This is a genomic window from Olleya sp. 1-3 (genome assembly GCF_002836085.1).
GTDB classification, from domain to species: domain Bacteria; phylum Bacteroidota; class Bacteroidia; order Flavobacteriales; family Flavobacteriaceae; genus Olleya; species Olleya namhaensis.
Genome location: NZ_PJBW01000009.1, coordinates 1 through 57671, shown reverse-complemented (window position 1 = coordinate 57671; position 57671 = coordinate 1). Strand labels below are relative to the sequence as shown.

Genomic DNA, 57671 nt, shown 5'->3' with positions numbered 1-57671 from the left:
ATTAATTTTAGAAAAAAAAGATTGAAGCTCTAGGTTAATAAACCGTGAAATTCAATCAAAACAAATATACTTTTTTTACCAATGTAAGCCCCGTAAATGCTTAAACTCTTCAATAAATTGCAGTATGTTTTATTTTTTAACAATTAAATATAAAGACTATTAAAAATAGCTCTAATTTTTAGAGAATATTATCGAAATGAGGCAACTGTAAGTTGTGCTTTTTTTAGGAATTATTACCAGTTAAATTTTAAATGATAGTCCCTTTTAAAAATAGTAAAGGCATTTTTATAGTGTTTTGATTAAGAATATTAATTGCCTTTTTGGCGCGTACACCAGATTTGCAATACACAACTACTGGTTTGTCTTGAAATATTTCAGAGTTTCGGTGATGTAATTCTCCTAACGGAATATGTTGCCCGCCTATATTGTATAATGCGCGTTCTTCCGTTTCCCGAACATCTAATAAATTATATCTTTCGGGATGTTGTTGTAGTTGTTCTAGGGTAATACTTTTATGATTATCTGGTGTAATCCCACAAATAGCGTCGTAATTGGACTCTAAATCAGTTATGTTTATTGACATGTTTTTATTAAAATTCAAAATCAATTGCGTTATGATTAACGTGTTGTAGGTTAGTAGTTTGCCTGACAATACGTTGCCAATACCGCAGATTATTTTAATTACTTCGTTAGCTTGAAAACTACCAATTATTCCTGGTAAAACACCTAAAACACCAATCTCTGAACAGTTTGGTACTTCATTAGGGTTTGGAGCATTTGGATATAAACAACGATACGTTGGTCCGTTTTGATAATTGAAGACAGAGACTTGGCCTTCAAACTTAAAAATTGAACCAAATACCACAGGTTTGTTAGTTAAAACAGCTGCGTCATTTACTAAATAACGTGTCGGAAAGTTATCACTACCATCCACTACAATATCATATTTAGAAAATAAAGAGATGGCATTATCCACTGTTAATCGCTCTAAATGCGTTTCAAAAGTTATAAATGGATTTAATTGTGATAACCGTTTAGTAGCTATTTCAGCTTTAAGCTTACCCACATCGGCATAGGTATATAAGATTTGACGTTGCAAGTTGCTTTGTGCGATGGTGTCATGATCTATAACTCCAATAGTACCAACACCAGCAGCTGTTAAGTATTGTAATATAGGGCATCCTAAACCTCCTGCACCAATAACTAACACTTTAGCTTGCCTAAGTTTTAATTGCCCTTTTTGACCTATTTCATCTAAAATTAGATGACGATCATACTGTTGTTGTTCTTGTTTTGATAGTTCCATTATTTCCAATTATTTGCCCAATCTTTCCAAACTACTTCAAGACCTTTAGTTTTTAGCATGGTTGTTATTGCTTCAGTTGATCTTTCGTCAGAGATTTCAAACTGCTCTAGAGATTGAGGTGCTACCGCGTAACCACCCGGATTTGTTTTAGATTCCGCACTTATAGAAGTGATACCTAAATTGACAATATTATCTCTAAACACTTGACTTTCGCGTGTAGACATGGATAATTCTACATCTTCATCTAACAAACGGAAGGCACAAATTAGCTGTACTAAATCAGGATCTGTCATTTCTACTTTTGGCTCTAATCCTCCAGAATGTGGTCTTAACCTAGGAAAGGAGATGGAGTATTTAGTTTTCCAGTATGTTTTTTGTAAATAATTTAAATGAAGTGCAGTAAAAAAACTATCTGCACGCCAATCTTCCAAACCAAATAAGGCGCCTAATCCTATTTTATGAATACCCGCTTTACCCAATCTATCAGGAGTATCTAGTCTAAAATCGAAGTTAGATTTTTTACCTTTTGGATGGTGTTTTTTATATTCGTCTCTGTGATACGTTTCTTGATAAACTAATACGGCATAAAGTCCGATATCAATTAACGTTTCATACTCATCTTGAAGTAATGGTTGCACCTCGATAGTGATATTTGAAAAATGCGAACGAATAAGTTGCAACGCATTATCAATATAATTTACACCAACGGTTTTATTAGCTTCTCCTGTAACGAGTAAAATATGATCATAGCCTTTAGATTTTAAATACTCCACTTCCTTAAGGATTTCTGGATTTGTTAATGTTCTACGTGGAATTTTATTAGTCATACTAAAACCACAATAGGTGCAAATATTTTGACACTCGTTACTCAAATACATTGGTGCATACATTTGGATAGTATTACCAAAACGCTTTTTAGTTAATTGTTGACTTAATTGTGCCATTTGCTCTAAATACGGTTTAGCAGCAGGCGAAATCAGCGCTTTAAAGTCTTCTAAATCTCGTTTTGGTTTATTCAAAGCATGCAAAACATCCGATTCTGTTTTATCAAAAATGCTTTGTAACGTGTCTTCCCAATTGTACTTATCAAATACGTCTTTAAAACTGCTCATATGCTTAATTTAAGAAACTAGTTAGTGGACTGCTTGCCATAGCTTTTTTATTAATCACAGGTGCTAATTTGGCTTCGTAAGCTAATCTACCAGCTTTTACAGCAAGCTTAAAAGCTTCAGCCATTTGCACAGGGTTTTGAGAAACAGCAATGGCTGTATTAACTAAAACGGCGTCTGCACCTAATTCCATTGCAAAAGCAGCATGAGAAGGCGCACCAAGACCCGCATCTACAATAACGGGGACGTTACTTTGATCTATTATAATTTCTAGAAACTCTTGTGTTTTAATGCCTTTATTACTTCCAATTGGCGCCCCTAAAGGCATCACACATTGCACACCAACATCTTCTAATCGTTTACATAATACTGGGTCTGCATGAATATAAGGCATAACTACAAACCCTAATTTTACCAATATCTCTGCTGCTTTTAAGGTTTCGATTGGATCTGGTAATAAGTATTTTGGATCGGGATGTATTTCTATTTTAATCCAATTGGTTTCCAAAGCTTCTCTTGATAATTGTGCTGCAAAAATGGCTTCGTTTACATCACGAACGCCAGACGTATTTGGTAATAAATGTATATTAGGATGCTTTAAATGACTTAAAATATCATCTTGTTTATCTTTTACATCAACCCGTTTTAATGCTACGGTTATAAGCTCACTCTCTGAGGTTAATAAAGCGTCTTCCATTATTTTAGACGAACTAAATTTGCCTGTTCCTGTAAATAATCTGGAGTTAAATTGTTTATCTGCTATTTGTAACATAGTATGTATTATTTTCTTTTGATGACTATCTTGGTTATTGTGTGATGTCAGCATTGATTAATGTCTTAAAATTTAAAATTGAATTAAAATCACGAGTAATTTCGCCGGAAACAGCAATACCATGAACACCTGTTTTTATAATAGAGGAAACATCTGTTTGAATAATGCCACCTATAGCTATAATTGGTGTTTTGGTTTGTAATTGTTTTACTAATGAAGCATAGCCTTGTTGCCCTAAAACAGGACTTAAGTTGGCTTTAGTTTTGGTAAATCTATAAGGTCCTAAACCAATATAATCTACTTTTTTATCTATTAATGTTTGACAGTCTTCAAGTGTATTTGCTGTTCCTCCAATAATTTGCCATGTTTCTAAAGTCGCTCTAGCTATTAGTGGACAGGTATCTGATTTTCCTAAATGAACACCGTCTGCTTGGGCTTGAATAGCGATTTTATAATGATCGTTTATAATTAGTAAAACACCATGTTTTGAGGTGATTTCTCTTGCTTTTTTTGCGGTTTCTAGTACCACGTGGTTAGTCTCGTTTTTTAGTCGTAATTGTACTAAGTCTATTCCTGAAACGCAGGCTTTTTTAATGTTCTCTAAATGTTGGGTAGGAGAGGCGCCTTGCGATATATAATGTAGTTTTGGTATCATATTATTTTATTTAATACTGCCTTTTTTAATGCTATAAATTGATCAATAGGATTTTTTGTATTCCAAATACTCCCTAAAACTGCAACACCTTTAAAACCTAGGGATAATGCTTGCGGTATAGTGTTAACAGTAATACCTCCCAAAGCAATAATTGACTTATCAATAGCAGTAACGTCAAAACCTTTACCGGAATAGTCTTTTTTTGATATCGAATCAAATATTGGACTTAGTAAATGGTAATCCAATTGAAAAGAACAATTAGCCAATACTTCAGGATTATGAAAAGAAGCACTAATTGTTTTTCCAAATAGGTCTAAATTTTTTAAATATGGACCAGGATTATCGATATGATCTATTCTTTTTTGTTCTGTAAAATGAATCCCTTTTAAGGGGAATGTATTAACCAGTTTATGATGATGATGGACTACAATTTTATGATGGTATTTAGTCTCTATTTGATTTAAATACGAAACATGCTCTTGATAGTTTTTTAAAGGTTTCCTTAAATGAAAACACTCTAAACCATTATGAAACAATGTGTTTAATGTTTCAGTTTCTTGAGGCACATCTTGTTCTGGAGCAATGACAATGATCATGTGTTTTTGAGTTAAGGATTGCAATGAAAATCCTTTTGCTTTTTCTGCAAAAGATTGTAATGGAAAGCCTGCCCACGCTTTTTTTGCGTGGGAACTTCCTAATTATTTTATAGATATACTTCGGAACCTTTGGCTTTAAATTCTTTAGATTTTTCGTCCATTCCTTTTTGAATGACCTCGTTATCTACAATTTTGTTTTCGGCTGCAAAATCACGGACTTCCTGAGAAATTTTCATGGAACAGAATTTTGGTCCACACATCGAGCAGAAATGGGCGATTTTAGCACCAGCTGCGGGCAACGTTTCGTCGTGGTACTCTCTAGCACGTTCGGGATCTAATCCCAAATTAAATTGATCTTCCCATCTAAACTCGAATCGTGCCATACTTAGTGCATTATCGCGGTGTTGTGACCCCGGATGCCCTTTTGCTAAATCGGCAGCATGAGCAGCCAATTTATAGGTTACTACACCAACGCGGACGTCCTCTTTATTGGGTAAACCAAGATGTTCTTTTGGGGTTACGTAGCACAACATAGCGCAACCGTACCAACCAATCATGGCAGCTCCAATTCCGGATGTAATGTGATCGTAACCAGGTGCAATATCTGTGGTTAAAGGCCCTAATGTGTAAAAAGGAGCCTCGTCACAAAGCTCGATTTGTTTCTCCATATTTTCTTTAATCATGTGCATTGGTACGTGACCAGGACCTTCTATAAAGCATTGTACGTCATGTTTTCTGGCAATTTGTGTTAATTGGCCTAAGGTTTCTAGCTCGGCAAACTGCGCTTCGTCATTGGCATCTGCAACAGATCCAGGACGTAAACCATCACCTAAAGAAAAAGCGACATCGTATTGTTTAAGAATCTGGCAAATGTCTTCAAAATGAGTATATAAAAAGCTTTCTTTATGATGGGCTAAACACCATTTAGCCATAATAGAGCCACCACGAGATACGATACCGGTAACGCGATTAGCGGTCATAGGTACATAACGTAATAAAACACCTGCGTGAATGGTAAAATAATCAACGCCTTGTTCTGCTTGCTCTATTAACGTGTCTTTAAAAATCTCCCAAGTTAAGTCTTCTGCGACACCATTTACTTTTTCTAAAGCTTGATAAATAGGTACGGTACCAACGGGAACAGGGGAGTTGCGAATAATCCACTCGCGGGTTTCATGAATGTTTTCTCCGGTAGATAAATCCATGATGTTATCTGCACCCCAACGACACGCCCAGACTGCTTTTTCCACTTCTTCCTCAATAGAAGAGGTGACTGCCGAGTTACCAATATTAGCATTAATTTTAACCAAAAAGTTGCGTCCTAAAATCATAGGTTCGGCTTCTGGGTGATTAATATTGGAAGGTATTACGGCGCGACCTCTTGCAACTTCAGAACGTACAAATTCTGGTGTGATTTTATCAGGAATAGAGGCCCCAAAATGCTCGCCCTTATGTTGCTTTCTTATTTGGATCATCTCATCAATACGCTGGTTTTCGCGGATAGCAATGTATTCCATTTCTGGTGTGATAATACCTTGTTTGGCATAATGTAATTGGGTTACATTTTCTCCTTTTTTAGCACGTAATGGCTTTTTTAGTAGCTTAAAACGCATGTGGTCTAAACTTTTATCGTTTAGACGCTGATTACAATAGGTAGAAGAGTAGGCGTCTAATTGTTCTACATTATTACGTTGTAAAATCCAAGATTCACGAATGCGCTCTATTCCGCTATGGATATCGATTTGCTTGTTTGGGTCTGTATACGGACCCGAGGTGTCGTACACTGTTACTGGTTGGTTAGGTGTTTTCTTTTTAGTCATAGAATCCACGGTGTCGCTCAACTCAATTTCGCGCATAGCGACCTTGATTTGTGGGTGAATTTTACCACTAACGTAAATCTTTTTAGAATTAGGAAAAGGGTTTCTAGTAATGCCGCCTTGTTTAGGCGCAGTATCTTTGTTTTTCATCGTTTAAGGGTTGATTATTTTTGGTCTTTTATTGTATTGAAGTGTTTGAAAGTGGCTATTATCCGCCTTGAGTAGCTTTAATAATTAGCAGAGCATCACCATCATTAGGCGTTGTAGAGATCCAATCTGATTTGGTGATAATACTTTGATTTATAGCAACAGCAATCCCGTTAACCGAAATATCTAGTTGGTTAATTATTTGGTCTAGTGTGACCGTAGATTGAAATTGGTACGTGATGTTATTAACCTTTATGTTTATCATATTAATTACAATTTAGAAGCATAAAAGCTTCAGTTATGTAAACAATAAAGGATTGAGAATGGTAAGAATTGAAAATAGAGGAAGTGTACAGTAAAAAATACTGTTAACTTTTCCCTACGTTGGTATTAACCAAATCAGGTTCTAAGGATTTTTCTCAAACTAATTTAATAGCTACTCCTAAAGTTTACTGTAACAAAGCTAGTAATTTGAATTTGTAATTAGTTACAAAATGAATAAATTTTAAAATTTATTTTAATTCTGTATAATTGAAACACATTCGTAATTTAATTGTTTGTCTCTTTTAAATTCCGAATTTATATTTGTTAATTAAAGTTGCAATAGTATTAGTTTATGGTTTGTCTTACCTCTCCACAAGTCAGCATTTTACCTCCAAAATAAGGGTTAATCACATTTTCCTTTTTACTCAGCCAATACACCCCTTTATTATTGTCTCCCATTGGACAAAACTGGTTATACACTTTTTCGTTTATTCCAAAAACTTTGATTACCTCTGTTAATTTCGAAGATAGATCTTTAAAATGGCCTCTTATATCTTCAATTTCAGAAGTGTTTGAAAGTAACGTAGTAACAGATTTTAGTTCTTTTTCAAGTGACATCCATTGTTTATGCGCCTCTTGGCTTGTTAGTAATGTCATGTCTACTTTAGGCAAATCATTTAGTAGTTGTTTTGATTCTGCTTTAATAGTGTTTATATCATCTTTAAGTAAGGCCTCTTTCAATTGGATATAATCATTAAAGACAACTTTTAATTGGTTTTGAAATTGTTTTGAAACGTCTATTCGTTCCGTATTAGCTCCTTTTTGACGCGTTGTATTTGTGGTAGTTTCCATTCCTAAATGGCCTTCATGTCCCGTCATAACTTTACCTCCTTTTTTATTCATCATAGATTTTTTGCCTTGTAACTGTGCAGCAGCATCCACTGTAAAGGTTCCGTTGGTTACCACTTCATCACCAGTGTTTAAACCTTCTAAAACTTGATACTTATCACCAATTTGAGTACCTAATGTAATTTCACGCATTTCAAAAACAGGTTCATTTGGATTCGATTTAATATAGACTACAGAGCGTTTTCCTGTCCATAACACGGCTGTTGTTGGTATAGATAAAACATCGGATTTACTTGCAGTGATTCCTTTTATTTTCCCTTCTACAAATAGACCAGGTTTTAATATTTGGTCTTTGTTATTAAGTACTACTCGTAATTTTACAGTTCTAGTTCTAGTATCTAAAATAGGATCTATAAAATCTACAGTGCCTTTAAATACTTTATTCGCGTAAGCATTAGTCACAACGTGAATATTTTGTCCTTTTTTGAATTGACTAATTTGGTTTTCATACACATCAAAGTTCGCCCAAACTGTTGTTAAATTAGAAACTTTAAAAATGGGTTTTCCATCCATAATATGTGCGCCATCACTCACTGCAATTTCTGTAACAACACCAGATACATGAGAATAGATTGTAAAACTTGTTTTTACTTGTCCCGTTTTTAAAACGTCGTCTAATTGAGAACCATGAATTTTCCAGTTTTTAAACTTGTTTTGCACTGCTTTGTATAACTGTGGCTGGGATGCTCTAATACTATACGTCGTTATCAATTCTTGCTGCGCTGCAATTAAATCTGCCGAATAAATTTTAGCAATAGCTTGTCCTTTATTAACCTTTTCGCCTAAAGACTTGACATATAATTTTTCTATTCTTCCGTCAAAATGCGCAGGTTGTATGGCTGTATTGTCTTCGTTTTCTACAATTTTACCTGATAATGTTATGGCATTATCTTCCGTATTAGCATTACCAACTATCGACGTTTGAATATTGGCCAATGCTATAGCGTTTTCAGATAGTTTAAACTGATCTGCTAATAACCCTTTAGCGCTACTTTCTGCAGGAATTAAATCCATACCGCAAATAGGGCATGAGCCAGATTCGGGTTGCATTATTTGTGGATGCATAGAACAGGTCCACATTTGGTTAGTTTCTGCTGCATTATCATGCTTATGTTCTGTTTCAGTATTAGAAGTGCCTCCAAAAAGAAACCATCCCAATAGTAACCCAACCGCTAATACTGCTGTGTAAATTATATATTTTTTCATTTGACTATATTTTAATATTTCTTAAACGTAACGCATTGGCTATTACTGATACTGAACTAAAACTCATTGCTAAAGCAGCAATCATTGGAGATAATAACAATCCGAAAAATGGATATAATATTCCTGCTGCAATTGGTACACCGATAACATTATAAACAAAAGCAAAAAACAAGTTTTGTTGTATGTTTTTAACCACACCATGACTTAAGTTTTTAGCTTTTACAATGCCTTGTAAATCTCCTTTAACTAAAGTAATTGTAGCACTTTCAATAGCAACATCGGTTCCTGTTCCCATTGCAATACCAACGTCCGACTGTGCTAAAGCTGGTGCATCATTAATACCATCTCCAGCCATAGCAACTACTTTTCCTTGTTGTTGCAATTTTTTTATTTCGTTTAGTTTATCTTCTGGCAGACATTCTGCTTTATAATGTTTTAATTTTAATTGTTCTGCGACTGCTTTAGCTGTGTTTTTATTGTCTCCAGTAAGCATAATAACGTCAATACCATTGTCCTGAAGTTGTTTTATAGCCTCTTGACTTGTCTTTTTAATGGCATCAAAAATAGTAACATATCCTACAGCTTCATTTTCTACGGTGATGTAAGACACCGTTTTTCCTTGTTCTTGCTCTGCAATTACTTGACTAGCTAAATTTTCTGATATAGAAATAGAGTATTGCTCTAATAATTTAGCATTTCCTAAAGCTACTTTTTTATTATCAATAGTACCAATAACGCCTTTTCCTGCTACTGCTTCAAAATCGTTTACTTTGGTAATAGCGACCTGTTTTGATTTACCATAATTGACAATAGCTTCTGCTAAAGGATGCTCGCTATATTGATTTAAAGAAGCAATGTAGTGGAGTAGTAGCTCTTGTTCAATTTTAGTAACAGCAATCACTTTTTCAACAGATGGTTTTCCTTCTGTAATCGTTCCCGTTTTATCTACAATAAGCACATCTACTTTATTCATTGTCTCTAAAGCTTCTGCATTTTTAATTAATACACCAGATTGTGCACCTCTACCAACACCAACCATAACAGACATTGGTGTTGCTAACCCTAAAGCACAAGGACAAGCAATTATTAATACAGCAATAGCATTTACAAACGCAAATACATACGCTGGTTCTGGACCAAAGACTGCCCAAAGAATAAAGGTAATTATAGAAACTAGTAATACGGTAGGTACAAAATACTTAGCAATTTTATCTGCCAGTTTCTGTATTGGTGCTTTAGAACGACTAGCGTTATTAACCATATGAATGATTTGAGACAGTAACGTTTCCGAACCTACTTTTTCAGCTTTTATTACAAACGACTTTGTGCCATTTATGGTTCCTGAGGTTACTTTATCGGCTACCACTTTATCAACAGGAATAGGTTCTCCGGTAATCATAGATTCGTCAATACTACTCTGTCCTTCAACAATACTACCATCTACAGGTATTTTCTCTCCAGGTTTTACACGTAATAAATTGCCTTGTTCAATCTTATCAATTGCAATAACTTTGTCTTCGCCTTCTGTTACCAATGTTGCGGTTGCGGGTACTAATTTTAGTAATTCCTTTATTGCACCACTAGTTTGACTATGCGCTTTTGCTTCTAATAGTTGTCCTAATAATACTAAAGTTAGAATCACTGTTGCAGCTTCAAAATACACAAAAACATTGCCTTCTGCGGTTTTAAAATCTGCAGGAAAGACCTCTGGAAATAGCATAGCGAATACACTAAATAACCAAGCGATACCAGAACCAATACCGATAAGCGTAAACATGTTAAAGTTTCTTGTTTTAATTGAAGTCCAAGCACGTGTAAAGAACATCCATGTGGCATAAAACACAACAGGAATAGACAATACAAACTGGATCCAATTCCATGTTTTTTGCTCTAAAATGGTGTATAATGGATTATTGCTGAGCATTTCTGACATGGCTATTAAAAATATGGGTACAGTAAAAGCGACTGCAATCCAGAATTTTTTTAATAGTTTATTATAGGTTTTATCTTCTGCTGAAGCATCTGCTTCCAATGGCACTAAATCCATTCCGCAAATGGGACACGCTCCGGGTTCGTCTTTAATAACTTCAGGATGCATTGGGCACGTCCATTGTGTTGTTGTGGTATTTGATAGGTTTTGTTCTTCCACTAAATCCATTCCGCATACTGGGCAATCGCCAGATTTGGCATAGGTTTTATCGCCTTCGCAATGCATAGGACAGTAAAAAGTACCTGTACCTTGCCCTTTTTTTATTTCCACGGAAGTATTACTATTGTCCTTAGCATGATTATGGTCTCCTAAATTATGTATGCTGTATCGGCCACCATCGTTTTTTAAAGCCTCCTGAAAGGTTTCTAAGGCGATATGTGAATCCATTTCTATCGTAGCTTCCGCTTTTTCTAAATTAACTGTAGCTTTTAAAACACCTTTTACTTTTGAAAGGGTGTCTTCCACATGACTGCGACATCCGTTGCAAGTCATTCCGTGTATGTGATATGTATGTTTCATTATTGCTGAGTTAAGTAGTTAATAATTATGGTTTGTAAATAGTAGGCTTTAACGGATTCGATTTGGTTCATTTGAAACTTCAATTGCAATTCTTGAATATCTAAAACATCATTAAAATCAATAGTTCCTGTTTCGTAACTTCTTACTAAAATCGATTCGGCATCCTTAGCCTGTTTTAAGTTTTTTACTTGTGTATTGTAACTTATTCTAGCTGATTCCCTATCGTTTATTGCTTTGTCTAAAAGTGTTTCTAACGTGTTTAAACGGTCTTGTTTCTGAAATTCGATTTCCTGTTGTTGCAATTTGTTTTGTTTGGTTTGTGATTTGTATTTCTTGTTGAATATTGGGATTGAAACCGAAACCATTGGCATAACTATATCCTTTCCGTTATCATTAAAATTCATATTTGGTCTTTCTGAAATGGCGATATAATCTAAACCAAAACCAATCATTGGATTGCTTTCTTTCTGATTTACTAGTTCTGATTTTTCTACGGAAGCAAACAGTTTATCATACTTCAACAATTCTGGATGTAATACTAAATTTTCCAAATTTATTTCAAAATCTTCTGAAGGCATATGCAATGCATTTACAACATTTACAGCAATAGTTTTATCCCGATTTAGTAGCTTATTAAAATTAGTTTGCTCTGCTAAAAATTGTTGACTTAAGATGTCTAATAATTGTTGCATTTCATTCTGACGCATTTGCAATCGTAATACATCTACTGCAGATGCTTTACCAACTTCAACAGAGGTTAAAGCTAATGTTTCGTAGGTGTCTAATAATTTAATATTCTCGTTTAAAACTTCTTGTTTTGCTTTATTAGCATAAAGATTATAATACGATTGCGACACCGAAGCAACAAGCTTTCGTTTAGCAATTACAATGTCTTCATATTTTGCATCAGCCAATGCGCTTACATAATTTTCGCGTGAAGTAATAGTCCCAAACCAAGGCAACATTTGCTTTGCCGACACTTTAAAACGTTGTGCTCCTGTGCGTGTTTCTGGTTCACTTACAAAATAGCCAGCACTAAAATCGGTGTTTGGAAGCGTGTTAACTTCATTCACTTTTTCTGTAGCAATAGCGTATTGTAATTCAAATTTCTGAATCTCAGGATTATTTTCCAAAGCAGTAGTAATGTAGGTTTCTAGTTCTTGGGAATTTACAGAGTGAACAAAGAAAAGTGAAAAACTAAAAACAATGAAATACAGTACTTTTTTTATAGAATTTGTCATTATAATCTAGATTTTGATGTTTTTATGGAACTAACCAACATAGCTACCAATTCTTTATTTAAATGGAAATGATTTTCATATTGCTGTTTATCAATATAATTGGTGTCTTTTAATAAATCGATCCAATACAAAGTTTCATTGGCTTCTTTAAGAGCAATACTCATTTTATGAATAAAATCTGCTTTACTCTGTGCAAATTCTGCTTCACGAATTAACGCTCCAACAGCTGTTCCACTTCTTAAAAGTTGCTTACTTAAAACATATTCCTTTTGTTCTGTAACTAGTAATTGAGATAATTTCACAATTAAAATAGCAAAGGCATAACTTTTATCTTTTAAAATACTTCTTCCCATAATTTTAGTGTTTCACTTAGAACTTTCAACTTTAAGCTTTCAACTTGCAGTTTTTCACTTTTCACTTTTAACTTTTAGTTTTTCACTTTAATCTTTTCACTTTAATCTCTTCTCTCCAGCTATATAAAACCGGGACAATAAAGTAGGAGGTAATGTCAATAACCATCCCTCCAAATATTGGAATTGCCATCGGAATCATAATATCACTTCCTTTACCTGTGGATGTCAAAACGGGTAACAATGCTAAAATGGTGGTTACTGTAGTCATTAAACACGGACGAATTCGTTTTTCGGCAGCATGTAAAGCAGCAGCTCTAATACTTTTTTTGTCAGACGGTTTTTCGCGATCAAAAGTTTGCGTTAAGTAGGTTGCCATAACCACACCATCATCGGTAGCAATACCAAATAGTGCAATAAAACCAACCCAAACAGCGACACTTAAATTGATGGTTTTCATGTTGAAGAGGTCTCGCATATTCTCGCCAAATAAACTGAAATTGAAAAACCAATCTTGACCATATAACCAAATCATTATGAAACCACCAGCAAACGCCACCGTAATTCCTGTAAATACCATTAATGATGTGCTAACAGATTTAAACTGAAAATAAAGTATTAAAAAGATGATAGCCAATGCTAACGGAACAACCACAGACAATGTTTTTTCTGCACGCAATTGATTCTCATAAGTACCTGTAAATTTATAACTGATTCCTTTTGGAACAATTAGATCTCCAGATTCTATTTTTTGTTGAAACAAGGCTTGTGCATTTTCGACAACATCAACCTCTGCAAAACCATCCAATTTATCAAACAAGACATAACCTACTAAAAACGTGTCTTCACTTTTTATTACTTGTGGACCTTGCTCATATCTAATGGTTGCCAATTCACTTAACGGAACAGGACTACCCGTATCTACAGGAATATAAATGTCTTTTATATCTTCCGGATTACCACGCAACTCTCTTGGGTAACGCACTCTTACTGCATAACGTTCTCGTCCTTCAACGGTTTGTGTTAATGCCATACCACCAATAGCAACTTTTAAAACACTTTGTACATCTGCTATTGAAATACCATAACGGGCTATTTTTTCTCTGTCGATATCAATTAGCAAGTAAGGTTTTCCAACAATTCTATCAGCAAAAACAGCTTCTATTTTAACGCCTTCCGCTTGTTTTAGTAGTCGTTCCAATTCTAAGCCAAACGCTTCAATTTGTTTTAAATCTTGACCTTTTACTTTAATTCCCATTGGCGCACGCATACCGGTTTGTAGCATGACTAATCGGGTTTCTATAGGTTGTAATTTTGGTGCAGACGTCACGCCTGGTAATTTGGTGACGCGTACAATTTCGTTCCAAATATCATCAGGACTTTTAATTTCTGGTCGCCAGTTTCTGTAATATTCACCGTTGTTATCTTCGATAAGTTGATCCTTTGCATTAAGAGATTGCCACGCTTCACTTTGTTCTGCTCGCAATGACATTCCGTTTTTTAATACATACTCACCATCAGCATTCACTTTATAACGCTGTCTTTTTCCTTCGGAATTGCGCATGTATTCCGATTTATATTGAATCATGTTTTCATACATGGATAAAGGTGCAGGATCTAAAGGCGAATCTGTTCTACCAGCTTTTCCCACTACAGTTTCAATTTCTGGAATAGTCGCAACCGCCATGTCTAATTGCTGAAGCACACGTTTGTTTTCTTCAACACCAGCATGAGGTAAGGAGGTTGGCATTAATAAAAACGACCCTTCATTTAGAGAAGGCATAAACTCTTTTCCTGTATTTTTCATAATCCAAAATCCAGATATAAGAACGGTCACAGGAATTATTAAAAACAATACTTTATTGGCTAGAGCCCAGTTTAGAATCTGACTATAATACCTTCTAAAAATAGAAAACAGACCTAAAATTCCGAAGCAAATAATAGCAACAAAAATAAGATTGACAATGATACTGCGGTTAAAACCTAATGGTCTCCAATATTCTGCAAGTAGACATACAATTGCAATCGAGGAAATAATAATATTTATTAAGTTTATTTTCTTCTTATCTAATCTCTCTAAAACACCTAGTAAACCAGTGATACCAAAAGCAACTAAGAGTAATCCTAACCAAAAGCCGTAAATAATAATTGCAATTCCCGCAAGTATTAAAACGCCATTTAAAAAATATCTAAAGGAATTTTTTAATGTTGTTTTTCGAAATAAATACGCTGCAAAAGGTGGAATTAAAAACAAGGCGATCACCAAAGAGGCTGATAATGCCATCGTTTTTGTAAAGGCTAAAGGTCTAAATAATTTTCCTTCTGCACCAATCATAGTAAATACGGGTACAAAACTGATAATAGTAGTTAAAACGGCAGTTAAAATAGCACCGGACACTTCCGCAGTAGCGTTGTAAATAACTTCATTAATAGTATATTCTGTACCATCTTCACGAAGTCTTAAAGCATCGTCGTCAAGATGTCGAATCATGTTTTCGGCGAGTATGACGCCCACATCAACCATAGTTCCAATAGCAATAGCAATACCCGAAAGCGCTACAATATTAGCATCTATGTTAAACAGTTTCATGGCAACAAAAACCATTAAAACAGCCACTGGTAATAATCCTGAAATTAAAATGGAAGCTCTTAAATTAAAAACCATTATTATAATCACCAAAATGGTAATTAATATCTCTAATGTCAATGCTTCGTTAAGGGTGTCTAAGGTTTCTACAATCAGTTCTGTACGATCGTAAAAAGGAACCACCGTTAATTGAGAGGTGCGTCCGTCTACTAATACTTTAGATGGTAGACCGCCTTTAAGCTCGTTAATTTTTGCTTTTACATTGGTAATGACTTCCATAGGATTGGCGCCATATCTTGCCACTACAACACCACCAACAACTTCGGCACCTTCTTTGTCTAAAATCCCTCTTCGTGCAGCAGGACCTAAGGTAACCTTACCAATATCTTTAATTTTAATGGAAGTAAAGTCGGCGGAAGTCACTACAGCATTTTCAATATCTTCAACAGATTTTACATAGCCTAAACCACGTACTAAATATTCTGCTTGATTAATCTCTAATGTTTGGGCACCAATGTCTTGATTACTATTTTTAACTGCTTTTACAACTTGGTTTAAACCAATATTGTATTGACGCATTAATTCGGGATTAACATCGACTTGATATTCTTGAACATAACCACCAATAGAAGCGACTTCAGCAACACCACTAGCAGAAGATAATCCGTATTTTACATAGTAATCTTGAATGCTTCTTAGTTCTTGTAAATCCCAACCGCCAGTCACGTTTCCGTCTGCGTCACGACCTTCTAAAGTGTACCAAAATATTTGCCCTAAACCTGTAGCGTCTGGTCCTAAAGCAGGATTTATACCTTCTGGTAATAAGTTACTTGGTAAAGAATTTAGCTTTTCTAAAATACGGCTACGACTCCAGTAAAACTCAACATCTTCTTCAAAAATGACGTAGATACTAGAGAATCCAAACATAGACGAACTACGAATGGTTTTTACTCCAGGAATTCCCAATAGGGAAGAGGTTAATGGATAGGTAATTTGATCCTCAATATCTTGAGGCGATCGACCATCCCATTTTGTGAATACAATTTGTTGGTTTTCACCAATATCAGGAATGGCATCTACAGCAACAGGATCACTTGGTAAAAAGCCAGTGTCCCAATTAAATGGTGCATTTACAGTTCCCCAACCAATAAAAAGGGCGAGTAATAATACGGCTACGAGTTTATTTTCTATTAGAAATTTAATGCTTCTATTTAGCATAAGGTTTGATGTTTAAAACAATTAGAGAGAGATGTTATCCCAAATAGGAAAACACCGAATACAGTACATTATCCTAATGATATAAATCACTGGATAATACAGTCTATTGTTTTTAAAATCAGATTAAATACGTCTCGTCTAACTTAAAGATTTGAGTTCTGACGAGTGGTGGGTGATACGTTTCAAACGTAGAGGTGTTATTTTCGACACCTTCAAAAAGATTGATATACGTATAAACAAATGAAGCTATAAAAACTTGTTGTTCAAAAGAAATTTGGTCTAAATTAAGCTTAAGCTCATTTTGACCATCTACAACAAGCTGTTCGTCACTACAGCAGCTTTTTTTTGTAATAACACAACCTTCTTTTGCTGGTTGTATCATTTCCATTCCGCAGCCTTTTGCTTTTTGGAATAGTGCTGTTTCTACTAAAGTATCGCCACAATAATGCATGTTAAATGTGAATGACATTGTAGATAGTAACACTACCAAAGCCATTGCAAAAGACATTATTTTATGTAATACTTGCTTCATAATTAATTACAAAGGTAAAAATTTTATACGTCTAAATTACAATATTGTGTTAATTTATAAAGGGTTAACTGTTACCTATAATTTAAATATTTTAAAATATAAACGTTACAGTCAATACATTAGTTTATGGCATCTAAAAATGGTTTCATCTCTAATAAATCAATATCATCACGTTTAAGTAATTCTCTCAAAAACCAACCTTTATGACCAGCACCGTAAGTAATTAGTATACGCTTCCCTTTATAACGGTGTTTTTCTAATGCTTTCTCAATATTCCAATAATGCGCGATATTAATATTCTCCCAGCCACCTAAACCAAGCTCCTCATTAAACAATTTATTATAAATTTGTAGTCCTATATCTTGTATGCTATCATATGTGTTTGTATGAATAAAATAGGGGTCATTTACTTTACCACTAGCTTTATATAATGAATCTGATAGTTGATTTCCTTTTATATATGCAGCCCAATCAGCTATTCTAGACGTATCTTGACCAATAGCTCTTAGTTTTTGTCCACGTTGCACTGCCATAGATCGTGTCCATCCCGCTGTTGGAATAATCTCAAAATCCATATCTTTTGATAATGGAAACACAACATTTACATATTCTGGAAAACGCATCGTACGAGGTTCAGAAATACTATCATCTCTTTTAAAGCCATCCATAGCTGTTTTAAAAAGATTTGGAGGAATTTCAGTTAATATATAATCTGGTTTTATTTCTCGAATTAACCTTTGCAAGTAGTCTATATTGTAAATACTATCAGTAAGATGACCGCTATGGATTGTTCCTAAAACTAAAACTTCATTTTTTAATTTCTCCTCTATATTGCTTTTTGTATTGGCTTTTTTACAGCTTGATAGCACAAAGAATATACACAGTAAAGTATAAAAATTAATCGTTATTTGTTTCATTATATTTTAACTTTTATTAAAAAAAATAAAGATATGGAAATCGAGTAGAACTTGTAATATACTAAGAGTTTATGATTTTATTTTACATCTGAATTTATTTAGTGTAAAATTTTAAACGCTTAAGTCAACCACGAGAATCTTGATAGTAAAAATAAAACGTAACAGTTTTATCAAAATCCAATTTACCTGTGTTTTAACTAATATCCTTAAAAAAAATAAAAGTTTTGCAGTATTTTTGCAATTGATATTTTACGCATAAATACTAAGATTTGTTAGAGAAAGCACAGCAATTACCACAAGTAGAATTAATAGATACAGATTATTTTATTTACTGTCTAGAAGCAGTGGAAGATATAGAAATTGATCAAGTTACAGAAGCACAAAAAAAGCTAGAACAACTAACATTGCAATATGGCATTGCCAGTATTTATAATACCTGCGATACTATTGAAGGATTAGAATCTAGTTTAGATGCATTGGTCTTGGATGATCATAATTTTAAAGACTACGAAATTATTTATTTAGTTATAGAAGGAGAAGCTAATAGCATTTGTTTAAATGACTATTACTACAGTCTACAAGAAATTGCTGAACTTTTTGAAGGGCGTTTAGAAGGTAAAATTTTACATTTCTCAAATGCTAAAGTCACAGATTTAGACGAAGAAGAAGCCCAATACTTTTTAGATATAACTGGCGCAAAAGCAGTTTCTGGGTACGGATATGAAAGTCAAGGAGTAACTAGCTCAAATCTTGACATCGCATTCTTTAATTTATTTAAAGAAGACGATAATATGCTAGATGTAGTGGAAGAGCTGCATCAAAGACATTACAAATTATGCAAACTACTTGATTTTAGAATGTATTATTAAGTTTGAAGTTGTAGTATAGTTTCGGAATAAATGGTCTTTTATTTCTACCATGAACAAATAAAATAAAGAATAACGCTATTTTTTCTTTTTTACATAGTTCAAGCCAATCTTAAAATAAGCATAATCAATTGTTAATTATTTGAATACGAGCTTTGTTTAATTATCTTTGTTAAAGAATAAACAAAACACGAAAGCAATGGAATTAATAAATGAAGCATTAGAATTTGAACATGCAAAAATGAGCCATATGTCTACAAGTGATAGAGTGGTTGCATCAAGAGAAGCAAAGCGTCTAATATTAGCATTAAACGAGATTTACAAAAAATCTAAGGATACAAGTTTAATGGATATCATGAAACGTTTAACTGCTAAGAAGAAAAAAATTGAAAAGCGCTTAATAGGTAGACCTGAATCAGCTTTTTAGATGACGGAACTAAATGTATTAGGTACAGAATTAAAACCCTGTTGTACAAATCCTGCAACAGGGTATTTTAGGGATGGCTATTGTAGAACAATGTTGGAAGATTCAGGAACACATATTATTAGTGCAATAATGACAGCCGAATTCTTAGCCTATACAAAATTAAAAGGCAACGATTTAAGTACGCCAATACCGCATTGGCAATTTCCGGGACTTGTCGCAGGATCAAAATGGTGTTTATGTATATCACGATGGTTACAAGCGGAAAAAGACGGTGTCGCACCTCCTGTTGTACTAGAAAGCACACATCAAAAGGCGTTAGACTATACTTCAATAGACGTATTAAAACAATACCAAGCTAAGGATTAAATCTACATGACTAAATCTTATGGTTAAAACCTACCTCAGATTTGTTTTAGACGCCCAAAAAATAAATACTAGTAATACTAATATAGCAAGGCTTTCAGTTATGTCTTACATACTATATATCTTAAATAATCTATTAACTGTAATCTAGTATTAATTCATTTCCATTTGAAAACCTATCACATTATTTTAATCATTTTCTTAGCAATATCATTTTTGTTTTATGGATACGGATGTTTGTTTTTAGATAAAATGAAATTGGAATTTGTACGTTTTAAATTAAGTGACACCCAACGAAAAATAACAGGAGTTTTACAAATTATCGCAGGAGTTGCACTTCTTCTTAGTTTTATAAGTCCCCTTGTAGGTATTATAGCTACTGGAGGATTAACTATTCAAATGTTTTTAGGATTTATGGTAAGACTAAAAATTAAAGATTCAATTATTTTATCATTACCATCTTTTGTTTTTATGATTTTAAACGGTTACCTATTTGTCCATTTTCTAGCTATCTATAGTTAATTATTGTACTAATGCTACTATTAAAGATAGCGATAAAAATATAAAAGCAGGTAAAGATTTTTTTATAGGATCACCTATTTTTAGGTGCATTAAAATGGCTCCAAGCATTAAGACTGTAATACCTAGTGCTGACGGTATTTCCAATTGAGTATAATAAAATGAGACTAAAAGACCGATTGAAAACAGCACCTTTAAAGTACCAACACACAGCATTACCCATTTAGGTAATCCATAAGCCTTAAATTCATCAGCCATAGTATCAGCATTATTTCCACGCCATGCTGTAGATTTATTAACCCTAAATAACCACACGTTTAGAATACTAAGTGCGATTGCAATTTTGATTATGTTTATTAAATAGTCCATTGAATTAATTTCTAAAGTAATTGTAATTAAATTTATTTTGAAAGTACTGTATTTAACAGTCCTATATTATAGTCTACCGTCTATTGTTTGTATAATTTGTAATGCTGCTTTTTCTCCTGAAAGCATTGCAGCATTTAAAGAACCATTTAGTTGCGTATCTCCAGCAAGGAACACACGATCACTAAATTTTGTATCCGCCGGTAACATGTCATACTTTAAGCCCTCCAATTTTGGTAGTGCATGTGCTATCGCATAATGTTTTAAACAAGAGTTAGTGTCTATTTTACAATACTGCATCAATTCTTGTTTAACACGCATTATTAATGATTCAGAATTTAAACCGTGCGCTTTTACTACAGTAACAGATAACAATTCCTTTTTATTAATTGCATTAGATGGTATGCTAGTATGGTAAAATATATTATTAATTAGCGCATCATTGTCTACAATAAGTCCAATAAGCGGTTTGTCTATCACTCTAATATCTGTTTCAAAATATAATGTATCGCAAGATTTCCATTTAACCTTTGGCTGTTTATTATTACCAGTAAGTTTGCTAGCGTCAGTAGCTATAATTGTAAAATCACTTGTTAATTCTGTATTATCTTCAAGTATAATTTTACCATCCTCCACAGACTCTACTTTGGTGTCAAATTTAAAAGTCGTTTGTTTTAAATTGGCTTTTAGTTGCTTTGGTATCGCTTCAATGCCGTCTTTTGGTAATGCAGCAAAACCTTCACCAAACATTTTGTAAACAAATTCAAACATTCTACTTGATGTTTCTAGATTAGGCTCTAAAAAGATACCACTAAAAAAAGGTTTAAAAAACCGAGTAATCATATCTTCAGAAAACCCAAAATCTGTTAAGTATTGAAGCGTTGTTTGTTCTGTTTTATCAAAAATTTCAGTCAATGCTGCATTTTTTAATAGACTATTTAACTTCAGTATTTTAAATTTGTCTTGTAATGTTCCAATACCCGAAAATAAAGTCGGAAAAAGTAAGGTCATGTTTCTTAAAGGATCTCCAATAGTCTTTTTGCTTCCGTTACTAAAAACGGTAGCGCCAGGTAAAAAATGTTGTAACTCTAAAGCTTCAATATTTAAATATTTTTGAGCACTTGGGTAAGCTGTAAGTAGGACTTGAAATCCATGATCCAATTGATAACCATCAATAATATCTGTTTTTACTCGTCCTCCAACACGATCTGTTGCTTCAATTATAGTTGATTTGTAACCATTATCTTCCAATACTTTAGAAGCTATTAATCCGCTTACTCCAGCACCTATAATATGTATTTTATAATCTTGTTTATTCATATTAAATTTAAAATTACAACAGCATATAATTGACGTTAATTGCTACTGATGTTTATCTTAAAGCAACTTAATCTTCCTTTTTTGTTATTTTAACTGCTCTAATTTTTTCATAATCTCTTCAGCTTCATAAACCTTTTGGTCGCTTAGTTTTCTGTTAGTAGAAGATAAACTATGCGCTTCTTTAGTTAGTTTTTGATATTGATCGTACAACTTGTCTTTTTCAGATTTCTTTTTAAATAATCCAAACATAATGGTAAGTTTTAAGTAGTATTTGTGTTAGTATTATACTTTTTACAGCGTTCTTTAAATCAAAAATCCACTTCAAAATGAAATGGATTTCTGCTATTAACATACCAATCATTAAACCAATAGGAAAGGTTGATAATATTTTTCATAACAATACTTTTTTACAAATATACTTTAAGGTCTTAGTTGTAAACTAATTATTTTGTTTAATTCTTTGTTAAAATGTTTAAACAAAATAATTTATGTAGTCATTTGGTTTTTTTGAATTATTAAGATTTTGAAGCTTTAAAGATTTGAAAATAGGAGAGAGGTGGTAGTTTAATTTGTGATGGTTAAAAGGATGATTTAATTTCTTTGTAAGTCCTTTGTTTTTACTTCTGTTGTTTCAAGGTAAAAGATATTTAACTTAAAACAGTTTGTAATTTATGAATACTTCCAATTAAAAATGTAACAGTAAATAAGTGATAAGAAATTAATTTTAATATTTTTAAATCTTTTAAATAAATCTAATTACCGAATGAAATTTTTAAGACATCTAAATATAATAATCCTTTTGGGATTTGTACAAACCACATTTTCTCAAACGTTTGTTGATGATATTGATAAAGTAGCTGTTGTCGTTATTGATTACTGCGTTAATGAATCTGGCGAGCGTTATAATATTGAAATAAATAAGGAGAAAACCACATATAATAACGAACCTTGGAAACAAGGTTGTCTGCAACATTTTAAAGATGGAACGTTAATTTATCCAATGAAAATGGCAAACCAATGTTGGCAATCTGTTTATTATTTTGTGAATTCCAAATATAAAACTGCGGAATTACAAGCGTCCGATAAAGTAAAATGTAAAGTATTTCATGAAGGTGAATTTAAGTATCAAAATCCAGCATATTCTAATACTAAAATTATTAGAAGAAAGCATAGACAAATTGAAAAAAGTCCAGATAAAGACAAACGACAAGTCTATAAAATTGAATGGATTAAAGATTACATTTATACTTTAAAAACACTTAAACTGCCCTTAGCAAAGGATAAACACAAAATAGGAAGACTCATTTATGTTGAAATCATTGAAATTTTAGATAAAAACACCTATTTGTATAAAGCTTATGAAAAAGAGGATGACAACGTGATTTATGGCATTATAAAAAAAGTATCTTAACTGTAAACATGAAAAACATACTATTTATATGTTCTGCCAATAAGGATAGATCAAAAACTGCCGAAGATTATTTTAGCAAACATTATCCTAATTTATCTTTTGATTCTGCTGGAACTAACAGAAACACCTGTAATAAGCTTGGAACAAACTACATATGTAAAGAACAATTAGATTTAGCTGATCATGTGATTGTTATGGAAAACAAGCATTTACAAGCAATTAAAGACACTTTTGGTAATACTTATTATAATAAAATAACTGTAGTTAACATTAATGATATCTATAAATATGGTTCTAAAGAATTAATAGAAATTCTAAAGGCTAAAGTTATTTTGTAAAATAGCATTTAACAAACTACACATCTAAATTATTCTAACGAAGCCACAATTAGCTTGACATAATTACTATCGATATAAGTCTGCGACATTATATCTGCAATTATGTCAAATATCGCCCAAACGCGCTATTTCGCTAATTGTTGTGAAATGTTCTATAATTTATATTATGTAAAATAGACTTTTTAACAACATATCGTTTACTCTTATTCTTTCGATTTGAATTAGTATCCTATAAAATGTAAAATATGCTAAAAATACTACTACTTCATAAATCGCGTATTTGAAAATAATTGCACAATGGTACAGAATATTCAATTTATAAGAAACATGACATTGTTGTGTATTTTCAATAATTTAAAGTTACTTAAATAAAAAGCATAAAAAAGCCCAACATAATTCTTGGGCTTTTAATTTATATGATGTTTAATTTATAATGTCACCATTAGCTCTAAACTCGACATCCTTGTTTTTTCCTTTTTGTTTAAATTCGACATCATAAAAAGTACCTTTAGATGCGCTTTGTACAAATTCGATTTCAGTAATATCTTCGCTACCAAATTTGTTTTTAATAACGGTTCTGATTGCTTTTGGTAATTCGTCTTTTTTAATACTAGATTCCGTTTCAATCCATTGTCCGTTTGGACTAAAATCTGCACGATACTTTTCGCCTTTTTTCTTAAAGTGAGCTTCGTAGTTATTATGTGCGTCAACTTCCCAATCTGGATCAGTTTCGCCTGGATATTTGTTTTCAAAAGCAGTTTGAACCACATCCGGAACTTGCGCTTTAATTGTATTTTGACAACTAAATATGACTACTGCTATTATTATATATTTTAAATGTTTCATGTTATTATTGGTTTAAGATGTTAATGGAAATAACTTCAATTTCGCTGTAAATGTTATCTTCTGTGGTGTTTTTTAATTTTAAATTAAAGGCATCACCAACATGTAAATTGATATCTAAATTATAGGTATCTAGGACATTACTAGCTTTTAAATCTTCGATAATAATCATATTATCTTTTATATCTGTAAAGTAAAATAGTCGGCCATCATAACCATCATAGCGTACTTGTTTGGTCACCTCTCCTCTATCTTTTTTTGTTTTTGTATGGTCTGAATTTATAACTATTGTTGATGCAAAAAACAGACTGATTATAATACTTATTAGTTTCATAATTTATGTTTTAAAGGGTTACTATTCTGTTTTACAAAGATGGCAACAACCAGCAGTAATTGCATTATACAATTTTAGGAGACCGTTATAAGATTCACATTTAAATGGTTAAAGCGCACAAAAAAGCCCAACATAACTGTTGGGCTTTAAAGCACTATATTAGGTAATAGACGTTAGATCTTATTTCCATAAATATCAAGTTGTACAACAGGTTTCCCTAATTGCTTTACTTCTTCAAATTGTGTGGCTTTATCACCAACAATTAAATAAACCATTTCAGACTCGTTTAAATATTGGTCAATAATAGCTTTGTAATCCGCTAAAGTCATATTAATTAACTCGTCTTGATCGTTATCCAGAAAGTTATCCGATTTATTATACTTGCTAATCTCTCTTAAAATACTTAATTGTGCACCTAAACTTTCATAAGCTCTGGTGTTTCCTTTCAAGATTTTATTCTTTGTTAATTCTACTTCAGTATCAGTAAAGTCGTCTTTGTAATTAGTTACCATGTCTTTAATAATCTCTAACGATTTTAAAGTTGCATTGGCACGGACACTAGATCTGATTGCAAATGGGCTAACTGCTTGACGTGAAGCAATACTAGAATAAGCACCATAGGTATACCCTTTTCCAATTCTTAAGGTTTGGAATAATTTTCCGCTAGAACCACCACCTAAAATTTCGTTAGCAAAATCAAGGTTGTTTGCGTTTTTATCTGTTCCTGATAACGCTAATTTACCAATATAAACTACTGATTGTTTAGCATCTGGTACATCTACAAAGTATAACGTCCCTCCTGTTCCGTTATCCGTAACATCCATTTTTGGTAAAGTAACTGCGTCACCTTGCCATACTTTTAAAGGACTTAAAGCACTAATAGTTTGCGCTTTATTAATGGCACCTGCAATATGAAATGTTGCAGTTTTTGGTGATAAGTTTTTGTAATACGCTTTTAAATCGTCCATAGTTATCGCTGCAGTACTCTTTAAAGTACCAGAGCCATTAATTCCGAAACGATGACTGTCACCATATATTAATTGATTAAAGACGTTAGAAGCTATGGCATTAGGATTTGCTTCGCTACCTTTTAAACCTGTTTCTAAAGCTTGTTTTAATCTTGTAAACTCTTTAGCATCCCAACGAGGTTCTAAAATAATCTCTTTAACTAGCTTAATAGTCTCGTCTAAGTTTTTTGTTAAACACGATCCCGTAATATGAAAATCTTCATTGGCACTATACATATTGATACTAGCACCAAGTAAACCAATCGCTTCCTCTAAATCTGCTGCTGTTTTAGATTTTGTACCCTGCATCATTAAATCGCTAAATAGGCTAGCAACCCCTTCTTTTCCTTTAGGATCTAATAACTGACCACCAGGAATAGTAATGTCAAATTGTACTAATGGCACCTCATTGTTTTCGATACCATATAATGCCATTCCGTTATCTAAATCGCCTTTCCAAATGGTTGGTGATTTAAAGACTGGTAATTTTCCAAATCCAGGTTCGCTTCTATCATGTTTGCTAGGTGTTTTTTCGTAAACTGCTTCTTCACCTTGGCTTACTTCTTCATTGGCAACATCCTTTTTAACTTCTTCAATCCAAACGGTTGCTTCCTTACTATCTGCAATAGCTAGGTCTAATTGCCCTTTTGGCACTACACTTGTCATAACATAGTTTTGACCTTTAATATACTTGTTATACACACGCATTACATCCGCAGCAGTAACTGCATTAGTTAACTTAGCACGTTCTGTAATAAAACTAGGGTCACCATTAAACTCATTATCCTGTACTAACTGGAATGCTTTGTTTAAAACAGTACTAACCCCTTGGTATAAACCTGTTTCAAGTTCGGCTTTGATACGCTTTAAATCGTCTGTATTAACACCATTAGTTTCAAATTTAGTTAAACCAGCATCTATAGCGGCTTTAACTTGATCTAAGTCCGTCCCTGCGTTAGCACGTACTCTAAACACAAACTCTCCAGCCAACTCACTACTATTTTGGTAGGTTCCAACACGAGGTGCTAGTTTTTGTTCTTCGACTAATACATTATATAAAGGTGATTTTTTACTACCACTTAGCAATTCGCCTAAAATATCTAAAGCATAACTATCAGCATCATAATTTTTTACTGTTGGGTATACCATACGTACCTCAGGTAACTTGGCAAAGTTGTCTTCAAAATATAACGATTTTGTGTTTTCTAAAACCACAGGTGCTATATTTTGCTCTTCTACATCTGGTCCGCTCGGGATTTCTCCAAACCACTGCGCTACTAGTTTTTTAGTTTCGGCAATGTCAATATCTCCAGCAATTACTAGAGAGGCGTTTTTAGCACCATAATATTGTTTGTAAAACTCTTTTACATCAGCAACAGTTGCAGCTTGTAAATCTGGCAATGCACCAATTACAGTCCAGTTATATGGATGTCCTTGAGGATATAAGTTTTTTCTAATAATCTCATCCGTGTAACCATAAGCTGCGTTATCAACACGTTGACGTTTTTCGTTTTTAACCACTTGCTTTTCACGTTCTAGAGCAGCTTCTGTTACCGTATTAATCATGTAACCAAAACGGTCTGAATCAATCCACATAATTTTTTCAAAAGCATCCTTTGGTACCACTTCATAATACACAGTATAGTCATTAGAAGTCCCTCCATTACGACTTCCACCCCATTCTGGAATCATTTTACGATTGGCACCTACCGGAACGTTTTCGGAATCATTAAAAGACATGTGCTCAAAAAAGTGAGCAAAGCCTGTTTTACCTGGTTTTTCTCGGTTAGAACCAACGTGCATTAGGGTTGCTACAGCAACTATTGGATCAGAATGGTCTTCATGAAGGATTACTTCTAAACCATTATCGAGTGTAAATTTTTCATAATCGATTTTAAAATCGGCAGTCTTCTCTACTCCTGAAGTACCAGAATCTCCACAAGAGACTAAAGCTAAACCAGTTAGTAGAATTAAAGATTTAATTGTACGCATTACTTATAGTTTTATTTGATTGTGCCCTAAAGATAGCCATTAATTTTTTGTCTTAAAATTTTAATAAATACGTTAAAAGGAAACCTATTTTTACTATCTTTAGGTAAATATAAAATTTAAGAATATGGATATTAATTTTGAATATGACGAGGTAAAAGCAAGTGAAGAGTTGGAGCAATTTACTGCAGAAAAAATCCAAAAATTGTTTAATAAATACGAATTTATAGTACGTGCGGACGTATTTTTTAAATTAGAAAATACAAGTGACGATAAATCTGGGAAAATTGCGGGAATTAGGTTAAGTGCTCCTGGACCAAGATTATATGCTGAAGAAAGTAAAGACACACTACATAAAAGTGTTAGTGAGGTTGTCAACCAATTAGAAAGACAACTTTCTAAACGTAAAGGAAAAATGAATGCACATTAGTAGTATTATAATTGATAAAAAAAAGCAACTCTATTCGAGTTGCTTTTTTTATGCTTTAGTTTTTGGTGAAGCAGAAAAGTTTAGTGCAATTATTATATAGAAAAATAACAACCCGGAGGATTTGCCTTAAACGCGAATCTGTTTTAAAGATCTTGTACAAAAAAACACGCTAACTATGGTTATATTAAACCTGTAGTTAGCGTGTTTTGATTATTATATAATCGGGTTACTATACTTACACCGATAATTGTTTGAATTTAATCCCTAAAGTAGATTCTACCTTTTTAAGGTCATTACGCTCACTACTTAAAATCAACGCAATAGATTCTCCTTTTTTACCAGCTCTTGCTGTACGTCCACTTCTGTGCGTGTAATACTCAATATGTTCTGGTAATTGGTGGTGCATTACAAAAGCTAAATCATTTACATCTATTCCTCTTGCAGACACATCTGTAGATATTAATAATTGTAACGTTGTATTTTTAAACGCACGCATTACTTTATCACGTTCTCTTTGTTGCATATCTCCTTCTAAAGCACCAACATTAAACCCTTCGGTTTCTAATTGGTGTCTTAATGCTTGCGCACCAGCCTTAGTTTTAGTAAATATAATACCACGTTGGTCTTCTCTTTCTTCTAATAATCGGATTAAAGCCGATGCTTTTTCGTGTACTGAGGTTTCAACAAAAAAGTGAGATATATTTTGATTAACAATACTACTTCTGTCTATTTCTAAACGTACTGCTTCATCTGCGATATAACGCTTTACAATCTCTTTTAAATCGTCAGACATCGTAGCACTAAATAACCACGTGTTTTTTGGACCTGCTACAGAACTTAAGATTGTTGTTAAATCGTTTTTAAAACCCATGCTTAGCATTTCATCAGCTTCATCTAAAACAATAGTTTTAACATCTGTTAATTTTACTGCTCCACGATTAACCAAATCTACTAAACGACCAGGAGTCGCCACAATAATATGTGTTGTTCTAGCTACATTTTTAAGTTGAATATCAATTTTTTCGCCACCATAAACACCTTCTAAGAAGATTTTAGTATCGTTATATTTGATATACTTAAACAGTTGCTTTTTAATTTGTTGTACTAACTCTCTGGTTGGTGCAATAATTAAAGCCTGTACTGTATCCTTTTTAGGATTTATTTTATGTAATAAAGGTAATCCAAAAGCAGCGGTTTTACCAGTTCCTGTTTGCGCCAATCCGATAAAATCAGTTGACTTTTTTAGTAACGTTGGTATGGCTTGTGCCTGAATATCTGTAGGTGTTTTAATACCTAATTCCTTTAGTGATTTTATATAGTTTTTATCTAAACCTAGATCTTTAAAAGTCATAATTAATAGTAATTAGTCTATAGTTATTTTAATGTATTTACAAAAGTAAGCAACTGCAAACTGCGACTGAATACTGTCAAATGTATTTTATTCTTCTGGTGGAAAACCATTGATCTCTTCAAAAACCTGATCAAAATTAGTACGTAAATACGCATTTAATTTTTTACGGTAATCGTCTTTTAACCATTCTACAAAGTTATAAGTACTTTTACTAATACACTTTGTATAACGCGAAATACGGTAATCTATATCGTCTCCTAAAAGCTTAGCTAATGCTAATGCATCCCAAAGATCCTCACTGTTTTCTGTACAAATATGTGCATGGTGTTGGATCGAACGTTCTAATACTACTTTAGAGCTTTCTCCTGCTCTAATACTATCAATATAGCATTTTTTAATATCAAAATACACCTGCTCAGACTTTTTGAATTGCTCACGCAACTCGTCCGGCATTTCATATCTAAAGTTATTCTCAAGCTCTTCATCACTTAAAATTCCATCTAAGTAATAATTTGGAGAACGGAATATTTTATGCCAATCTAAATCACTTCCCCATGGTCCAAAACGGTGTAGGTTGTTACCTAAATCTATAACAACAAACTTGTTTTTATCTTTTAATATACGTGATCCACGACCAATCATTTGGTAATACAATGTTAATGATTTGGTTGCTCTGTTAAGCATAATACAATCTACTGTAGGCTCATCAAAACCAGTAGTTAAAATACTTACAGACGTTAAAATGGCATCCGGTGTTTCTTTAAACCATTTTAGGATGGCTTTACGTTCCTTTTTTGTATTGTTATTATCTAAATGTGCTACGGGATAACCACCGCGTTTAAACGTGTCATACACGTGTAAAGAGGTATTAATACCGTTATTAAATATTAGTGTTTTTTTACCTTTACAACGTTCTTCATAAGCTTGGATAAGCTTAGTTAACATATCTGTATTGGTATATAAATCTTCAGAAGATTTTACGGTATAATCACCGTTTGCTCCAACAACTAAAGAAGTTAATCCTACGTTATAAGAGAAAATTTCGGCACGAGCCAAAAACTCATTAGCAATTAAAGAGTGGATTGTTTCTCCAACAATAAGTTCGTTATAGTTATCCTTCATTGGAAGGTTAATATTACTACTTAAAGGTGTTGCTGTTACCCCAAGGATAAACGATTTCTCAAAAAACTTAAATAACTTAGTAAAACTGTTATAATGCGCTTCATCAATAATAACTAAACCTATGTCTGAAATATCTAGTTTATTATCCGTCAAACGGTTATTAAGTGTTTCTACCATTGCCACAAAGCAATTAAAATCGCCTTGATCACTTAAATCTGCTTTACTATCTACAATTTTATTACTTACACCAAACTCGGTAAGCATTTTAGACGTTTGTCTACAAAGCTCAATACGGTGGGTCATAACAAGCACTTGCTTTTTATGCGTCTTTAAGTATTGTCTAACAATTTCAGAGAAAATTACCGTCTTACCACCACCCGTTGGTAATTGGTATAACAAGTGATAATCTTCTTGTGCTTCTTCAAAACATTTAAAAATCTTATCAATAGCCCCTTTTTGGTAGCTATAAAGACTTTTTCCTTCTGTGCGTTCTTGTAATTCTAGGGTTTTAACAGACATTAATTAAGTGTAAATTTTTAGATTTTAAGATGTGCAAAAATACAACGAATTAAAGGGTTTCAACGAATAATATGTAAAAAAAATTATTATGTCTACTTTTACACCTTACTATGAGTCATAATTCAGATCTTTTTCAAGCCCAATTTAGTGGCTTTTATAATACACCCCATTTATTTTATTCTGAAATTTTCGGAATACAACCCTTTGTAAAACAATTAGATAAAACGTTTGTGTTTAATCGTGATGTCAGGCCTAACATAAGACTAGGGCAGCGTGTCGAGCAATTTGTGTTTGAAGAGTTAAATCAGTTTGAATCCATTCAGGTTATAGCAGAAAACATACAAATCCAAGAAAATGCAAACCATACTATAGGCGAATTGGACTGCTTATTTCTAGATGAAACGATGCCATTTCATCTAGAAATACAGTTTAAATACTACTTATATGATGCTACTTTAGGTCCTAAAGAAATTGATTGTTTAATTGGACCAATGCGTCGTGACTCGTTATTAGAAAAACTGAATAAACTAAAAATAAAACAGCTTCCCCTACTCTTTAACCCTGCGACTAAACCATTATTGGAGTCTTTAAATTTAGAAAGCAATACCGTAAAACAACTAATCTATTTTAAAGCGCAAATTTTTGTGCCTTACGGAACTTCTGTTACGTTTAAAACCATAAATAACGACTGTATTTATGGGTTTTATTTTAATTACAAAGCGTTACCTGAGTTTTCTAACTGTAAGTTTTTTAAACCTGAAAAGACAGATTGGTTATTAGATTTAGATGTTAATGTAAATTGGCAAACTTTAGAACAAATCACCCCACAATTAACTATTTACGAAACCGAAAAATATGCGCCTTTATTATGGTTAAAATTCCCTAATGGGGAATTAACAAAATGTTTTGTAGTCCCTTGGTAATACAATTTAATAGTGCAAAATAATAAAATTGACATTCTAAATTCTTATTAGCGAATGTTGTAGCCTTGTTAAAAGTATTAGTTGACTCACTCAAACTTTAGGTTGACTCATTGGTCTTAATTTTTGTTTGTATTTACGATAGCTTCGTAAAAAACAACGTTATGAAAAATATATTTACACTATGCATCTTAATGCTAACCACATTGGTTACCGCACAAACTGAAGTACCTTCAAAAATAGAAGCCGTAAAAGTATTTAAAAGCAATGCTGAGATAAAAAGAGAAGCGTCATTTACAACCAAAATAGGACGACAAGATATTGTGTTAACCGGTATTTCTACAAGTATAAATCCTTCTAGTTTGCAGGTTTTGTTTAATAATTCTAACACAGTATTGATCTCTGCCAAATATGAAACTAATTATTTAGTCTCAAAACCAAACAACAAAGAGATTGAAACCTTAAAAACACAATTAGAGGCTTTAAATAGTAATTTACTATGGATGTCACACCAACGCAATAGCTTACTTGGTATGGAGCAAATACTTAATAAAAATCAAGATCTAGGTTCTGGAAATTCTAGCTTTACACCACAACAAGTTTTAGAGTTAAGTAATGTGTATCGTGCTAAATATTTAGAGATAAAAAAAGAACTGATTGCATTAGAAACATCAGAAAAACCTATTAGAGCACAAGCTATAAAGTTAAACCAGCAATTAAAAGAGCTTAGCGCAGAATTTGATAAACCTAGTGGTAACATCGTATTACAAATAGAATCTAAACAAGTAGAAAAAGTAGTTTTAGATTGTAAATATAGTGTTGGTAATGTTGGGTGGAAACCTTTATATGACTTAAGGTCAGAAGGAATTACCGAAAAAGTTAGCCTAACATACAAAGCAGGAATTTATCAAAATACAGGTTTAGATTGGAACGATGTAACATTAACTATTAGTACCGGGAATCCATCACAAAACAACGATAGACCTATTTTAAATCCATTATATGCTAACATCTATTATCAAAAACAATTTAAGAAAGAACAAGATGCTGCTATGGAAGAAGTTGAAGTTATAAATATAGCCTATAGACAAAAATCTAACGGGTATGTTGACCAATCAAGTGTCTCTGAAAATCAATTAACTATTGACTTTAATATTCTAAGTAAACGCACCATTGTTAGTGATGGAAAACAAAATTTAGTTGCACTACAAGCATTTGATTTAAATACAGATTACATCTATCACACGGTTCCTAAATTAGATAGAGGTGCCTTTTTACTAGCTAAAATAACGGATTGGAGTCAGTATAATTTAGTTGCTGGACAAGCTAATATCTTTTTTGAAGGTGCTTTTGTGGGGACTACTTTTATTAATCCAGAAGTAACAGCTAAAGCATTATTGATATCTATGGGACGTGATAACAGTATTATTGTGGAGCGCACACCTATAAAAGATTATAGGTCTTCTAAATTTATTGCCAGTAATACTAAAGAAACTATTGGCTATGATATTGTTGTAAAAAACAAAAAAGGAACACCAATTACTATCGAAATTTTAGATCAGATACCTGTCTCTAAAAACAAAAATGTCCAAGTGGTTTTAGAAGAAAAAGGTCAAGCTGAATATACTGAGGATGTGGGTAAACTATTATGGACATTACAGGTTGGTGCAAGAGAAACCGTTGTAAATTCGTTTATGTACAGTATTAAATATCCAAAAAATGATACAGTAACAGGGATAAAATAAGTTTTAAGGCTTTATTAAGCAGAATGAAAAGCCCCTTTTTGGGGCTTTTTCGTTTTTTTAAATTAATTTTGTGAAACACTTATATGTTACAATTACTTTTGACCTTTAAATGGAGTTAAACAGCGTATCATTTATCTAAACGTAAACTTATAGCACCCTTTGTTTTATTAATGAAAAAGCATAAAAACATTAGATCGTTTACCATAATTACACTATTAATTATACAAATGGTGTTTTTATTTATGATAGCTAAAGAAAAATACGAAGCTTCTAATTTTACAATACTGTTTTATATTATCGTTATTACTGTTGCTGTGTTTTTTGCTTATCGATATTTGGATTTACACCATGATACTTACGATTACGAGAAAATAGGAGTTGCTATTTGGGTGCCTATTGGCGCAGTGTTTTGTTACGGACTAAACATTCATCTTGGTTTTAGTAGTGTTTTATCTGCCGGAATTACAGGCACTTTAGCTTCATTTGTTCCTGTATTGAATAAGCAATCCATGTACATAAAAAAAATACCAGGTGCCATATATTGTGGTGCTTTTGTTGGTATGTCTAGTGCTGAAATCACTCCGACAATAACATTTGTAATAGTTGCAGGATTAATTACTGGGGGGCTTTTTATGTTGTCTAAAAATTTATTCTTGGGTATTGGTGGTAAGTTAGGTGCATTAGCATTTGCTGGCGTTTCTATGGTTTCATTACTTTATTATTTATTTATATGAATTTAATAATTTTAGCTATAACCGGAATACTTGGCGCGACATTAACTTATTATGTTAGTGAGGAGCTAAATCAGGGCGCTGTTAGGGCATCCGCTGTTTTAGCTCTAATTGTTGGCCTGTTTTTTTACTGGTTTCCAAACGTGCTAAGCAGTTACTTTACCAATACAATTCCTATTGTTTTTATCGGAACATCTTTTATCGGCATGGCTTCGCCGAAAGGCTCAAAAAACTATTTATTATTAGCTATCGCTGGTGTATTTTTTAGTGTAATTTACGTTAATAAAAGCCACTTTTTTAATGGATACGGTGGCGCTTTAGGAACTTTAGCTTTTATAACTTTAATTGCAACTATGGCGTGTTTTAACTGGTATGCTAATAAAACCAAAATAACACAACGAATTGTACTTATTAAAAACAAGATTTTTAATCGTAATAAATAACTAAATTTCTGTGATTACTTGAACAAAAACGGGCTTAAAAAGGTTTCGTTAATAACTCCTTACAAAACCCTTTCATTACCTTAACAAATTCACTTATTTTGCAACTCTAAATTTAGTCGTAAAAAGTGTCATTCTCATTTAAATGATCCAATACATTTGTTGGTTTTCAAGAATGTTACACGCGTCTTTTTTAAAATAATAGATACCACCACATGAAAGTCTGTATTGCCGAGAAACCAAGTGTAGCAAGAGAAATTGCGCAAGTATTAGGTGCCAACACAAAGCGTGATGGTTACTATGAGGGTAATGGGTACGCAGTAACTTATACGTTTGGCCATTTATGTACTTTAAAAGAACCAAACGACTATAAACCGTATTGGAAAAGTTGGGATTTAAACAACTTACCAATGCTTCCTGAAAAATTTGAAACTAAAGTTACCAAAGATTCAGGAATCCAAAAGCAATTTAGAATTGTAAAAAGCTTATTTGATAAAGCAGATGTAGTTATAAATTGTGGGGATGCCGGGACAGAAGGAGAATTAATACAACGTTGGGTTTTAGATCAAGCTAGTTATAAAGGAGAAGTGCAACGCCTTTGGATTAGCTCTCTAACAACAGAAGCTATTAAAGAAGGCTTTTTGAAGTTAGAACCGAGTTCTAAATATGATAATTTGTACTATGCTGGGTTTTCAAGAGCAATTGGAGATTGGCTTTTAGGTATGAATGCCACACGTTTGTATACTGTTAAATATGGTGGTTACAAACAAGTATTAAGTGTTGGGCGCGTACAAACACCAACCTTAGCAATGGTAGTAAACCGTTGGAAAGAAATCGAAAATTTTAAGCCCCAACCCTATTGGGAACTGCAAACCATGTATCGTGACACCTTATTTAGTTATGAGGAAGGGCGATTTTTAAAAATGGAAGATGGTGAGAAGTTAGCCAATATTGTAAAAGCACATGATTTTGAAATTGTGTCAATTACAAAGAAAAAGGGTAATGAATATGCGCCAAAACTATTCGATTTAACAGGGTTGCAGGTCTATTGTAATACAAAATTTGGATTTTCGGCAGACGAAACTTTAAAAATAGTACAGAAATTGTACGAAATGAAAGTGGTCACCTATCCAAGAGTAGATACTACGTTTTTACCAAATGATATTTATCCAAAAGTAGCAGGGATTTTAAAAAACCTAACTAAATACGCGACATTAACTGCTCCAGTTTTAACAAAGAAGATAAAAAAATCAAAAAAAGTTTTTGATGATGCAAAGGTTACGGATCACCACGCGATTATACCAACGGGGGTCCAAAGTAATTTGCAATACAATCAGCAACAAGTGTATGATATTATTACACGTCGTTTTATTGCTGTGTTTTATGACGATTGTAAAGTGGCAAATACCACAGTTATTGGTAAAGCCGAAAGTGTAAACTTTAAAACTACAGGTAAAGAAATATTAGAAAAAGGATGGCGTGTTGTGTTTGAAACTAAAGACAGTTCTAGCCGTGAAACTGGTCTTTTACCAACGTTTGTAAAAGGCGAAAAAGGACCACACGAACCTAGTTTTTTAGAAAAACAAACCAAGCCACCAAATCAATTTACAGAAGCCACCTTATTACGTGCAATGGAAACAGCAGGTAAGCAAGTGGATGATGATGAGTTGCGAGATTTGATGAAAGAAAACGGTATTGGAAGACCTTCTACCCGTGCCAATATTATCGAGACATTATTTAGACGTAAATATATAAAACGTAATAAAAAGCAAGTACTACCAACTGTAACAGGTATTCAGTTGATTGATATTATTAGAAATGATTTATTAAAATCGGCAGAACTGACTGGTCTTTGGGAAAAACAGCTAAAAGATATAGAGAAAGGCGAATATTCTGCTTCAGCATTCATAAAAAACATGAAGCATATGGTAGATCAATTGGTCTACGAAGTGCGAAGCGAAAAAGTAGAAGCCAAAATTAGTTACACTAATAACAAATCTGAAAAAGCAACCAAAGCTAAACCAAAAGCTAAAGCTAGTGCTAAAGCTAGTGCTAAAGGCATTGTTGGAAAAGCATGCCCTAAATGTAAAGCAGGACAGATTTTAAAAGGAAAAAGCGCCTATGGATGCACTAACTATGGTAAGACATGTGATTTTGTGCTTCCTTTTAGTTTTGGTGAAAAGACTATATCCGAAAACCAGTACAAACGTTTATTAGATAAAGGATCTACAGTAAATTTGAAAGGTTTTAAGATTAATGATACTTCTGTTGAAGGTTTGCTACGTTTTGACGATAATTTTAAATTGAAGTTAGAGCCTAAGCAAACTAAAGCGACTAATACTACAGATGACAAAACGTGTCCTAAGTGTAAAAAAGGAACTATTATTAAAGGTAAAACAGCTTATGGTTGTAGTGCCTACAAAACGGGTTGCGATTTTAGATTTAGTTATGATTTGATTCGTGAAAAGGCTAATGGGCAACCTTTAACTAAAGATTTAGTGTTTCAGATTTTGAATGGTTAGTGGGGTTTGAATATGGATATTTTTTATAACGTGGATTCTGCGTCGTAGCGCAGAATGACAAACGAGATGATTAAACTATGGAAACGAAGCTAACATTTCGATAAACACAACGTCACTTCGAGTGATTTTGAAGTATGAAAAATTGTATCGAGAAGCATATTGAACGCAATGTTTGTAATAGTAACTAGAGGAATTAAAAGTGGATTCTGCGTCGAAGCGCAGAATGACAAACGAGATGATTAAGCTATGGAAACAAAGCTATCATTTCGATAAACACAACGTCACTTCGAGTGATTTTGAAGTATGAAAAATTGTATAGAGAAGCACATTAAACGATCTGTTTGTAATAGTAACTAGAGGAATTAAAAGTGGATTCTGCGTCGAAGCGTAGAATGACAAACGAGATGATTAAACTATGGAAACAAAGCTAACATTTCGATAAACACAACGTCACTTCGAGTGAATTTGAAGTATTAAAAATTGTATCGAGAAGCGCATTAAACGATCTGTTTGTAATAGTAATTAGGGGAATTAAAAGTGGATTCTGCGTCGTAGCGCAGAATGACAAACGAGATGATTAAACTATGGAAACAAATCTAACCTTTTGATAAACACAACGTCACTTCGAGTGATTTTGAAGCATGAAAAATTGTATCGAGAAGCGCGTTACCTTCTGTTTGTAATAGTAATTAGAGGGATTAAAAGTGGATTCTGCGTCGAAGCGCAGAATGACAAACGAGATGATTAAGCTATGAAAACGAAGCTAACATTTTGATAATCATAACGTCACTTCGAGTGATTTTGAAGTATGAAAAATTGTATCGAGAAGCATATTGAACGCAATGTTTGTAATAGTAACTAGTGGAATTAAAAATGGATTCTGCGTCGTAGCGCAGAATGACAAACGAGATGATTAAACTATGGAAACGAAGCTAACATTTCGATAAACACAACGTCACTTCGAGTGATTTTGAAGTATGAAAAATTGTATCGAGAAGCGCATTAACCGATCTGTTTGTAATAGTAACTAGAGGAATTAAAAGTTTATTCTGCGTCGTAGAGCAGAATGACAGCAGCAACAAATCAATTAGAGTAGTAATTTATAAACATATCAAAACCCGCATTATAACTTAAAACGACAAAATCATTATTTTGGAAAACGAGAACCAACAACACTTTAAAATATACAAACCCTATAAAATGCTTAGTCAGTTTTCTAGTAATGCTAGTAAAGAACAGCGTAAGCGTTTTTTAAGTGAGTTGGGTGTATTCCCAGAAGGTACAATGCCTATTGGTCGTTTAGACGAAAAAAGTGAAGGTCTACTCCTACTTACTACAGACGGAAAATTAAGTGACCATATTAATCAATCCGGAATTGAAAAAGAATACTACGCTTTAGTTGATGGCGCAATTTCCGCGGAAGCGATACAAAAATTATGCGACGGTGTAGAAATTGGTTTTAACGGTAAAAAGTACATGACAAAACCATGTAAGGTCTTTAAATTGGAAGCATTACCAGATTTACCAGAACGGTCTCAAAAAATAAGAGACGCCAGACATGGTCCAACCACTTGGATTTCTGTAACTTTAACAGAAGGAAAATTTAGGCAAGTGCGTAAAATGACAAGTGCTATTAACTGTCCAACCTTAAGATTAGTGCGTGTTAGAGTTGGTAATATTCTATTAAATGCTATGCCTTCTGGTGCTGTTTTTCCTATAGAAAATCTAAAAGAGATACTTTAACGTATCTTTAATTTTTAATACTATAGTAATCGTATAAAACACATTACTTTTGTACTAATTAGCAACATATTTCATGATTAAATACGCCCATTTTTTTTACGATTATTTTATAGATTTAGGAGTTAGTAAAGTAACCTCTAAATACTTAAATTTATTGGTGCTTTTAATAGTTACGCTGGTTGTAATTTTACTATTAGATCTATTAATTAGAAAGGTTTTAAGGCTATTGTCTGCTAAAGTAGCATCGACTACTAAATCTAATTTTGACGATTTACTAATCGCTAACCGCGTCCCAAGAAACATAGCACATATTCCTGCTTTATACTTAGCGATAGAAAGTATTCCTTTAGTTTTTAATGATTTTGAAAATCTACATGTGTTTTTTGAAAAATTAATGCAAGTTGCCGGGATTATATTAGGTTTATGGATTGTTAGAAGCTTATTAAATACACTTAAAAATTACTTTAAAACCTTACCAAGATTAAGAGATAAACCAATTGATAGTTATATTCAGGTATTTATGATATTTGCTTGGGTTGTTGGAGCTGGTCTGGCATTGGCAGTAATTATTGGAGGCGATTCGCTTTGGAAATTTATTACAGGTTTTGGTGCTGCTACAGCCATTATTTTATTGATTTTTAAGGACACCATTCTAGGATTTGTTGCTAGTATACAAGTGTCTATTAATGATATGGTCCGCATTGGTGACTGGATTACATTTGAAAAATTTGGTGCAGATGGAGATGTTATTGAAATAAATTTAGCGACGGTAAAGGTTCAGAATTTTGATAATACTATTACCACTATTCCAACTTATGCGTTGATATCAGATTCGTTTAAAAACTGGAGAGGAATGACAAACTCTGACGGTAGACGTATTAAAAGACACATGCTAATCAAGCAAACGTCTATAAAGTATTTAAATACAGAAGACATTGAACGTTTGAAAAAAATCGAGATCATTTCGGTGTATTTAAACACAATGCAGGATAAAATAAATAGCTTTAATGCGTCACACACTATTGATAAATCTGTTTTAATTAACGGACGAAACCTGACTAATATTGGTGTTTTTAGAAAATTTATTCAAACATATTTAGAGCAACATTCTGCTATTAATAACGACATGTTACTAATGGCTAGACAATTACAACCAACCGCACAAGGTATTCCTTTAGAGATTTACTGCTTTACTAAGGATAAGCGTTGGGAAAGTTATGAATACGTAATGAGTGACTTGTTTGATCACTTTTTAGCTGCTGTACCTTACTTTGATTTAGAATTGTTTGAACTACCAAACGACACTTCTTTTAAGCAGTGCTAGCCTCTTAAATTTTATTGAAAGTTAATTTTTAGTTAATTCGATTTCAACATTAATAGTATTACTATTATATTTGCAATCAAATTAAATATTATGCATACTTTACTTTCAAATCTAAAGATTAATATTAACGAGAAAATTTACCTTAAAGATCCAGAATCTTCTGCTTTAGGTAAACGCATCGTAGAAAATAGTATCCTACTAATTGATGAAATTGGTTTTGATGCTTATACTTTTAAAAAATTAGGTGCTAAAATTGGCTCTAATGAAAGTAGTATTTATCGCTATTTTGAGAGTAAACATAAATTACTAATCTATTTAGCGTCTTGGTATTGGACTTGGTTAGAATATCAATTGGTATTTACAACAAATAGTATTGATAACACAACTGCAAAAATTGATAAAGCCATAAATATACTGACAAGAACTACAACAGTAGATTCTAACTTCTCACATATTAACGAGGTTATTTTAAAGCGCATAGTTATAAATGAATACTCAAAATCTTACTTAACTAAAGAGGTTGATAACGAAAACAAAGAGGGTTACTTTTTAGTATACAAACGTTTAGTAACTAGGCTTCATGACATGATTTTAGCAATAGACAGCAACTACCCTTACGCATTTAGTTTAGCAAGCACGGTTATAGATGGTGCTTTACATCAACACTTTTTAAAAGATCACTTTACAACCATATCAGACTTAAAAGCTTCTGATTCACCTACAAATTATTTTAAAGATTTAGTATTCAAAACCCTTAACATTACTACAAATGAGTAAAAAAATCCTAACTGCTTGGCAACGTTTTATTGGTTTATTAAAATTAGACAGAAAAGATGTTAGACAAGTGTTTTTCTACGCCATTTTTGCTGGTTTAGTTAACCTATCCTTACCCCTGGGGATTCAAGCTATTATCAATTTACTACAAGCTGCACAGATTAGCACATCTTGGATTGTATTGGTAGTTTTAGTGACCTTAGGTGTTGTTTTTGTTGGAATTTTACAATTGATGCAAATCAGAATTATTGAAAATATTCAGCAAAAAATATTTACGAGAGCTTCTTTTGAATTTGCTTATCGTTTTCCTAAAATGAAAATGAGTGGTTTAAGTGGTTATTATCCACCAGAATTAGCCAATCGCTTTTTTGATACTATTAATGTACAAAAAGGAATCGCCAAAGTTTTAATCGATTTTCCTGCAGCTATTTTACAAATCGTGTTTGGATTGATTCTTTTATCTTTTTACCATCCCTTTTTTATTATATATGGTGCTTTATTATTAATCTTAATATACGTTGTATTTAAGTTTACAGCAGAAAAAGGATTACGAACAAGTATTGATGAGTCTAACCACAAGTATAAAGTGGCACACTGGCTGCAAGAAATTGCACGCTCTATAGTTAGTTTTAAATTGTCTGGAAAAACGAGTTTAGCCCTTAATAAAAACGACAAATTGGTTACTAATTACTTAGAAGCAAGAGAGAGCCATTTTAAGATATTAGTAACTCAGTTTATTCAGCTTATTGGTTTTAAAGTCTTAGTAACAGCCGGTCTTTTGATTATTGGTGGTGCTTTAGTACTTAATCAGCAAATGAATATTGGGCAGTTTGTCGCTGCAGAGATTATAATATTATTAGTCATTAATTCTGTTGAAAAACTAATTTTAGGTTTAGAAACATTTTATGATGTTTTGACTTCAATTGAAAAATTAGGAAAAATTGTAGATAAAGATTTAGAGTCTCAAGATGGCGAGATATTAGATGTCACTGATACTGATTTTGATATAGAACTTGATAATATTTCATACAGTGTGCCAGACCGCAGCACTCCTATTTTAAAGGATATTTCCTTAAAAATTAATGCTAAGGACAGGATTTTAATTCAAGGTGACAGTGGTTCTGGTAAATCTAGTTTGCTAAAATTAATTGCTGGCGTTATTGCTCCTACAAATGGAAGTATTTACGTTTGCGATAAATCATTAACTAGTATTAACATCAATAGTTACCGTTCTAATATTGGACAGATTTTAGTAGAAGAAACACCGTTTGAAGGGACGCTACTTCAAAACATAACCTTTGGAGACACTTCTATTACTGCGAAGCAATTGGATTGGGCTATTCAAAATGTGGGACTAAAGGACTTTGTAAAACAATTACCAGATGGCATGAGTACGATGTTATATCCAGAAGGAAAAGGGGTGTCTTTTACAATTTCTAAAAAAATAATGTTAGCAAGAAGTATTGTAAAACAACCACGCTTGCTAATGCTGAAAGAACCATTAGATCAATTTGAAGCTAAAGAAGCACAGCAAATAGTAGACTTTTTAAGTCAACCACAGCATCCTTGGACTTTAGTTGTTGTTAGCCAGAATAATATCTGGAAACAAACACTTAACCAAGTGATTATTTTAGATAAAGGTCAAATAATTAACACTAAATAGCATGTTAAATATTTCAACAAATAACGTCAACAAAAGCGTTGATATCAGTCGTTTTAGTTCTGTGCAAAAAGCATTTAACAAAAGACATTATAAGCATTTTAATCGCTTATTAATAATATTTGCCATTATTGGAATTATAATATTGTTTTTACCTTGGACACAAAGCATCACTGCTTCAGGTTTGGTAACAACACTAACACCAGATCAAAGACCGCAAACCATTCAATCGCCTATACCAGGTCGTATTGAAAAATGGCACGTCAGAGAAGGTGATTTTGTAAAAAAAGGAGATACTATTTTATTTATTTCTGAAATAAAAAACGAATATTTTGATCCTAATTTAGTCGAAAGAACAGGACAGCAGATTAAAGCTAAAAGTGCTTCTGTAATCTCTTATACTGGTAAAGTTAAAGCGTTAAATAATCGTATTTCAGCTTTAGCTAACGAAAGACAGTTAAAACTACAACAAGCCGAAAACAAACTATTACAATCTAAATTAAAGGTTAAAAGTGATAGCATCGATTTTCAAGCTTCAAAAACCAACTTAAATATTGCTGAAAAACAATTTTCGCGTACAGAGCAATTACAGTCTGAAGGATTAAAAGCTGTCACAGATGTCGAGGAAAAGCGTTTAAAACTGCAAGAAACTCAGGCTAAACTGATTTCACAAGAGAATAAGTATTTAGCTGCTCAGAATGAAGTTATTAATGCAAGAGTAGAATTAAACCGTATCAGTGCAGAGTATTCAGATAAAATATCCAAAGCGCAGAGTGATAAATTTACTGCGGAATCTAGTGGATTTGATGCGGAAGCACAAGTCACCAAATTAGAAAATGCGTACACTAATTATTCTATGCGAAATGATATGTATTATATCAAAGCACCGCAAGATGGCTATATAAACAAAGCTATAAAAGCTGGTATTGGAGAAACGTTTAAGGAAGGTGAGCAATTAGTTGGAATCACACCATCTAAGTTTGATATCGCTATCGAAACTTTTATAAATCCAATAGATTTACCTCTAGTCCATTTAAATGAGCAATTTAGAGTACAGTTTGACGGGTGGCCAGCTATTATATTTAGCGGTTGGCCTAATGTATCTTATGGTACTTACGGTGCAAAAGTAGTGGCAATAGAACGTTTTATTAGTCCTAACGGAAAATTTAGAATCCTTTTAGCGCCAATTGAAGGAGAACATAAATGGCCAGAAGCAGTACGCGTAGGTTCTGGAGCAAGAGCTATTGGGTTATTAGAAGATGTACCAATTTGGTTTGAGTTATGGAGACAGTTAAATGGCTTCCCTCCTAATTATTATCAGCCAAACGAAGCAAAAACAGGCAAAGCAGATAAAAAGTAAAGATGAAAAACATATTTAAATACATAGTACTAGTCATTCCTTTTTTAATTAACGCACAATCTATTGAAGGCTTAAGTTTTACTGAATATCTAGGTTACGTTAAACAATATCATCCTGTTGCAAAACAAGCAGATTTACGCTTGGAAGTAGGCCAAGCCGCCTTAATGAAAGCGCGTGGTGGCTTTGATCCAAAGTTTCAAGTGGATTTTAATGAAAAAGATTTTAAAAGCACTGAGTATTACGAACGTCTAAACGCTACCTTTAAAGTTCCAACTTGGTACGGTATTGAGTTAAAAGCTAATTTTGAAGAAAACTCTGGCTACTATCTTAACCCAGAAAACACCGTACCAGATGATGGTTTATTTAGTGCAGGTATAGGGTTTTCTTTAGGTCAAGGTATGTGGATAAACAAACGTATGGCTGATGTTAAAAAAGCTAAGTTTTTTAAAACACAGACAGAAGCAGAACGTAATTTATTAGTAAACACAGTAATTTACGATGCATCTCTAGCTTATTTTGATTGGTTGCAAGCGTATAACGAAACTAAAATTTACGAACGCTTTTTACAAAATGCAGATATTAGATTTAAAGGTGTGCGATCAAGTGTTTTAGCAGGTGATAAAGCGGGAATAGATAGTCTAGAAGCCGGAATTATTGTAAAAACAAGAGCTTTAGAATTAGAGCAAGCAAAGGTTAAGTTGTTAAAAGCAAGACTAGAAGCGTCTAACTTTATTTGGATAAACAATACGCCGGTGGATATTAATGCTACTGTAACGCCTATTACTATTATTGAAGAGGAGATTGATAATGTATTATCTTTAAATCAGCTGAATAATTTTAATATCGAAAGCCATCCAAAACTATTGGCCTTAGGTAGTAAAATTGATGGTTTGGATGTGGATAGACAATTAAAAGGGAACAAACTGTTACCTGTGATTAATGCGCAGTATAATTTTTTAAGTGAAACACCAAATCAAGCTAACACCTTTAATGCTGCAAACTATAAAGCAACTATAAAAGTGGCCTTTCCTTTGTTTTTAAGAAAAGAAAGAGGTGATTTAAAGCTATCTAAATTGAAAATACAAGAAGCTAAGTTTGATCTATCAAATACCCAATTGCAATTAAAAAATAAGATTGAGGCAGTAACTAAAGAGTTAGAATCTTATCAAACACAAAATGTATTAATTGAGACTATTGTAACGGACTACAATACATTATTAAATGCTGAAGAACGCAAATTTAGTTTTGGAGAAAGCTCAGTGTTTTTAATTAATAGTAGAGAAAATAAGCTGATAGCAGCGCAAGTAAAAGCAATACAGTTGAAAAATAAATTTTTTACAACCAAAGCCAAGCTGTTTAATAATTTAGGGTTAGTCCCAAATTAGATTACTCTTCTTTTTTAGTATCGGAAGATGCTTTAGTAGTGTCTTCCTTTGTTTTTGTATCTGTTTTAACAGACTCTTCTATTGGATTAGTGATTTCGTCATCTTTAAAACCTTGTTCTAAAAGTTTTAATTTGCTTTCTTCGGTTTTAGCTAAAACAAGAATTGCTTTACGTCCTGTTCTTAAATTCCATTGATTTGACATAATAATATTATTATTTTCATCAAAAATCCTAAGCTCTGCCGTATTTGGTCCATAAAGACCTTGATTTAATGCTTGGAATTCTATTTTGAATACACCTTCATTAAAATCTATATTAAACCCTTTAAAACCGTTTGTCAACATTTCTTGAAGCACAACAATATCATCATTTATTATAACACGTACTAAATCACCATCGACTTGACCAAAATCGCGATACTGTATATTAAGTTTTTTAGCAGTTGTTTTAAATTCACCTAAAATTTGGTTGGTATCCTCAGGTAGTAATTGTTCACGCTCTCTAACACTTTCGATTTGTCTGTCTAATTGTTTTGTATAAAGCTCAGCAGGATTTCTGAAGTTATTATCTTCTTCATAAATAGAAAATGCTTTTTTAGGTTTTTCGGCAGCAACCACCTTTTTAGGCACATTAACTTCCGTATTGCTATTATCTTTGGGCTGTGCTTCTTCTGTCTCAGGAGCAGGTTCTATAATTAATTCTGGGTCATCTTTTGGGTCCTCACTCTCTACTGCAGGAATAACCAAACCAACACCCTCTCCGTCTATTTGGCCATAGGAAGCTACAGAAAGCGTAAAAAGTATAAAAAAAGAAATGTAAAATTTCATCATGTTTATTTATTTGACCAAAATAAACCAAAAATCGTACCTAAATGCTAAAACTATGCTAATAGTCCATTAATTTAAGTAATTCTCCTTCAAATTTATCTCTAGAAAGGTATTGATCTTCTAACTGATTGATAAACGGTATTGGCGTATCTAAACTAGCTACACGTTTTACAGGCGCATCTAAATGCTCAAAGCAATGTTCCATAATTAATGCGGAAATATCACTAGCTATACCTCCAAAAAGTGAATCTTCTTGCAATATAATAGCACGCCCTGTCTTTTTAACGGAAGCATAAATAGCATCGGTATCTAGAGGCTGTAAAGATCTTAAATCTATAACGTCCGCGTTAATATCTGGATGTTTCTCCAAAGTACTTAATGCCCAATGTACCGCAGCACCATAAGCAATAACAGTAATATCACTCCCAGTTTGAAGTAAAGCTGCTTTACCAAACGGAATAGTAAAATAATCTGTAGGCACTTCTTGTCTAATACTTCTATATAGTGCTTTATGCTCGAAAAACAATACTGGATTAGGATCGTTAATAGCTGTTGCCAACAATCCTTTAGCATCATAAGGAAATGCAGGATAAACCACTTTTAAACCTGGTGTTTTTGTAAACCAAGCCTCATTAGTTTGACTATGAAACGGTCCTGCTGCTACTCCTGCACCACAAGGCATTCTTAAAACAATGTCTGCTTTTTGGTTCCATCTATAATGTGATTTAGCTAAATAATTAACCACAGGATTAAATCCAGAGGTTACAAAATCTGCAAATTGTAGTTCTACAACACTCTTTATTCCGGCAATACTTAATCCCATTGCGGTCTCAATAATTGCCGATTCGCATATTGGCGTATTACGGACTCTGTCCTTTCCAAACTGCGCTACAAAACCATCTGTGATTTTAAAAACACCTCCATATTCGGCAACATCTTGACCCATTATAACAAGATCGTCATGACGTTCCATTGATTGTTTTAATCCTTCAGAAATCGAATCAATTAAACGCAATTCTGAAGTTTCGTTATTTTCTTTAAATTCTTGATATACAAAGTCTTGATACACATCATTTAACTCATTACTTTCAGTAGAAACGATTTCAGTTTCCGCGTAAGCGATATCTAAATTATCACTAATTTCAGTAATATATTTTGCTTTTAATTCTGAAATTAAGTCAGTTGTTAAAACGCCTTCTTTTAGTAAAAATTCTTGATAATTTTCGATTGGATCTTTAGTTGCCCATTCGTCCATCAACTCCTGAGGCACGTATTTTGTACCACTAGCCTCTTCATGCCCGCGCATTCTAAAGGTTTTAAATTCGATTAAAATCGGCCTAGGATTTTCACGTACACTTGTTGCCAACTCAACAAGTTTAGTATAGACTTCTAAAATATTATTTCCGTCAATTATATGGCTTTCCATTCCGTAACCAATGGCTCGATCCGCTAAATCTTTACAATTATATTGCTCTGTAGTTGGCGTAGATAAACCGTAACCATTGTTTTCTATACAAAACAAAACAGGCAATTGCCAAACGGAAGCGACATTTAAAGCTTCATGGATATCCCCTTCACTAGTCCCTCCTTCTCCTGTAAAAACAGTGGTTACTTGATTTTTGTTTTTTAATTTAGAAGCTAAAGCAATACCATCTGCAACCCCAAATTGAGGTCCTAAATGACTAATCATTCCCACAATATTAAACTCTTGCGTTCCAAAGTGAAAACTTCTGTCCCTTCCTTTTGTAAAACCATTAGCTTTTCCTTGCCATTGCGAAAATAATCTATGCAATGGAATGTCTCTTGTTGTAAAAACGCCTAGATTTCTATGCATTGGTAAAATATACTCATCCTTATGCATGGCAGCTGTTACACCAACAGATATAGCTTCTTGACCAATACCAGAAAACCATTTACTAACCTTACCTTGTCTAAGTAAAATAAGCATTTTTTCTTCTATTAATCTTGGTTTTAGCATACGCTTATAAAGATTTAAAAGCGTAGTATTATCTAAAGATTGTTTGTCAAAAGTCATGTTGGTTTTTTCTAATGCTGATGTTTTCATAAAAGCGTTTGTCAAATATAGAATAATTGCTCAGAAGTAAATCAGTGCTTTAAAAAAAAATATGAGCACCATTTTTCCAATGTTTTCGCTACATTTGTATATATTACACTTATAAAATATAAAGATGAATAGCATACCTAGCGTTAATTTAAAGGATTTTACATCTGGAGATCCTGTTAGAAAACAACAATTTGTTGATCAAATTGGAAAAGCTTACGAAGAGATAGGATTTGTTGCTTTAAAAGGGCACTTATTAGACGATTCCTTAGTAGATAACTTATATACAGAAATTAAAAACTTTTTTTCTTTACCATTAGAAACAAAACATAAATACGAAATACCAGGAATTGGTGGACAACGTGGCTATGTGTCTTTTGGAAAAGAAAGTGCAAAAGGTAAAAAAGAAGGCGATTTAAAAGAATTTTGGCATTTTGGACAATATGTAGAAGATGATGCTGAACGTGCTAAAGAATATCCTGAAAATGTTAGTGTAAATGAGCTTGCTAAATTTAATCAAGTTGGAAAAGAAGCTTACCAAAGATTAGAAGAAACAGCTAAATACGTATTACGTGCATTAGCTTTACATTTAGGATTAGAAGAAACGTATTTTGATAATTATATCCATAACGGAAATTCAATTTTACGCCCAATCCATTACCCACCAATCACGCAAGAACCGGACAATGCAGTCCGTGCTGCAGCACATGGTGATATTAACCTAATTACATTGTTAATGGGTGCTCAAGGTCGTGGTTTACAAGTACAGAATAATGCTGGTGAGTGGATTGATGCCATTGCAGAACCAGATGAATTAATGATTAATGTTGGAGATATGTTATCTAGACATACTAACAACAAATTAAAATCTACTATACACAGAGTAATTAATCCACCTAAAGAACTTTGGGGAACATCACGTTACTCAATTCCTTTTTTCATGCACCCAATAAGCGAAATGAAACTTGATGTTTTAGACAGCTGCGTGGATGACAAAAACCCTAAACAGTTTGATGATATTACTGCTGGTCAGTTTTTAGACGAGCGTTTAAGAGAATTAGGTTTGAAAAAATAGTATTCAGTTTACAGTCTCAGTCACAATCACAATAGATTGTGGTACTGAGACTGTAAATGTGAACTATAAACACTACAAAATGGATTTACAAGATCAATTAAAAAATCTCTTCCCAGAACACGAACCTGAAATTGTTGAAAAACAAGACAAAGAGAGTGATATATGGCTTCAAGATGACCCAATACTTTGCAAATACGAAAAGCGTAAAGGCAAACCTATTACCATTTTAGAAGGGTATACAGGTGCAACCGAAGATTTTAAGTTATTGGCAAAAGAGCTGAAACAAAAATTGAGTGTTGGTGGTAGTTTTAAAGATGATAAAATTATAATTCAAGGCGATCACCGTGATAAAATCATGGCAATGCTAAAAGAAAAAGGGTTTAATGTAAAACGGGTTGGCGGATAATTATGAGCGAAAACAGTCTTCATATCACAAACGGTTCTAGCTTAACAGATTATTTATCTAAAATAAACTTTAAAGGAGATACTTTAACTTGGCACGAAATGCTTTGTGAAGGTCCAACCGCAAAAGAGATTGATACACCTGAATTTTTTAAAAATAGAAAAGCATTTCTTGAGGAGACTTATGCGCTAGAATATGATATTGACAGTATTAAAACCGAGTTTGATAAACTAAACGATGTTTCAAAATACACAGATATTGTATTATGGTTTGAATATGATTTATTCTGCCATATTAATCTAGTAGCTGCTATTAGTTTAATTAAACAAAAAGGTATCAAGCTTCCACTCTATTTAGTTTGTAGTGGGCGTATTGAAGGCGAAAAGGAACTTAAAGCATTATCTGATTTATCAGAACAGCAACTTTTAAAAGAATATAATAATAGAATTAAGTTAAATGTTGATGATATTGGTACAGCCCAAAAAGCGTGGCGTATTTATTGCGAACATGACCATAATTTATTAAAAGAATTAATTATAAGACCCTCTAGTTTTAAATATTTAAGCAATTGCTTAAAAGCACATTTAAGACGTTTTCCGGATACTAGAAGTGGATTAAATACTTTAGAATTTAACACCTTGGTACTTATAAAAGAACACAGCGTAACGTCCCGTAATCACTTATTAGGTTATTGTTTACATTATCAAGGTTACTATGGCTTTGGGGATTTACAATTAAAACTAATGATTGATAGATTAGCGTTGTTTTATGACGAAACGGAAAACACATTAACTTTAAACAGAAATGGTCATTTGGCTATAGAAGACCAAAAAAACTTCTATAAATTAATAGATACCAATCTACAATTTGGAGGCGTAAATAAAGCGGACTTCCAATACAATAAAAAAGAGAATAAATTAATACAAACCATTTAATGGCTATACAAGAATCAGAATTAATTCTAAATCCAGATGGTAGTGTTTACCATCTTAATTTATTACCAGAACATATCGCAGACACAATTATAACGGTGGGAGATCCCGATCGTGTGCCTGGTGTTACAAAATATTTTGAATCAATCGAATTTTCTACTCATAAAAGAGAATTCCATACCCAAACAGGCCTTTATAAAGGTAAGCGTATGACTGTAATTTCTACAGGAATTGGAACAGACAATATAGATATTGTTTTTAACGAATTAGATGCTCTTGTTAATATCGACTTAAAAACAAGAACAATTAATAAAATACATAAATCACTTGATATAGTGCGTATCGGAACCTCTGGATCTATTCAGAAAAATATTGGTATTGATACTTTTGTAATTAGCGAAAAAGCATGTGGTTTTGATAGTTTACTTCATTTTTATAATAGTAAACACATCCAGCAAACAGATGTGTCTGATGCTTTAATAGCCCATACAGACTGGTCTGAGGACAAATCTAAGCCTTACGTAGTAACTGCAGATAAAGCGTTATTTGCTAAGTTAGACTCTAATCAAACTACAAAAGGTTTTACAGCAACTAATGTTGGATTTTACGGACCTCAAGGTCGTATTTTAAGACTATCAATCCAAGACAATGATCTTAATGATAAACTAGCTACCTTTAGTTATAATAATCAGGCGATTACTAATCTAGAGATGGAAACAGCCGGAATATATGGTTTAGCAGGCTTATTGGGGCATCGAGCAGTATCCATGAATGCTATAATTGCTAATCGTGCTACAGGAGAATTTAGTAAAGATTCTAAATTAGTAGTAGAGAACTTAATACAATATACTTTAGACAAATTAGTACAATAAGATGAAGCAGATTAATATTGGTGGTGTACCAGAACATTTTAACCTAGCTTGGTATTTAGGCTTAAAAAATGGCGAGTTTAAAGAGCAAGATATCAACTTACGTTGGAAAGATTATTTTGGCGGTACAGGCGCTATGTGTAAAGGTTTACGCGATGGTGACATTGATATGGCAGTTATACTTACTGAAGGGATTATAAAAGATATTATTGCAGGTAACAAATCTAAAATTGTTCAGGTATTTGTAGATACCCCATTAATATGGGGAATTCATGTGGCTGAAAAATCTGATTATAAAAACATTCAAGATTTAAAAGGAACTAAAGCAGCAATAAGCAGATATGGTTCTGGATCACATTTAATGGCGTACATTAATGCTGAAAATAATGGATGGGATCTAGAAAAAGATTTAAACTTTGAAGTTATAAAAAACTTAGATGGTGCTGTTGATGGTTTAACCGAAGGAAAAGCCGATTACTTTATGTGGGAGAAATTTACCACAAAACCACTAGTAGATAATGGTACTTTTAGACGTGTTGATAACTGTCCTTCTCCTTGGCCATGCTTTGTTATAGCAGTAAGAGAAGACTTTTTAAAAACCAATAAAGCAGACGTTAAAGCTATTTTAGATATTGTAAATGCAACCACTAAAGAGTTTAAAGAAATACCAAGTATAGACCGTATGATTGCCAACCGTTATGAACAAGAAATTGAAGATGTTCAAGAATGGTTAAGCTTAACAGAATGGTCACAAGAAAACATCTCAAAACAAACCGTTAAAAAAGTTCAAGACGAGCTATTTGCTCTAAATATTATTCCTGAAAAATGGAAATATGAAGATCTTGTTGAAGATTTATAATTTGAAAAGGCCTCACTTATTAGTGAGGCTTTTTTTATGTATGAATACTTAAACTCCTCTTTCTTACAATTTGTTTTTAATTAAGAAATTGAAACTCATGACTCGGCTTAAATTTAAGAGGAGAGCTGCAACAACACATCATCTGTAATAATTTCAAATAATAGTAAAAACACCTTACCAATTTATCAAATCCAAGCCATCGGATGCTAACAAACTATTAGTCTGACTAAAGTGTTTGTTACCAAACCAATATCCTCGATTAGCGCTTAAAGGAGAAGGATGTCCAGACGTTAAAATATGATGTTTTTTAGCATCAATTAACTTAGCTTTCTTCTTAGCAAAACCACCCCAAAGTAAAAACACCACGTTTTCTTTTTGGTCACTAATCGTTTTAATTACAGCATCTGTAAAAGTTTCCCAACCTTCCTTTTGATGACTCCCCGCTTCGTGCGCTCTAACCGTTAACGTCGCATTTAGCAAAAAGACCCCTTGCTTAGCCCAACGCTCTAAATTTCCGCTTGACGGATAACTTATATTTAAATCCGTTTCAATTTCTTTAAAAATATTAACTAAAGATGGTGGATGTTTAACACCATCTGTAACACTAAAACATAAACCATTGGCTTGATCATAATTATGATACGGGTCTTGACCAATAATAACAACTTTTAAATCGTCTAAATGACAGGTTTCAAAAGCATTAAAAATTTGATTTTCAGGCGGAAAACAAGTCGCTTCTTGATATTGCTTAGTTACAAATTGCGTTAAATCTTTAAAATAAGACTTATCAAATTCGGTTTGTAAATAAGTTTTCCAACTTTGATGGATATTCACGTTCATATCTTGTTATTTTTGCTGCCATTATTAGGTGTAACAGAGTGCTAAAAATAATACTATCTTTAATAACTCTAACTTATTTACTAAATATTAAATGACTATTACAAACGCCACATTAACGGATATTGACACTATTTTTGAGTTATACAAAATAGCCTCAGACTATCAAAAAACTAAGAAAACCGTTGTGGTTTGGCCTGATTTTGAACGCGAAATGGTTGTTTCAGAAATTAAAGAAAACCGCCAATTTAAACTCATAATCAACAATACAGTGGCTTGCGTTTGGGCAATTGCCTTTAAAGACGAGCAAATTTGGGAAACCAGTAAAAATGACAATGCTATTTACATCCATCGTATTGCGACTAACCCTAAATTTAGAGGACAACAGTTTGTGTCTAAAATTGTGGCTTGGGCAAAGGACTATGCAAAAACTAACGCGATAGATTATATTAGATTAGACACTTTAGGAAACAACACGGATTTAATAGACTATTATAAAAAATCAGGATTTGATTTTTTAGGGATGTTTGAATTAAAAAACACAGATGGTTTGCCTGACCATTACCATAATCAGCCAGCGTGTTTGTTTCAAATACAATTAGAACAATAACCATTTACTTACCTCAAAAAGATAATTATTTTTTAGATGAAAAACATAAAATTCCCTTCAGCACAAACCATTTTACTAATCATAGCAGGATTAGTAACACTATTAACTTGGTTAGTTCCTGCGGGTAAGTACCAAACTTTGGGGTATAATAAAGACGCGAATCAATTTACAAGAGTGGCGTTAGAAAACACTGAAACATTACCAGCAACTCAACAAACCTTAGAAACGCTGAATATTAAAATTCCTTTAGAAAAATTTACTAATGGAGACATTAACAAACCTATTAACATACCAAATACGTATCAAGAGCTAGAAGCGCAACCACAAGATTTTTACGATTTTGTACAGTCGCCAATAAAAGGGATCATAGAATCGGCAGACATTATTTTCCTTGTTTTAATTATCGGAGGATTAATAGGTATAATAAATAGTACAGGTGCGTTTGATGCTGGAATCAGCAAATTAGCAACAGCCTTAAAAGGACGCGAGTTTATTTTAATTATATTAGTAACAGTTTTAGTGGCAGCAGGAGGAACAACCTTTGGTTTTGCTGAAGAGACTATTGCCTTCTACCCTATTTTAATTCCAGTATTTTTAGCAGCAAAATATGATGCTATGGTTGGTATTGCCTCTATTTTTTTAGGGAGTGCTATTGGGACTATGTGCTCAACAATTAATCCATTTAGTACTATTATTGCTAGTGACGCAGCAGGTATTAGTTGGACAACAGGACTTGGCGGAAGACTTTTTATGCTACTAGCCTGTTTAACTATTGCTTTAACGTATATTATTAGATATGGTAAACGCGTACAAAAAGACCCAACAAAATCTGTAGTTTACGATCAGCAACAACAGATAGCAGCATTATTCTCTCATAAAACCGAAACCGTACAATTCACAACCCGTTTACGTCTTTCTTTAATAGTGTTTGCTTTGTGTTTTATAATCATGATTTATGGCGTTGTGGCTTTAGAATGGTGGTTTGTAGAGATGACCTCTGTCTTTTTAGTAGGTTCTATCTTAATTGGAGTAATTGCAAAAATTAAAGAAACAGAGTTTATAGATACATTTGTAAAAGGTGCAGGAGACTTATTAGGAGTCGCTTTAATTATTGGTATAGCACGTGGTGTAACTGTAATTATGGCTGATGGATTAATTAGCGATACGTTATTATATTATGCTAGTTCCATGACGGAGGGCATGAACAAAGGTGTGTTTGCAAGCGCCATGACCGCAATTTACGGAGGATTATCCTTTTTTATACCAAGTAGTTCTGGTATGGCAGTATTAACAATGCCAATCATGTCGCCTTTAGCAGATAGTGTTGGTGTAGGAAGAGAAATTGTTGTAAACGCGTATCAATACGGATTAGGCTTATTTTATTTTATAAACCCAACAGGTTTAATATTAGCCTCATTGGCAGTGGTAAAAGTAGGCTTTAACAAATGGATTAAATTTGTAATGCCACTATTTATAACCCTTATTGTATTTACATTAGTAGTTATGACGGTATCAAGTTTTTTATAAAATGATATTAGAAACCAAAATATCTGCCCTAAAGCAGATATTTTAAATTATCTGCTTTTAAGCATATATTATTGCATATCTGCTTAAAAAGCGATACATTTATAAAAAGTAATCAAAATGGTAGCAGTTTTAACAGGAGATATTATCAACTCTAGACAAGGTAATGTTGTGCAATGGTTAGATATATTAAAGCAAACCTTGGACAAATATGGACAAGCACCACACCAGTGGGACATTTATAGAGGCGATAGTTTTCAGTTGGTTACCACACCACAACACGCCTTATTTGCAGCGTTACACATAAAGGCAGCCATTAAGAAAAACGATAATTATGATGTCAGAATCGCCATCGGATTGGGACAACAAACCCATAATGCTAAAAAAATAGCCGAATCCAATGGTCCTGCCTTCATAAACTCTGGCGAAGCTTTTGAAACTCTAAAAAAGCAAACCTTAAGCATAAAATCTAATACTCCAGATTGGGATCAACCGTTAAATATCATGCTTAATTTAGCAGTATTAACCGCCAATAATTGGAGCAGTACAGTAGCAACAGTAATATTAGCCGTATTAGAGCATCCAACAAAAAACCAGAAACAAATAGCAGACCTATTAAACAAATCTCAAAGTAACATCAGTGCAGCCCTAAAACGCGGTGGCTATGAAGAGATTATGCAACTAAACCACTACTACAAAAACCAAATAATAAAGTTATGATGCTACTAGTACTTAAATTGGTATTAGCACATGCCATAGGCGACTTTGTGCTTCAGCCAGACCATTGGGTAAAAGACAAAATATTAAAAAAACACAAATCCAAATACCTATACTATCACGTTCTAATTCATGCCATAGCCTTACTAGTTATACTACAATTTGACACCACGTATTGGCTAGGAATAACAACTATAGTCGTTTCGCATTATCTTATAGATCTAATTAAATTACACTTAACCTCTAAAATAAATGTTAGACGTCTATTTTTAATGGACCAAATTGCACATCTAATAATTATAATATTAGTCGCTGTAGCATACACCTCATACAGCTTAGATATAGACGTGCTATATACTAAAAACACATTAGCATTACTACTATCACTAATTGCTATAACATCCATAGCATCCGTAATAATGCGCTTAATAATGAGTAAATGGATTCTAGACGAAGATGATGCAAACGACTCCTTAGAAAAAGCAGGAAAATACATTGGTATACTAGAACGCCTATTTGTGTTTGGATTTATAATCATAAACCAATGGAGCGCCATAGGTTTACTAATAGCAGCAAAATCAGTGTTTAGATTCGGAGATTTATCAAAAGCGAAAGACCGAAAATTAACCGAATATATCTTGATTGGGACACTCCTTAGCTTTGGTATAGCCATAACCGTTGGATTATGTTATAACTACATCATTAACTTAAAATCGTAAATTAGTAACTCTCAGGTTACAATTTAGATAATATCGCTTTCGCGGAAATAAAGCCAAAAGCATCAGGATTTCAGTTGAAGCTTAAGCATAACTATATCTACAACGTCAGACTTAACATGTTTCAGTATCACGCAACAGGCTAAGCGACACGATAACTTCAAATAATGAGAATCTGAAATAAATTCAGATTGACGTCAAGCACTAATTCAACTATAGTTAAAACCACAACCACAAACACAACCATAACCGGAACAGGAATCATAACCGCGACTACTATCACAACCACAACGTCAT

The 57671-nt window shown here is 33.0% G+C and carries 52 protein-coding genes and 1 riboswitch; of the genes, 27 read left to right on the top strand and 25 right to left on the bottom strand.

Translation table 11 applies throughout. The features are described from left to right. Window positions 1–247: 247 nt before the first annotated feature. The 14 genes from moeB to CXF54_RS10745 form a co-directional block, all read right to left on the bottom strand. A complete protein-coding gene (gene moeB, locus CXF54_RS10810) occupies window positions 248–1306 on the bottom strand; it encodes a molybdopterin-synthase adenylyltransferase MoeB (protein WP_101203546.1) in 1059 nt (352 codons plus the stop codon). Beyond that, a complete protein-coding gene (gene thiH / locus CXF54_RS10805) occupies window positions 1306–2418 on the bottom strand; it encodes a 2-iminoacetate synthase ThiH (RefSeq protein WP_101203545.1) in 1113 nt (370 codons plus the stop codon). Before thiH ends, moeB begins: the two co-directional genes overlap by 1 nt. Window positions 2419–2422: 4 nt before the next feature. After that, window positions 2423–3241, bottom strand: a complete 819-nt coding sequence (locus CXF54_RS10800) for a thiazole synthase (RefSeq protein ID WP_410503940.1) — start codon at window positions 3239–3241, stop codon at window positions 2423–2425. After that, window positions 3222–3842: a thiamine phosphate synthase gene (gene thiE / locus CXF54_RS10795; RefSeq protein WP_101203544.1), complete on the bottom strand. Its 621-nt coding sequence runs from the start codon at window positions 3840–3842 to the stop codon at window positions 3222–3224. Before thiE ends, CXF54_RS10800 begins: the two co-directional genes overlap by 20 nt. Then, window positions 3839–4438, bottom strand: a complete 600-nt coding sequence (locus tag CXF54_RS10790; RefSeq protein WP_101203543.1) for a thiamine phosphate synthase — start codon at window positions 4436–4438, stop codon at window positions 3839–3841. The genes thiE and CXF54_RS10790 overlap by 4 nt, the downstream gene beginning before the upstream one ends. 107 nt (window positions 4439–4545) lie before the next feature. Then, a complete protein-coding gene (thiC, locus tag CXF54_RS10785; RefSeq protein WP_090840816.1) occupies window positions 4546–6405 on the bottom strand; it encodes a phosphomethylpyrimidine synthase ThiC in 1860 nt (619 codons plus the stop codon). A 58-nt stretch (window positions 6406–6463) separates the two neighbouring features. Next, window positions 6464–6667: a sulfur carrier protein ThiS gene (gene thiS, locus CXF54_RS10780; protein WP_101203542.1), complete on the bottom strand. Its 204-nt coding sequence runs from the start codon at window positions 6665–6667 to the stop codon at window positions 6464–6466. A 94-nt stretch (window positions 6668–6761) separates the two neighbouring features. Beyond that, window positions 6762–6856: riboswitch (TPP riboswitch) on the bottom strand. A 155-nt stretch (window positions 6857–7011) separates the two neighbouring features. After that, on the bottom strand, window positions 7012–8781 hold the full coding sequence (locus CXF54_RS10775; RefSeq protein ID WP_101203541.1) for an efflux RND transporter periplasmic adaptor subunit: 1770 nt from the start codon (window positions 8779–8781) through the stop codon (window positions 7012–7014). Between the two features lie 4 nt (window positions 8782–8785). Further along, on the bottom strand, window positions 8786–11290 hold the full coding sequence (locus CXF54_RS10770; protein WP_101203540.1) for a heavy metal translocating P-type ATPase: 2505 nt from the start codon (window positions 11288–11290) through the stop codon (window positions 8786–8788). Further along, window positions 11290–12531, bottom strand: a complete 1242-nt coding sequence (locus tag CXF54_RS10765; RefSeq protein WP_101203539.1) for a TolC family protein — start codon at window positions 12529–12531, stop codon at window positions 11290–11292. The genes CXF54_RS10770 and CXF54_RS10765 overlap by 1 nt, the downstream gene beginning before the upstream one ends. After that, on the bottom strand, window positions 12531–12884 hold the full coding sequence (locus tag CXF54_RS10760) for a four helix bundle protein (RefSeq protein ID WP_101018618.1): 354 nt from the start codon (window positions 12882–12884) through the stop codon (window positions 12531–12533). The genes CXF54_RS10765 and CXF54_RS10760 overlap by 1 nt, the downstream gene beginning before the upstream one ends. 82 nt (window positions 12885–12966) lie before the next feature. Then, entirely contained in the window at window positions 12967–16686 is a 3720-nt protein-coding gene (locus CXF54_RS10755) for an efflux RND transporter permease subunit (protein WP_101203538.1), read from the bottom strand. 118 nt (window positions 16687–16804) lie between these two features. Next, complete coding sequence (locus CXF54_RS10750; protein WP_101203537.1) at window positions 16805–17218, bottom strand: HYC_CC_PP family protein; 414 nt, start codon at window positions 17216–17218, stop codon at window positions 16805–16807. Between the two features lie 119 nt (window positions 17219–17337). Beyond that, window positions 17338–18135, bottom strand: a complete 798-nt coding sequence (locus CXF54_RS10745; RefSeq protein WP_101203536.1) for a hypothetical protein — start codon at window positions 18133–18135, stop codon at window positions 17338–17340. 269 nt (window positions 18136–18404) lie between these two features. Between CXF54_RS10745 and CXF54_RS10740 the strand changes: the two genes are divergently transcribed. The 4 genes from CXF54_RS10740 to CXF54_RS10725 all read left to right on the top strand — a co-directional run bounded on the left by CXF54_RS10740 (window position 18405) and on the right by CXF54_RS10725 (window position 20313). Continuing rightward, complete coding sequence (locus CXF54_RS10740; RefSeq protein WP_101203535.1) at window positions 18405–19004, top strand: DUF6642 family protein; 600 nt, start codon at window positions 18405–18407, stop codon at window positions 19002–19004. Window positions 19005–19200: 196 nt separating this feature from the next. Continuing rightward, a complete protein-coding gene (locus CXF54_RS10735) occupies window positions 19201–19428 on the top strand; it encodes a hypothetical protein (protein WP_090840810.1) in 228 nt (75 codons plus the stop codon). Next, window positions 19429–19794, top strand: a complete 366-nt coding sequence (locus tag CXF54_RS10730) for a DUF2237 family protein (RefSeq protein WP_101203534.1) — start codon at window positions 19429–19431, stop codon at window positions 19792–19794. It begins immediately after the preceding gene. A 165-nt stretch (window positions 19795–19959) separates the two neighbouring features. Next, window positions 19960–20313: a DoxX family protein gene (locus CXF54_RS10725; RefSeq protein ID WP_101203533.1), complete on the top strand. Its 354-nt coding sequence runs from the start codon at window positions 19960–19962 to the stop codon at window positions 20311–20313. Here CXF54_RS10725 and CXF54_RS10720 read toward each other — a convergent pair whose 3' ends face one another. The 3 genes from CXF54_RS10720 to CXF54_RS15710 all read right to left on the bottom strand — a co-directional run bounded on the left by CXF54_RS10720 (window position 20314) and on the right by CXF54_RS15710 (window position 22245). Continuing rightward, window positions 20314–20679, bottom strand: coding sequence for a DoxX family protein (locus CXF54_RS10720; RefSeq protein ID WP_101203532.1), 366 nt, complete (start codon window positions 20677–20679; stop codon window positions 20314–20316). 66 nt (window positions 20680–20745) lie between these two features. Next, window positions 20746–21996: an NAD(P)/FAD-dependent oxidoreductase gene (locus CXF54_RS10715; protein ID WP_101203531.1), complete on the bottom strand. Its 1251-nt coding sequence runs from the start codon at window positions 21994–21996 to the stop codon at window positions 20746–20748. An 84-nt stretch (window positions 21997–22080) separates the two neighbouring features. Further along, window positions 22081–22245, bottom strand: coding sequence for a Lacal_2735 family protein (locus CXF54_RS15710; protein ID WP_157823435.1), 165 nt, complete (start codon window positions 22243–22245; stop codon window positions 22081–22083). A gap of 514 nt (window positions 22246–22759) precedes the next feature. On the opposite strand from CXF54_RS15710, the gene CXF54_RS10710 reads away from it, so the two are divergent. After that, window positions 22760–23407 (top strand): hypothetical protein, encoded by a 648-nt coding sequence (locus CXF54_RS10710; protein ID WP_101203530.1) that lies wholly within the window; start codon window positions 22760–22762, stop codon window positions 23405–23407. 8 nt (window positions 23408–23415) lie between these two features. Next, window positions 23416–23745: a phosphotyrosine protein phosphatase gene (locus tag CXF54_RS10705; RefSeq protein WP_101203529.1), complete on the top strand. Its 330-nt coding sequence runs from the start codon at window positions 23416–23418 to the stop codon at window positions 23743–23745. A gap of 423 nt (window positions 23746–24168) precedes the next feature. Here the strand turns inward: CXF54_RS10705 and CXF54_RS10700 are convergent, their stop codons facing one another. From CXF54_RS10700 to CXF54_RS10690, 3 genes are all read right to left on the bottom strand, one after another. Beyond that, complete coding sequence (locus tag CXF54_RS10700; protein ID WP_101203528.1) at window positions 24169–24591, bottom strand: PepSY-like domain-containing protein; 423 nt, start codon at window positions 24589–24591, stop codon at window positions 24169–24171. A gap of 4 nt (window positions 24592–24595) precedes the next feature. Then, window positions 24596–24922, bottom strand: a complete 327-nt coding sequence (locus CXF54_RS10695; protein ID WP_090840794.1) for a hypothetical protein — start codon at window positions 24920–24922, stop codon at window positions 24596–24598. A gap of 173 nt (window positions 24923–25095) precedes the next feature. Continuing rightward, window positions 25096–27921: a M16 family metallopeptidase gene (locus CXF54_RS10690; protein WP_101203527.1), complete on the bottom strand. Its 2826-nt coding sequence runs from the start codon at window positions 27919–27921 to the stop codon at window positions 25096–25098. A gap of 124 nt (window positions 27922–28045) precedes the next feature. Here CXF54_RS10690 and hpf point away from each other — a divergent pair, with 124 nt between their 5' ends. Then, complete coding sequence (gene hpf / locus CXF54_RS10685; RefSeq protein ID WP_101203526.1) at window positions 28046–28348, top strand: ribosome hibernation-promoting factor, HPF/YfiA family; 303 nt, start codon at window positions 28046–28048, stop codon at window positions 28346–28348. Window positions 28349–28583: 235 nt separating this feature from the next. On the opposite strand, the gene CXF54_RS10680 is transcribed toward hpf, so the two are convergent. Both CXF54_RS10680 and CXF54_RS10675 read right to left on the bottom strand, forming a co-directional pair. Further along, complete coding sequence (locus CXF54_RS10680) at window positions 28584–29702, bottom strand: DEAD/DEAH box helicase (protein ID WP_090840776.1); 1119 nt, start codon at window positions 29700–29702, stop codon at window positions 28584–28586. An 84-nt stretch (window positions 29703–29786) separates the two neighbouring features. Then, window positions 29787–31340, bottom strand: a complete 1554-nt coding sequence (locus tag CXF54_RS10675) for a DEAD/DEAH box helicase (RefSeq protein WP_101203525.1) — start codon at window positions 31338–31340, stop codon at window positions 29787–29789. 110 nt (window positions 31341–31450) lie between these two features. On the opposite strand from CXF54_RS10675, the gene CXF54_RS10670 reads away from it, so the two are divergent. From CXF54_RS10670 to CXF54_RS10620, 11 genes are all read left to right on the top strand, one after another. Beyond that, window positions 31451–32263, top strand: coding sequence for a DUF1853 family protein (locus CXF54_RS10670; RefSeq protein WP_101203524.1), 813 nt, complete (start codon window positions 31451–31453; stop codon window positions 32261–32263). Between the two features lie 161 nt (window positions 32264–32424). Further along, window positions 32425–34005, top strand: a complete 1581-nt coding sequence (locus CXF54_RS10665; RefSeq protein WP_101203523.1) for a DUF4139 domain-containing protein — start codon at window positions 32425–32427, stop codon at window positions 34003–34005. Window positions 34006–34175: 170 nt separating this feature from the next. Further along, entirely contained in the window at window positions 34176–34739 is a 564-nt protein-coding gene (locus CXF54_RS10660) for a hypothetical protein (protein WP_101203522.1), read from the top strand. Then, a complete protein-coding gene (locus CXF54_RS10655) occupies window positions 34736–35179 on the top strand; it encodes a hypothetical protein (RefSeq protein WP_101203521.1) in 444 nt (147 codons plus the stop codon). Before CXF54_RS10660 ends, CXF54_RS10655 begins: the two co-directional genes overlap by 4 nt. Before the next feature lie 212 nt (window positions 35180–35391). After that, window positions 35392–37698, top strand: coding sequence for a type IA DNA topoisomerase (locus CXF54_RS10650; RefSeq protein ID WP_101203520.1), 2307 nt, complete (start codon window positions 35392–35394; stop codon window positions 37696–37698). A 1152-nt stretch (window positions 37699–38850) separates the two neighbouring features. After that, window positions 38851–39441, top strand: a complete 591-nt coding sequence (locus CXF54_RS10645) for a pseudouridine synthase (RefSeq protein WP_101203519.1) — start codon at window positions 38851–38853, stop codon at window positions 39439–39441. A 73-nt stretch (window positions 39442–39514) separates the two neighbouring features. Continuing rightward, window positions 39515–40765: a mechanosensitive ion channel family protein gene (locus tag CXF54_RS10640; RefSeq protein ID WP_101203518.1), complete on the top strand. Its 1251-nt coding sequence runs from the start codon at window positions 39515–39517 to the stop codon at window positions 40763–40765. 90 nt (window positions 40766–40855) lie between these two features. Next, window positions 40856–41542, top strand: a complete 687-nt coding sequence (locus tag CXF54_RS10635; RefSeq protein ID WP_101203517.1) for a TetR/AcrR family transcriptional regulator — start codon at window positions 40856–40858, stop codon at window positions 41540–41542. Continuing rightward, window positions 41535–43202 carry a peptidase domain-containing ABC transporter gene (locus CXF54_RS10630; RefSeq protein ID WP_101203516.1) on the top strand — a complete coding sequence of 556 codons (1668 nt, stop codon included), beginning with the start codon at window positions 41535–41537 and terminating at the stop codon, window positions 43200–43202. Before CXF54_RS10635 ends, CXF54_RS10630 begins: the two co-directional genes overlap by 8 nt. 1 nt (window position 43203) lies before the next feature. Further along, window positions 43204–44559 carry an HlyD family secretion protein gene (locus CXF54_RS10625; RefSeq protein ID WP_101203515.1) on the top strand — a complete coding sequence of 452 codons (1356 nt, stop codon included), beginning with the start codon at window positions 43204–43206 and terminating at the stop codon, window positions 44557–44559. Between the two features lie 2 nt (window positions 44560–44561). Beyond that, the gene (locus CXF54_RS10620; RefSeq protein ID WP_101203514.1) at window positions 44562–45944 is read left to right on the top strand and encodes a TolC family protein; all 1383 of its coding nucleotides are present in this window, start codon (window positions 44562–44564) and stop codon (window positions 45942–45944) included. Window position 45945: 1 nt separating this feature from the next. On the opposite strand, the gene CXF54_RS10615 is transcribed toward CXF54_RS10620, so the two are convergent. Continuing rightward, window positions 45946–46773, bottom strand: a complete 828-nt coding sequence (locus tag CXF54_RS10615; protein WP_157823434.1) for a hypothetical protein — start codon at window positions 46771–46773, stop codon at window positions 45946–45948. A 55-nt stretch (window positions 46774–46828) separates the two neighbouring features. Next, window positions 46829–48835, bottom strand: a complete 2007-nt coding sequence (locus CXF54_RS10610; RefSeq protein ID WP_232782609.1) for a thiamine pyrophosphate-dependent enzyme — start codon at window positions 48833–48835, stop codon at window positions 46829–46831. Window positions 48836–48959: 124 nt separating this feature from the next. Here CXF54_RS10610 and CXF54_RS10605 point away from each other — a divergent pair, with 124 nt between their 5' ends. The 5 genes from CXF54_RS10605 to CXF54_RS10585 all read left to right on the top strand — a co-directional run bounded on the left by CXF54_RS10605 (window position 48960) and on the right by CXF54_RS10585 (window position 52970). Further along, window positions 48960–49907 carry an isopenicillin N synthase family dioxygenase gene (locus tag CXF54_RS10605; protein ID WP_101203512.1) on the top strand — a complete coding sequence of 316 codons (948 nt, stop codon included), beginning with the start codon at window positions 48960–48962 and terminating at the stop codon, window positions 49905–49907. Window positions 49908–49986: 79 nt separating this feature from the next. Further along, window positions 49987–50313 (top strand): translation initiation factor, encoded by a 327-nt coding sequence (locus tag CXF54_RS10600; RefSeq protein ID WP_101203511.1) that lies wholly within the window; start codon window positions 49987–49989, stop codon window positions 50311–50313. Window positions 50314–50315: 2 nt separating this feature from the next. After that, entirely contained in the window at window positions 50316–51245 is a 930-nt protein-coding gene (locus CXF54_RS10595) for a DUF1835 domain-containing protein (protein WP_101203510.1), read from the top strand. Continuing rightward, window positions 51245–52114 carry a nucleoside phosphorylase gene (locus CXF54_RS10590; RefSeq protein ID WP_101203509.1) on the top strand — a complete coding sequence of 290 codons (870 nt, stop codon included), beginning with the start codon at window positions 51245–51247 and terminating at the stop codon, window positions 52112–52114. Before CXF54_RS10595 ends, CXF54_RS10590 begins: the two co-directional genes overlap by 1 nt. 1 nt (window position 52115) lies before the next feature. Continuing rightward, window positions 52116–52970 carry a substrate-binding domain-containing protein gene (locus tag CXF54_RS10585; RefSeq protein ID WP_101203508.1) on the top strand — a complete coding sequence of 285 codons (855 nt, stop codon included), beginning with the start codon at window positions 52116–52118 and terminating at the stop codon, window positions 52968–52970. Window positions 52971–53144: 174 nt separating this feature from the next. On the opposite strand, the gene ung is transcribed toward CXF54_RS10585, so the two are convergent. Continuing rightward, a complete protein-coding gene (gene ung, locus CXF54_RS10580; RefSeq protein ID WP_090840732.1) occupies window positions 53145–53810 on the bottom strand; it encodes a uracil-DNA glycosylase in 666 nt (221 codons plus the stop codon). A gap of 91 nt (window positions 53811–53901) precedes the next feature. Between ung and CXF54_RS10575 the strand changes: the two genes are divergently transcribed. The 4 genes from CXF54_RS10575 to CXF54_RS10560 all read left to right on the top strand — a co-directional run bounded on the left by CXF54_RS10575 (window position 53902) and on the right by CXF54_RS10560 (window position 57377). Beyond that, entirely contained in the window at window positions 53902–54417 is a 516-nt protein-coding gene (locus CXF54_RS10575) for a GNAT family N-acetyltransferase (RefSeq protein ID WP_101203507.1), read from the top strand. A 36-nt stretch (window positions 54418–54453) separates the two neighbouring features. Beyond that, window positions 54454–55944, top strand: a complete 1491-nt coding sequence (locus CXF54_RS10570) for a YfcC family protein (protein ID WP_101203506.1) — start codon at window positions 54454–54456, stop codon at window positions 55942–55944. A 117-nt stretch (window positions 55945–56061) separates the two neighbouring features. Next, window positions 56062–56661, top strand: a complete 600-nt coding sequence (locus CXF54_RS10565) for a SatD family protein (protein ID WP_101203505.1) — start codon at window positions 56062–56064, stop codon at window positions 56659–56661. Next, the gene (locus CXF54_RS10560; protein ID WP_101203504.1) at window positions 56658–57377 is read left to right on the top strand and encodes a DUF3307 domain-containing protein; all 720 of its coding nucleotides are present in this window, start codon (window positions 56658–56660) and stop codon (window positions 57375–57377) included. Before CXF54_RS10565 ends, CXF54_RS10560 begins: the two co-directional genes overlap by 4 nt. The last annotated feature ends 294 nt before the right edge of the window (window positions 57378–57671 follow it).

Coding starts and splice junctions, on each gene's coding strand:
- CXF54_RS10745 (WP_101203536.1), bottom strand. CDS start 18,135: ATGAAACAAATAACGATTAATTTTTATACTTTACTGTGTATATTCTTT.
- thiC (WP_090840816.1), bottom strand. CDS start 6,405: ATGAAAAACAAAGATACTGCGCCTAAACAAGGCGGCATTACTAGAAAC.
- CXF54_RS10670 (WP_101203524.1), top strand. CDS start 31,451: ATGAGTCATAATTCAGATCTTTTTCAAGCCCAATTTAGTGGCTTTTAT.
- CXF54_RS10610 (WP_232782609.1), bottom strand. CDS start 48,835: ATGAAAACATCAGCATTAGAAAAAACCAACATGACTTTTGACAAACAA.
- CXF54_RS10565 (WP_101203505.1), top strand. CDS start 56,062: ATGGTAGCAGTTTTAACAGGAGATATTATCAACTCTAGACAAGGTAAT.
- CXF54_RS15710 (WP_157823435.1), bottom strand. CDS start 22,245: ATGTTTGGATTATTTAAAAAGAAATCTGAAAAAGACAAGTTGTACGAT.
- CXF54_RS10760 (WP_101018618.1), bottom strand. CDS start 12,884: ATGGGAAGAAGTATTTTAAAAGATAAAAGTTATGCCTTTGCTATTTTA.
- CXF54_RS10665 (WP_101203523.1), top strand. CDS start 32,425: ATGAAAAATATATTTACACTATGCATCTTAATGCTAACCACATTGGTT.
- CXF54_RS10700 (WP_101203528.1), bottom strand. CDS start 24,591: ATGAAACATTTAAAATATATAATAATAGCAGTAGTCATATTTAGTTGT.
- CXF54_RS10790 (WP_101203543.1), bottom strand. CDS start 4,438: ATGATCATTGTCATTGCTCCAGAACAAGATGTGCCTCAAGAAACTGAA.
- CXF54_RS10715 (WP_101203531.1), bottom strand. CDS start 21,996: ATGAATAAACAAGATTATAAAATACATATTATAGGTGCTGGAGTAAGC.
- CXF54_RS10570 (WP_101203506.1), top strand. CDS start 54,454: ATGAAAAACATAAAATTCCCTTCAGCACAAACCATTTTACTAATCATA.
- thiH (WP_101203545.1), bottom strand. CDS start 2,418: ATGAGCAGTTTTAAAGACGTATTTGATAAGTACAATTGGGAAGACACG.
- CXF54_RS10660 (WP_101203522.1), top strand. CDS start 34,176: ATGAAAAAGCATAAAAACATTAGATCGTTTACCATAATTACACTATTA.
- thiE (WP_101203544.1), bottom strand. CDS start 3,842: ATGATACCAAAACTACATTATATATCGCAAGGCGCCTCTCCTACCCAA.
- CXF54_RS10635 (WP_101203517.1), top strand. CDS start 40,856: ATGCATACTTTACTTTCAAATCTAAAGATTAATATTAACGAGAAAATT.
- CXF54_RS10690 (WP_101203527.1), bottom strand. CDS start 27,921: ATGCGTACAATTAAATCTTTAATTCTACTAACTGGTTTAGCTTTAGTC.
- hpf (WP_101203526.1), top strand. CDS start 28,046: ATGGATATTAATTTTGAATATGACGAGGTAAAAGCAAGTGAAGAGTTG.
- CXF54_RS10710 (WP_101203530.1), top strand. CDS start 22,760: ATGAAATTTTTAAGACATCTAAATATAATAATCCTTTTGGGATTTGTA.
- CXF54_RS10655 (WP_101203521.1), top strand. CDS start 34,736: ATGAATTTAATAATTTTAGCTATAACCGGAATACTTGGCGCGACATTA.
- CXF54_RS10775 (WP_101203541.1), bottom strand. CDS start 8,781: ATGAAAAAATATATAATTTACACAGCAGTATTAGCGGTTGGGTTACTA.
- CXF54_RS10575 (WP_101203507.1), top strand. CDS start 53,902: ATGACTATTACAAACGCCACATTAACGGATATTGACACTATTTTTGAG.
- CXF54_RS10615 (WP_157823434.1), bottom strand. CDS start 46,773: ATGATGAAATTTTACATTTCTTTTTTTATACTTTTTACGCTTTCTGTA.
- CXF54_RS10620 (WP_101203514.1), top strand. CDS start 44,562: ATGAAAAACATATTTAAATACATAGTACTAGTCATTCCTTTTTTAATT.
- CXF54_RS10765 (WP_101203539.1), bottom strand. CDS start 12,531: ATGACAAATTCTATAAAAAAAGTACTGTATTTCATTGTTTTTAGTTTT.
- CXF54_RS10755 (WP_101203538.1), bottom strand. CDS start 16,686: ATGCTAAATAGAAGCATTAAATTTCTAATAGAAAATAAACTCGTAGCC.
- CXF54_RS10560 (WP_101203504.1), top strand. CDS start 56,658: ATGATGCTACTAGTACTTAAATTGGTATTAGCACATGCCATAGGCGAC.
- CXF54_RS10595 (WP_101203510.1), top strand. CDS start 50,316: ATGAGCGAAAACAGTCTTCATATCACAAACGGTTCTAGCTTAACAGAT.
- CXF54_RS10695 (WP_090840794.1), bottom strand. CDS start 24,922: ATGAAACTAATAAGTATTATAATCAGTCTGTTTTTTGCATCAACAATA.
- CXF54_RS10720 (WP_101203532.1), bottom strand. CDS start 20,679: ATGGACTATTTAATAAACATAATCAAAATTGCAATCGCACTTAGTATT.
- CXF54_RS10640 (WP_101203518.1), top strand. CDS start 39,515: ATGATTAAATACGCCCATTTTTTTTACGATTATTTTATAGATTTAGGA.
- CXF54_RS10585 (WP_101203508.1), top strand. CDS start 52,116: ATGAAGCAGATTAATATTGGTGGTGTACCAGAACATTTTAACCTAGCT.
- CXF54_RS10800 (WP_410503940.1), bottom strand. CDS start 3,241: ATGCTGACATCACACAATAACCAAGATAGTCATCAAAAGAAAATAATA.
- CXF54_RS10600 (WP_101203511.1), top strand. CDS start 49,987: ATGGATTTACAAGATCAATTAAAAAATCTCTTCCCAGAACACGAACCT.
- CXF54_RS10750 (WP_101203537.1), bottom strand. CDS start 17,218: ATGAAGCAAGTATTACATAAAATAATGTCTTTTGCAATGGCTTTGGTA.
- CXF54_RS10730 (WP_101203534.1), top strand. CDS start 19,429: ATGACGGAACTAAATGTATTAGGTACAGAATTAAAACCCTGTTGTACA.
- thiS (WP_101203542.1), bottom strand. CDS start 6,667: ATGATAAACATAAAGGTTAATAACATCACGTACCAATTTCAATCTACG.
- CXF54_RS10770 (WP_101203540.1), bottom strand. CDS start 11,290: ATGAAACATACATATCACATACACGGAATGACTTGCAACGGATGTCGC.
- CXF54_RS10735 (WP_090840810.1), top strand. CDS start 19,201: ATGGAATTAATAAATGAAGCATTAGAATTTGAACATGCAAAAATGAGC.
- CXF54_RS10590 (WP_101203509.1), top strand. CDS start 51,245: ATGGCTATACAAGAATCAGAATTAATTCTAAATCCAGATGGTAGTGTT.
- CXF54_RS10650 (WP_101203520.1), top strand. CDS start 35,392: ATGAAAGTCTGTATTGCCGAGAAACCAAGTGTAGCAAGAGAAATTGCG.
- CXF54_RS10605 (WP_101203512.1), top strand. CDS start 48,960: ATGAATAGCATACCTAGCGTTAATTTAAAGGATTTTACATCTGGAGAT.
- CXF54_RS10705 (WP_101203529.1), top strand. CDS start 23,416: ATGAAAAACATACTATTTATATGTTCTGCCAATAAGGATAGATCAAAA.
- CXF54_RS10675 (WP_101203525.1), bottom strand. CDS start 31,340: ATGTCTGTTAAAACCCTAGAATTACAAGAACGCACAGAAGGAAAAAGT.
- ung (WP_090840732.1), bottom strand. CDS start 53,810: ATGAACGTGAATATCCATCAAAGTTGGAAAACTTATTTACAAACCGAA.
- moeB (WP_101203546.1), bottom strand. CDS start 1,306: ATGGAACTATCAAAACAAGAACAACAACAGTATGATCGTCATCTAATT.
- CXF54_RS10630 (WP_101203516.1), top strand. CDS start 41,535: ATGAGTAAAAAAATCCTAACTGCTTGGCAACGTTTTATTGGTTTATTA.
- CXF54_RS10625 (WP_101203515.1), top strand. CDS start 43,204: ATGTTAAATATTTCAACAAATAACGTCAACAAAAGCGTTGATATCAGT.